The 57,671-nt window shown below is 32.8% G+C and carries 47 protein-coding genes, 1 tRNA gene and 1 riboswitch (2 of these 49 only partly in view); of the genes, 20 read left to right on the top strand and 28 right to left on the bottom strand.

What is annotated here, in order from left to right; all coding sequences use genetic code 11:
- A protein-coding gene (locus SHI72_RS10735; protein ID WP_039112545.1) for a DUF937 domain-containing protein crosses the window boundary here: on the top strand, positions 1-204 show its 3' end. It extends 396 nt beyond the left edge of the window; only the last 204 of its 600 coding nucleotides appear in the window; its start codon lies beyond the left edge, outside the window; the stop codon is at positions 202-204.
- A gap of 86 nt (positions 205-290) precedes the next feature.
- Here SHI72_RS10735 and SHI72_RS10730 read toward each other — a convergent pair whose 3' ends face one another.
- The 7 genes from SHI72_RS10730 to SHI72_RS10700 form a co-directional block, all read right to left on the bottom strand.
- Entirely contained in the window at positions 291-1,199 is a 909-nt protein-coding gene (locus tag SHI72_RS10730; protein ID WP_039112544.1) for a pseudouridine synthase, read from the bottom strand.
- Positions 1,200-1,337: 138 nt separating this feature from the next.
- Entirely contained in the window at positions 1,338-2,294 is a 957-nt protein-coding gene (locus tag SHI72_RS10725) for a geranylgeranylglycerol-phosphate geranylgeranyltransferase (RefSeq protein ID WP_039112543.1), read from the bottom strand.
- A gap of 61 nt (positions 2,295-2,355) precedes the next feature.
- Positions 2,356-2,946 (bottom strand): DUF502 domain-containing protein, encoded by a 591-nt coding sequence (locus tag SHI72_RS10720; protein ID WP_039112542.1) that lies wholly within the window; start codon positions 2,944-2,946, stop codon positions 2,356-2,358.
- A 141-nt stretch (positions 2,947-3,087) separates the two neighbouring features.
- The gene (locus SHI72_RS10715) at positions 3,088-4,026 is read right to left on the bottom strand and encodes a mevalonate kinase (RefSeq protein ID WP_086895714.1); all 939 of its coding nucleotides are present in this window, start codon (positions 4,024-4,026) and stop codon (positions 3,088-3,090) included.
- A 4-nt stretch (positions 4,027-4,030) separates the two neighbouring features.
- Entirely contained in the window at positions 4,031-4,336 is a 306-nt protein-coding gene (locus SHI72_RS10710) for a type II toxin-antitoxin system RelE/ParE family toxin (protein ID WP_323489949.1), read from the bottom strand.
- Positions 4,336-4,554, bottom strand: coding sequence for a hypothetical protein (locus tag SHI72_RS10705; protein WP_086895716.1), 219 nt, complete (start codon positions 4,552-4,554; stop codon positions 4,336-4,338). The genes SHI72_RS10710 and SHI72_RS10705 overlap by 1 nt, the downstream gene beginning before the upstream one ends.
- A gap of 29 nt (positions 4,555-4,583) precedes the next feature.
- Positions 4,584-5,669 carry a diphosphomevalonate decarboxylase gene (locus tag SHI72_RS10700; protein WP_323489948.1) on the bottom strand — a complete coding sequence of 362 codons (1,086 nt, stop codon included), beginning with the start codon at positions 5,667-5,669 and terminating at the stop codon, positions 4,584-4,586.
- A 107-nt stretch (positions 5,670-5,776) separates the two neighbouring features.
- Here SHI72_RS10700 and SHI72_RS10695 point away from each other — a divergent pair, with 107 nt between their 5' ends.
- Positions 5,777-6,253, top strand: a complete 477-nt coding sequence (locus tag SHI72_RS10695; RefSeq protein ID WP_323489947.1) for a TspO/MBR family protein — start codon at positions 5,777-5,779, stop codon at positions 6,251-6,253.
- A gap of 91 nt (positions 6,254-6,344) precedes the next feature.
- Positions 6,345-7,274, top strand: a complete 930-nt coding sequence (locus SHI72_RS10690) for a tetratricopeptide repeat protein (RefSeq protein ID WP_323489946.1) — start codon at positions 6,345-6,347, stop codon at positions 7,272-7,274.
- A 13-nt stretch (positions 7,275-7,287) separates the two neighbouring features.
- On the opposite strand, the gene SHI72_RS10685 is transcribed toward SHI72_RS10690, so the two are convergent.
- The 12 genes from SHI72_RS10685 to SHI72_RS10630 all read right to left on the bottom strand — a co-directional run bounded on the left by SHI72_RS10685 (position 7,288) and on the right by SHI72_RS10630 (position 22,589).
- A complete protein-coding gene (locus SHI72_RS10685) occupies positions 7,288-8,040 on the bottom strand; it encodes a hypothetical protein (protein ID WP_323489945.1) in 753 nt (250 codons plus the stop codon).
- Between the two features lie 155 nt (positions 8,041-8,195).
- The gene (locus SHI72_RS10680; protein ID WP_323489944.1) at positions 8,196-8,924 is read right to left on the bottom strand and encodes a hypothetical protein; all 729 of its coding nucleotides are present in this window, start codon (positions 8,922-8,924) and stop codon (positions 8,196-8,198) included.
- Positions 8,925-9,081: 157 nt separating this feature from the next.
- Entirely contained in the window at positions 9,082-9,756 is a 675-nt protein-coding gene (locus tag SHI72_RS10675) for an MBL fold metallo-hydrolase (protein ID WP_323489943.1), read from the bottom strand.
- A gap of 61 nt (positions 9,757-9,817) precedes the next feature.
- The gene (locus SHI72_RS10670; RefSeq protein ID WP_323489942.1) at positions 9,818-10,393 is read right to left on the bottom strand and encodes a Crp/Fnr family transcriptional regulator; all 576 of its coding nucleotides are present in this window, start codon (positions 10,391-10,393) and stop codon (positions 9,818-9,820) included.
- Between the two features lie 11 nt (positions 10,394-10,404).
- Positions 10,405-11,613, bottom strand: a complete 1,209-nt coding sequence (locus tag SHI72_RS10665) for an NAD(P)/FAD-dependent oxidoreductase (RefSeq protein ID WP_323489941.1) — start codon at positions 11,611-11,613, stop codon at positions 10,405-10,407.
- Positions 11,614-11,685: 72 nt separating this feature from the next.
- On the bottom strand, positions 11,686-12,363 hold the full coding sequence (locus SHI72_RS10660; protein ID WP_323489940.1) for a glycerophosphodiester phosphodiesterase: 678 nt from the start codon (positions 12,361-12,363) through the stop codon (positions 11,686-11,688).
- Between the two features lie 318 nt (positions 12,364-12,681).
- Positions 12,682-14,547 carry a glycoside hydrolase family 13 protein gene (locus tag SHI72_RS10655; protein WP_323489939.1) on the bottom strand — a complete coding sequence of 622 codons (1,866 nt, stop codon included), beginning with the start codon at positions 14,545-14,547 and terminating at the stop codon, positions 12,682-12,684.
- Positions 14,548-14,701: 154 nt separating this feature from the next.
- Positions 14,702-16,816, bottom strand: coding sequence for a glycoside hydrolase family 97 protein (locus tag SHI72_RS10650; RefSeq protein ID WP_323489938.1), 2,115 nt, complete (start codon positions 16,814-16,816; stop codon positions 14,702-14,704).
- 45 nt (positions 16,817-16,861) lie between these two features.
- Positions 16,862-19,162 (bottom strand): glycoside hydrolase family 65 protein, encoded by a 2,301-nt coding sequence (locus tag SHI72_RS10645; RefSeq protein ID WP_323489937.1) that lies wholly within the window; start codon positions 19,160-19,162, stop codon positions 16,862-16,864.
- 106 nt (positions 19,163-19,268) lie between these two features.
- Positions 19,269-19,925: a beta-phosphoglucomutase gene (pgmB, locus tag SHI72_RS10640; RefSeq protein ID WP_039112529.1), complete on the bottom strand. Its 657-nt coding sequence runs from the start codon at positions 19,923-19,925 to the stop codon at positions 19,269-19,271.
- A gap of 107 nt (positions 19,926-20,032) precedes the next feature.
- Positions 20,033-21,382: an MFS transporter gene (locus SHI72_RS10635; protein WP_039112528.1), complete on the bottom strand. Its 1,350-nt coding sequence runs from the start codon at positions 21,380-21,382 to the stop codon at positions 20,033-20,035.
- Positions 21,383-21,557: 175 nt separating this feature from the next.
- Positions 21,558-22,589: a LacI family DNA-binding transcriptional regulator gene (locus SHI72_RS10630; protein ID WP_039112527.1), complete on the bottom strand. Its 1,032-nt coding sequence runs from the start codon at positions 22,587-22,589 to the stop codon at positions 21,558-21,560.
- 236 nt (positions 22,590-22,825) lie between these two features.
- Between SHI72_RS10630 and SHI72_RS10625 the strand changes: the two genes are divergently transcribed.
- The 4 genes from SHI72_RS10625 to SHI72_RS10610 all read left to right on the top strand — a co-directional run bounded on the left by SHI72_RS10625 (position 22,826) and on the right by SHI72_RS10610 (position 31,260).
- Complete coding sequence (locus SHI72_RS10625) at positions 22,826-25,807, top strand: SusC/RagA family TonB-linked outer membrane protein (RefSeq protein ID WP_086895730.1); 2,982 nt, start codon at positions 22,826-22,828, stop codon at positions 25,805-25,807.
- Positions 25,808-25,844: 37 nt separating this feature from the next.
- Positions 25,845-27,452, top strand: coding sequence for a RagB/SusD family nutrient uptake outer membrane protein (locus SHI72_RS10620; RefSeq protein ID WP_323489936.1), 1,608 nt, complete (start codon positions 25,845-25,847; stop codon positions 27,450-27,452).
- Between the two features lie 25 nt (positions 27,453-27,477).
- A complete protein-coding gene (locus SHI72_RS10615) occupies positions 27,478-28,299 on the top strand; it encodes a SusE domain-containing protein (protein WP_039112525.1) in 822 nt (273 codons plus the stop codon).
- A 78-nt stretch (positions 28,300-28,377) separates the two neighbouring features.
- On the top strand, positions 28,378-31,260 hold the full coding sequence (locus SHI72_RS10610) for an alpha-amylase family glycosyl hydrolase (RefSeq protein WP_323489935.1): 2,883 nt from the start codon (positions 28,378-28,380) through the stop codon (positions 31,258-31,260).
- A gap of 92 nt (positions 31,261-31,352) precedes the next feature.
- Here SHI72_RS10610 and SHI72_RS10605 read toward each other — a convergent pair whose 3' ends face one another.
- Both SHI72_RS10605 and SHI72_RS10600 read right to left on the bottom strand, forming a co-directional pair.
- On the bottom strand, positions 31,353-31,577 hold the full coding sequence (locus SHI72_RS10605) for a DUF6814 family protein (protein WP_086895745.1): 225 nt from the start codon (positions 31,575-31,577) through the stop codon (positions 31,353-31,355).
- A 10-nt stretch (positions 31,578-31,587) separates the two neighbouring features.
- Complete coding sequence (locus SHI72_RS10600; protein ID WP_323489934.1) at positions 31,588-33,081, bottom strand: MFS transporter; 1,494 nt, start codon at positions 33,079-33,081, stop codon at positions 31,588-31,590.
- A 241-nt stretch (positions 33,082-33,322) separates the two neighbouring features.
- Positions 33,323-33,515, top strand: a riboswitch (cobalamin riboswitch).
- 320 nt (positions 33,516-33,835) lie between these two features.
- Here SHI72_RS10600 and SHI72_RS10595 point away from each other — a divergent pair.
- Positions 33,836-35,155 carry a DUF5074 domain-containing protein gene (locus tag SHI72_RS10595; RefSeq protein ID WP_323489933.1) on the top strand — a complete coding sequence of 440 codons (1,320 nt, stop codon included), beginning with the start codon at positions 33,836-33,838 and terminating at the stop codon, positions 35,153-35,155.
- A 216-nt stretch (positions 35,156-35,371) separates the two neighbouring features.
- On the opposite strand, the gene SHI72_RS10590 is transcribed toward SHI72_RS10595, so the two are convergent.
- Positions 35,372-35,444, bottom strand: a tRNA-Phe gene (locus SHI72_RS10590).
- Between the two features lie 100 nt (positions 35,445-35,544).
- Here SHI72_RS10590 and SHI72_RS10585 point away from each other — a divergent pair.
- From SHI72_RS10585 to SHI72_RS10560, 6 genes are all read left to right on the top strand, one after another.
- Complete coding sequence (locus tag SHI72_RS10585) at positions 35,545-36,279, top strand: type III pantothenate kinase (RefSeq protein WP_039112520.1); 735 nt, start codon at positions 35,545-35,547, stop codon at positions 36,277-36,279.
- Entirely contained in the window at positions 36,272-37,525 is a 1,254-nt protein-coding gene (locus SHI72_RS10580; protein WP_323489932.1) for a hypothetical protein, read from the top strand. Before SHI72_RS10585 ends, SHI72_RS10580 begins: the two co-directional genes overlap by 8 nt.
- A gap of 55 nt (positions 37,526-37,580) precedes the next feature.
- Positions 37,581-38,135: an LPS export ABC transporter periplasmic protein LptC gene (gene lptC / locus SHI72_RS10575; protein WP_039112518.1), complete on the top strand. Its 555-nt coding sequence runs from the start codon at positions 37,581-37,583 to the stop codon at positions 38,133-38,135.
- A 12-nt stretch (positions 38,136-38,147) separates the two neighbouring features.
- A complete protein-coding gene (locus SHI72_RS10570) occupies positions 38,148-38,345 on the top strand; it encodes a hypothetical protein (RefSeq protein WP_086894192.1) in 198 nt (65 codons plus the stop codon).
- Between the two features lie 6 nt (positions 38,346-38,351).
- A complete protein-coding gene (locus SHI72_RS10565) occupies positions 38,352-39,611 on the top strand; it encodes a hemolysin family protein (protein WP_039116871.1) in 1,260 nt (419 codons plus the stop codon).
- Positions 39,612-39,720: 109 nt separating this feature from the next.
- The gene (locus tag SHI72_RS10560; RefSeq protein WP_323489931.1) at positions 39,721-41,820 is read left to right on the top strand and encodes a peptidylprolyl isomerase; all 2,100 of its coding nucleotides are present in this window, start codon (positions 39,721-39,723) and stop codon (positions 41,818-41,820) included.
- 707 nt (positions 41,821-42,527) lie between these two features.
- On the opposite strand, the gene SHI72_RS10555 is transcribed toward SHI72_RS10560, so the two are convergent.
- Both SHI72_RS10555 and SHI72_RS10550 read right to left on the bottom strand, forming a co-directional pair.
- Positions 42,528-43,445 carry a GYDIA family GHMP kinase gene (locus tag SHI72_RS10555; RefSeq protein ID WP_323489930.1) on the bottom strand — a complete coding sequence of 306 codons (918 nt, stop codon included), beginning with the start codon at positions 43,443-43,445 and terminating at the stop codon, positions 42,528-42,530.
- Between the two features lie 158 nt (positions 43,446-43,603).
- On the bottom strand, positions 43,604-44,920 hold the full coding sequence (locus tag SHI72_RS10550) for a hydroxymethylglutaryl-CoA reductase, degradative (protein ID WP_323489929.1): 1,317 nt from the start codon (positions 44,918-44,920) through the stop codon (positions 43,604-43,606).
- Between the two features lie 181 nt (positions 44,921-45,101).
- On the opposite strand from SHI72_RS10550, the gene SHI72_RS10545 reads away from it, so the two are divergent.
- From SHI72_RS10545 to SHI72_RS10520, 6 genes are all read left to right on the top strand, one after another.
- A complete protein-coding gene (locus tag SHI72_RS10545; protein WP_323489928.1) occupies positions 45,102-47,270 on the top strand; it encodes a S9 family peptidase in 2,169 nt (722 codons plus the stop codon).
- A 36-nt stretch (positions 47,271-47,306) separates the two neighbouring features.
- Complete coding sequence (locus tag SHI72_RS10540) at positions 47,307-48,983, top strand: peptide MFS transporter (protein WP_039116961.1); 1,677 nt, start codon at positions 47,307-47,309, stop codon at positions 48,981-48,983.
- Between the two features lie 76 nt (positions 48,984-49,059).
- Positions 49,060-50,718 (top strand): peptide MFS transporter, encoded by a 1,659-nt coding sequence (locus SHI72_RS10535; RefSeq protein WP_323489927.1) that lies wholly within the window; start codon positions 49,060-49,062, stop codon positions 50,716-50,718.
- 14 nt (positions 50,719-50,732) lie between these two features.
- Positions 50,733-52,217 carry a peptide MFS transporter gene (locus tag SHI72_RS10530; protein WP_086894187.1) on the top strand — a complete coding sequence of 495 codons (1,485 nt, stop codon included), beginning with the start codon at positions 50,733-50,735 and terminating at the stop codon, positions 52,215-52,217.
- Between the two features lie 53 nt (positions 52,218-52,270).
- Complete coding sequence (locus SHI72_RS10525) at positions 52,271-52,738, top strand: thioredoxin family protein (RefSeq protein ID WP_039116877.1); 468 nt, start codon at positions 52,271-52,273, stop codon at positions 52,736-52,738.
- Between the two features lie 254 nt (positions 52,739-52,992).
- The gene (locus tag SHI72_RS10520) at positions 52,993-53,448 is read left to right on the top strand and encodes a thioredoxin family protein (protein ID WP_323489926.1); all 456 of its coding nucleotides are present in this window, start codon (positions 52,993-52,995) and stop codon (positions 53,446-53,448) included.
- A gap of 141 nt (positions 53,449-53,589) precedes the next feature.
- Here SHI72_RS10520 and SHI72_RS10515 read toward each other — a convergent pair whose 3' ends face one another.
- From SHI72_RS10515 to SHI72_RS10500, 4 genes are all read right to left on the bottom strand, one after another.
- On the bottom strand, positions 53,590-55,626 hold the full coding sequence (locus SHI72_RS10515; RefSeq protein ID WP_323489925.1) for a ComEC/Rec2 family competence protein: 2,037 nt from the start codon (positions 55,624-55,626) through the stop codon (positions 53,590-53,592).
- Between the two features lie 266 nt (positions 55,627-55,892).
- Positions 55,893-56,375 (bottom strand): C40 family peptidase, encoded by a 483-nt coding sequence (locus SHI72_RS10510; protein WP_039112505.1) that lies wholly within the window; start codon positions 56,373-56,375, stop codon positions 55,893-55,895.
- Positions 56,376-56,399: 24 nt separating this feature from the next.
- The gene (lpxB, locus tag SHI72_RS10505; RefSeq protein ID WP_323489924.1) at positions 56,400-57,515 is read right to left on the bottom strand and encodes a lipid-A-disaccharide synthase; all 1,116 of its coding nucleotides are present in this window, start codon (positions 57,513-57,515) and stop codon (positions 56,400-56,402) included.
- Between the two features lie 80 nt (positions 57,516-57,595).
- A protein-coding gene (locus SHI72_RS10500; RefSeq protein ID WP_323489923.1) for a hypothetical protein crosses the window boundary here: on the bottom strand, positions 57,596-57,671 show its end. The gene runs 218 nt beyond the window's last position; 76 of the gene's 294 nt are visible here — the last part of the coding sequence; the start codon falls outside the window, past its right edge; its stop codon occupies positions 57,596-57,598.

Genomic DNA, 57,671 nt, shown 5'->3' with positions numbered 1-57,671 from the left:
CTTTCTTATTTTAGCTATAAAAAGCAAGTCCAAGAAGACCTCCAATTATTGTTAGAAGAGCAAAAAAGAGGTGTTTTAAATAGTATTCCTCTCGGAATAAAAATTATCTTAGGTTTTTCATCTTACGAAGTTGTCGAAGAAAAAAGGAAAACCAGATTTTCAAACTCAATTTTCAATCACATTTTTTCAAATAGTAATTCTTAAGAACCGTCTTTTGTTTTTAAGTTAAAAAAAAATCCCATTTTACATTTGTAAAATAGGATTCTCTCGTTTATGTATAATTTGAAGATTTATACGTTCTTCAAATTGATAACTTCTTGTTCTGTTAAAAAACGCCAGTTACCTCTTGGTAAATTCTTTTTGGTTAATCCAGCAAAAGATACACGGTCAATACGTAAAACATCATATTCAAAGTGTTCGAAGATAGCACGAACTACTTTTACATTTGATGAACGTAACTTTAACCCAATTTCGCTTTTTGGCTCATTGTCGATATAGCTAATGTCTTCAACAAAAACACGGTGTCCATCAAGAACTAATCCTTTGTTTATTTTTTCTAAATCTTCAAATTTCAAGTTTTTATCTAATGAAACCTGGTATATTTTAGATGATTTCTGGCTTGGTAAAGTAAATTTACGAAGCATATCAGTATCATTTGTAAACAATAATAAACCTGTAGTGTTTTTATCCATTCTTCCAACTGCAGCAATCTTTGCATTAGTCGAACCACGAACCAATTCTAATACGTTACGGTATTCCTGACCTTCGTCAAAAGCAGTCGTAAAGTTTTTTGGTTTGTTTAATAAGATGTATTCTTTCTTTTCTGGAGTTAAAGTTGCTCCGTCAAAATTTACTGTATCTCCTGGTTTTACTAAGTATCCCATTTCTGTAACAGGTACTCCGTTTACTTTTACATTCCCAGATTGGATGTAGATATCTGCATCACGACGAGAACATGCCCCAGAATTAGCAATATATTTGTTTAAACGAATCTCATCAGCAGCCTTTTGTCTTTTAGGTGCTTGATTCGGTTTTTTGGCAGCTTTTGCAGCAGCTTCTTCCTCTACTTTAGTAATCGGTTTCGCTTTTTTTGGCCCTTGTGCACGCTTTTGCATGGCAGGTTTTGGCTTATTTGAGTTAGGTCTTGAGCTATTTGCTCTTGGTCCTTTTCCTTTATTATTGCCTTCCTTATTATTCATAAATCCTGTAATTTGTGCAAAGATAGTTTATTATTGGTTAATAGCAGTAACTTGATTGTTGTTAGATTACTAGCTTTTAATACTATTACCAGCCTTTTAATTGAAAATAATCTAAAAATGCTGAAAATTTTAAATCAATTATATTTTTAAAAGTAAAGTTTTTCCATGCCACAAAACACTTGGATTAATAAGTACAATACAAAACACTCCCGAAACGATAAGAAATTTTAAAACATTGTGCAGAAGTAAAAATTGTGTCTTAGAATTTGATTTCCAAAGGTAAAGTAAGAAAAATATTAAAACAATAAAGCAGATGTAGAAATAAATGTCCATATAACCTACATCATATATTTCGATTAGAATGTAAACGGGAACAATAGTAAGAAAAGTTAAAAAGGTAATTATCTTTTTTGAAGTTCTCTCGCCATAAAGAATTGGGATGGTTTTGTAATTATTAACCAAGTCTCCTTTTAGGTTTTCTAAGTCTTTTATCATCTCACGAATAAGCAATAATAAGAATAGAAAAACTGCATGAGCAGAAATTACTGCAAAATGGCCTCTTTGGTTTTCTAAATCATCAAAAGAAATTTGATTGTAAAAATATACTAATATGGCAAAGAATGGTAAAACTGCAAGTAAGGCAGCCGTTAAGTTACCGATTAATGGATACTTTTTTATCTTATGAGAATAAAACCAGATTAAAAATATATATGCCGAAAAGAATAAAAATGCCCTCCAGGACACAATCAGCGCCATTAATGAGCCAATGAAGTTTAGTGTGAAATATACGCTCAGTTTTGTTTTCTGACTTACTAATCGATCCAACATTGATTTGTTGGGACGATTTATTAAATCTTTCTGACTGTCATAAAAATTATTGATAATATAGCCTGCTGCAATAGTAATTGCCGAAGCAAAAACAATTAAAAACAAATTGAAGTCAAGTAGTATGTCAAGCGCTCTTTTTTCGGGAGCCAAAATAAATATTGCCGATAAGTATTGTGCTAAAACGATAATAGGAATGTTGTAGCCTCTTATTACAGAGAACAAACTTATTATTTTCATCGCTAAGATTTTATTCTGTCGGCTTAACATTTCTTTTGTTAGAGGTTAGTGTTCTTTGTAGGATACAGTTTATATATTGGTTTTAAAATTACTAAAGTACATCTTTTAATAATTTTGAAGAGCCATATCCCAATTTTCTTATGCATACTAAAGCCTCTTTTTGTGATATTGTGGTTTCTTTTATTCTTTCTTTTTCCATAAAATAGATAGAACCACTCCACGGACTTGGGGCATTCGGGATAAAAACCGTGCAATGTTCTTCGTCGATTTGTTCTATTAAAAAAGCAAATTGCCATCCATCATCTACACGAGCCAAAACAACTTTTAAGTCTTTAGAATTTTCAAGCCCTATGATGTTTTCATTCATGTTTTTCATAAACGAATATCCAGGGATAAGACTTAAAATGCTAGTTTCTAATTTAATAATTAAGATTTTTGCTTGTTTGGTTCGAGCTAATAATCCTGCCAAAAAACAAATTAATATAATAATTAGTAGGCCTATTAATTCTTCTAGTGCCATTCCTAATACTCTTACTTTGGGTAAATTACTAACTAACGGAATAGTAATCTTTTGTAAAATGTGATAGCCTTTTTCAAAAAGGACCAGGATTATGGCTAATGGAATCAGAAAAAGAATTCCGCCTACAAAAGTTGACTTGAGGATGCTTAAAATACTTTTCATATTAAATAACTTGCTAGATTGTGATAATTTTTTAGGAAAAAAAGGCACGTTAGTGGCATTGAATTTTTAGAGTCGAATATATCGACTCTAAAAATTGTAACTATTTAATATTCTAAAATCTTAGAATTTGTATTCTGTAATTTAAAATTGGTAAACTACTTCTAGTTTGTAGTCTTTTAATGATTGCTTGGCGCGTTCTAAATCTTGGGTAAAACCAAGAATATAACCTCCACCGCCAGAACCACATAATTTTAGGTAATAATCGTTTGTATCAATACCATTTTGCCAAATACCATGAAACTGTTCTGGAATCATAGGTTTGAAATTATTCAAAACGACTTTTGATAATTTTTTGGTATTACTAAATAAAGACTTCATATCGCCATGTAAAAAATTCTCTACACAAGCATCAGTATATTTTACAAACTGGTTTTTTAGCATAGTACGGAACCCTTTGTCTTTTAGGTTTTCCATAAAAATATTTACCATTGGAGCAGTTTCGCCAACAATTCCTGAGTCTAATAAAAATACAGCTCCTTTTCCGTCAAAACTTTGATTAGGAATTCCAGTTGCCTCAATATTATCTTTAGAGTTTATTAAAATCGGGATGCTCAAGTAACTATTTAATGGATCTAAACCAGAACTTTTTCCGTGGAAAAAACTTTCCATTTGAGAAAAAATAGTTTTTAATTGTAATAATTTCTCACGAGTTAAATTTTCTAGAACCGTGATTTTATTTTGAGCATATTTATCATAAATGGCAGCTACAAGTGCACCGCTACTTCCAACTCCATATCCTTGTGGGATACTTGAGTCAAAATACATTCCTGTTTCAACATCATTCTTTAAAGTAACCAAATCAAAAGTAACCAATTCTGGTTGCTCTGCTTGTAATGTTTCAAGGTATGATGTAAATCTGCTTAGACTTGCATTTGAAGAAATGGCTTCTGCCGAAGGATTTTCGGTTCTCTTCAGTGCGCCATTGTAAAAATTATAAGGAATAGACAAACCTTTAGAGTCACGAATAATTCCGTATTCTCCAAAAAGTAATATTTTCGAGTAAAATAATGGTCCTTTCATATATTTATTTAATGTCTTTCTTAATTCTGTTTGGGTCTTGTCGTGTGTCGAAAAATGTAATTATTTCGACTCTTTTTGTGTTGAATTTATAATATATTGTTGTTTGTTTAGACAAGACACATTTGTGATAGTTTTTATTTAGTTCCGATTTAGGAAAAATTTCAGGTTCTATTTGTATTAGATAAATTACTTTGTCCAGATTTGATATAAATTTATTTTTTACTTTTTTTGACCATTTAATTTCTAAGTATTCAAATAATTCAAATAAACTTTTTTCTGCATTTTTTGAAAAGATTATTGTTCTTTTCATTAACGATGTTTTTTCATCATATCTTCATACAAAACAAATTCACCTCGTTCAATTTGTCTTTCCCCTTCTTTAATTTCTTCTTTTTGTTCATCAGTTAAATCATCCCACCAATCTTTTTTCTTTTTGGTTAACAATTTTTTGACCGCCAAAATGATTGAAAGGTCATCTGTACCTTCCAGAATATCTATCACTTCACGTTTTTCTAATTGAATGTCCATGATCTAAATTTTAATTAAAGATACGAAAATTATAATGCAATTGAACCCAATCCAATTTCGTCGCAAAGGTACTGACCATTCTGACAAAATACAACTAATTCGTCCTGAATAAATTGTAAGACTTTTACGCTAACGTTTTCGGGATACAAAACATGAACATTTGCTCCTGCATCTAGTGTAAAACAAACAGGGATTTTAGTTTCGGCTCTAAATTTCCAAATTGCGTTAATAATCTGCAGAGTATTTGGTTTCATTAAGATAAAATACGGCATTGATGTCATCATCATAGCATGTAATGTCAATGCTTCGCTCTCAACAACTTTGATGAATTCGTCCAAATCTCCAGTTTTAAAAATAGAAATTAGTTTATCTAAGTTTTCATGCGCTTGTGCAAAACGTCTTTCGGCATAAGGATGGTTGTGCATTAAATCATGACCTACAGTACTCGAAACTTGTTTTTCGCCTTTATCAACTAATAAAATAGTGTCTTGGTAATTTTTAAAGTTTTCATGAATTGTATTTGGAAATTCTACTCCAAATAAATCAGAACTTCCTTTTATATTTGCTTGATTTCCCCAAACAACTACGCTTCCTTTTACACTTCGGCAAGCACTCCCTGAACCTAAACGGGCTAAGAAAGAAGCTTTTTGAAAGAAATAATCATCGGTCATTTCTGGGTTTAAAGTTTTTTCTAAGCTCATAAAATTCATTGCCAAAGCTGCCATTCCAGATGCCGATGAGGCTATTCCTGAACTATGCGGAAAAGTATTTTGAGTGTCAATTGTAAAATGATACTCTTTCAGGAAAGGGAGATAAACGAAAACACGTTCCAAAAATTTCTGTATTTTCGGTTTGAAATCTTCTTTTGGTTTTCCTTCAAAAAGTAAATCGAATGAGAAATTATCAGTTGAAATGTCTTTTTTAGCGAAAGCTAGTTTAGTAATTGTTTTACAATTGTTTAAAGTAAAGCTTACTGAAGGATTTGCCGGAATTTGATTGTCTTTTTTTCCCCAATATTTTACCAAAGCAATGTTACTTGGAGCGCTCCACTCAAAATTGCCTTGATCTATAGTCGAAGTATATTTTTTTGGAATAAAATCGTTTGCTGTAAACATAAAAATATAAAATTTACGCAAAGATACTTTTTTTGAATTATACCTTTTGCACTTTTTGATAGGCTATAAAAATGTTTACCTTTATTAACTCAAAAAAAGAATATAAAATGAATAAAATCACTCGAATTTTAGCTGTTGTTGTTACTTGTCTTGCTATTGGATATTTTTCGGGAATTGTTACCAGAACTAGTGTTGATACTTGGTATCCGACTTTAATCAAGCCAAGCTTTAATCCGCCTAATTGGGTTTTTGCACCAGCTTGGAGTTTGCTTTATCTTTTGATGGGGGTTGCATCTGGATTGGTTTGGGATCGAATAGAATATGAAAAAGAAGCAGTTAAAAATGCATTGGTTTTCTTTGCAATTCAATTGGCTCTAAATGCTTTGTGGTCGTATTTGTTCTTTGGATTAATGAATCCGTTATTAGCGCTTCTTGAAGTTTTTGTTCTTTGGCTGATGATTTATGAAACACTTTTAAAATTTATAAAAATCAATAAAATCGCTGGTTATTTATTAGTTCCTTACTTGCTTTGGGTAAGTTACGCCACAGTTCTGAATGCTAGTATTTGGTGGTTGAATAAATAGTTTTAGTTTAATTGATACGTTTTATTTTATGAATATATTCAAGATTTTTGTTATCGCGTTATCTCTAATTTCGTTTAAGACTTTTGCTTGTTTGAACGGGGATACTAAGTATTTGAAAAATGGTGCTGTAGTGTATGTCGATTATAGAGGACTTGTTCCGCATGGCCATAACTTTTTCCCTAAAGACTTTCCTGAGTTGATAATAGATCTGGATAAATTATATAAAAAAACGAATGATATAGATTATTTGTCAGATAAAGGATATCTTTTAATCGTTTTAGGGAAATATCAAGAGGCTTTAAAATTATATTTAGGGATTGAAAAAATAAAACCTAACAGATATTCGACTGCATCTAATTTAGGGACACTTTATGAGTTAATAGGGGAAAATGAAAAGGCATATCAATGGATTAAAAAATCTATACAGATTAATCCAGAATCCCATAAAGGATCTGAATGGTTACATTTAAAGATATTAGAAGCTAAAGTTAAGCATATTGAAAATGTCACAGGACAGTTTTTGATAGATGAGAGTTTTGGAGAAGAAGCAAGTCCAAAAACTGATTTGTCTAAAAAGGAATTGGAGGAATTGGCTCAGTCAATTTATTTTCAGGTTAATGAGCGGATTAGTTTTATAAAACCAAAAGACAAAGTTATTTCTGTTTTACTTTTTGAGCTTGGGAATGCGGTTAAGATAATCGGAGAAAATGAAAATGCCATAAGAATTTATAATCTTTCCAAAGAATATGGGTTTCAGGATGAACTAATAAATAGTAGATTGGTTTATTGTCATCAAAGCCAAATTAAAAAGTTAGAAGAGCTGAATCAAAAAATGTATGGAGTAATTGAAAAAGTAAAAAAGAGCAAACAAGTTGTTGATATTGATGAAATGAATCAAATGAATCAAATGAATCAAATGAATACAATTGTAATTGTTTTGTCAATAGTCTCTGTAAGCTTGTTGATTGGTCTTGTGATTTTTTATTTTAAATGGAAAAATTTAAAGAATCTCACTAACTAGAGTTTGATTATATTTAGTTTTTAGATTCAGCTTTCATTTTTTTAAAGCTTTCATTCTTTGCATACAAAAAATCCATTGTGGTTAATATGTTATTGTGTTCTAAAAGGTTCTTAGATGTTGGGTCAGCATCACAAAAAGTTAGAAACAATTCTTTTTCTTCGGGTTTTAATTTTAAATCCTTTGTGAAAAAATCTGGATTCAATGTTGTCTTTACAAGTTGAATAAAATCTATTTCTGGTGTTTCGATTTTTCTTTCTTTTTCTTTTTTAAATATGTTATAGATTTGTTTACCAAGTCGAACAAAATCAGTTCCGAGATCAATCGGAGCTGTTCCATCTTTGTAACCATCAATTTTCATCCCTAGTTTGGCTCTGGATTTGTTTAATTTAATTTCTTTGATTTCTTCTTTGGTTATGAATATCGATTTTGGGTTTTTAGATAAAATGAGCACTTCTTTTAATTCTTCTGGTTTTGGAAGCATCTTTACAGTAAGATTATTCATTTCAATATTTTCCTGAGTTATTTTTAGTTTTTTAAAAAGATAATCATTGGAGAAAAATATTAAACTGTCTTTTACATTTACTAAAATCAAGAATTCTCCCTGTTCATTTGTAGTAGTACTAGTTTTAGACGTTTTATTGATTACTTCTACATTTTTTAAGAGGGTAGTTTCTGATGTAACTTTTCCTTTTAAGAGTTTTTCTGTTTGTGAAACACCAAGTTGGTAGGTAAATAAAGAAATTGTAGTAAGTAATTTTGCTTTCATCTATAAGTATTAAGTTGTAAGTAAAATTATTAGAGTTATCTTAAATAAAACTTATGGAATTTCTAAAGTCTTGTTAATTCAGTTTTTAGTTTACAGTTGCGGTATTCAGTCTCAATCAAGAAACTGAGACTGTTACTGAATACTTTAAACTTTTTTCACAGTTTCTTAAACATTTTGTTTTTTGCATACAAAAAATCCATTGTAGCTAATACATTATTGTTTTCTAAAAGGTTCTTAGATCTTGGATCAGCATCGCAAAATTCAATAAAAAGGTCTTTTTCCTCGGGTTTTAACTTTAAATCTTTGGTAAAAAAATCTGAAGGTATTGATTTTGCTATAAGTTTTTTGAAATCAGTTTCCGAAGTTTTCTTTTTGAGTTCTTCTTTATCTTTTTTAAATAAATTAAAAAGGCCTGTTCCCATTCGGGTGAAGTCCATACCATTTGGAATAGTTCCGTCGTAAACACCAGTATATTTTTGTAAAGATCCAGCTTCTTTATAGAGTTTTACGTTGTCTAGATCTTTTTGAGAAATTTTTATAGGATTAAATTTCATAGTAGTTACGACTACTTCATCTAATTCTTCGGCTTTGATAGCCATATTGACAATAATATTATTTTTATCAATATTGGCCTGAGTTATTTTTAGTCTTGTGAAAAAGTAATCTTTAGAGAAAAATAACAGACTATCTTTTACTTTTACCGGAATGGAAAACTCTCCCAAAGCATTTGTTCTGGTACTGGTTTTCGCTGTTTTATTAATAACTTCTACTTCTTTAAGAGGATTGTTGTTGGAAAAAACTTTTCCGTGAAGTAATTTTTCTGTTTGAGAAATGCTAAGTTGATAGGTAAGTAACGAAATTGTTGTAAGTAATTTTACTTTCATATATGGTTAATTGGTTGAAAGTAAAATTATTAGAATTGTCTTAACTAAAACTTATAGAATATTTAAAGTCTTGTTAATTCGGTTTTTAAATTATCAGTCTCAATGTTATTACCAGTCGTAGTTCTTAGAGTTGAAAACTGCGACTGGTACTTGAATACTAAATTGCAGAAATTTTATTCACGAATCGAGCTAATTCACCGTTATTTATTAGAACAGGGCCATGACCAAAACATAATATTTTTGGGTTTAACTTGGCTAGTTTTTTTATGGATTCCCTATTTTTTTGTTGATTGGTTGTGAACAAGCTTGGCGGTTCATGTAATCCAGGAACAGTGGTTAATAAATTCATGTTAGTCATTACATCACCAACTATAAGAACACCATCGTGTTCTCTAAAAAAAGATAAATGCCCGCTGGAATGCCCAGGAGTTTCAATTACAGTAAATCCGCCTATGATGTCACCTTCTTTAACAATTTTGGATACTTGACAACCTTTTCCAGCCCATAGTTTTGCTTGAAATTTAGAAATTATATTGTTTGGATTTGGGTATTCAATAGTTACATTTCCGATTTCCGCCGCTTGTTTTTCGGGTTCACTACACCACAACGGAATATTTAAAGTGTCACAAATAACTTTACTACTACCCTGATGATCGGCATGAGCATGGGTGAGTACGTGGGTATTTACTTTTTTGTCTTTAATTGCATTTAAAATTTTAGATGCCGAGCTTCTTATTCCTGCATCAATAAGTACATCTTCAATTAAATAACAATTAATACTGTTTCTGGGTAATACCGGTATTTGGTACACATTTTTGGCTACGTTTTTCATTTTATCAAATTTTATTATTGACAAAGATGAAAAACGAAAATACTAACCTATTTGATAAATGTTAAGAAATGCTTTGTCGAATGCGACTTAAAGATTCGGGTGTAATACCCAAAAAAGATGCAATGTATATAAGTGGTGTACGCTTGATAATCTTTGATGGTGCGGTTTGTAAAAAAGTAAGGTATTTTTCTTTGGCAGGAATCATTTGTAGTTTTAATAATCGATCTGCCATGCATAGGTAATTTTGTTCGGCTAGAATTCTTCCAACACGTTCCCAATTAGGAATTTCATTGTATAATTGTTGCATTCTTTGATAGCTTATCGAAAGAACTTCGCATTCCTCAATACATTGTATGTTTTCGAAAGAATGAGTTTGGTTTATGAAACTGGAGTAGGAGGCAATAAAGCCTTCATCGCAACTTAAGTAAGTTGTAATTTCTTTTCCGTTTTTTAAATAATAAACTCTGGCGAGCCCTTTAATAATGAAATAAATTTTATTGCTGGTTTTCCCAATAGTAGCTAAATATTCTTTGGCTTCAATTTTATCATATTCAAAACAAGAAACAATCTTTTTAATTTCGTCCTCGGTAAATGAAGCGATTGCTTGTATTTGTTTTTCTAATGAAATTGAATTCATAGTTAAGTCTTTTAGATACTATTTGCTACAATAAAACCACTTGTCCATGCATTCTGGAAATTAAATCCACCAGTAATTGCATCGATATTTACAATTTCTCCAGCGAAGTATAAGTTTTCATGAAGCTTGCTTTCCATCGTTTTAAAGTTGATTTCTTTTAAATCGATTCCGCCTGCGGTTACAAATTCTTCTTTAAAAGTACTTTTTCCGTTTACCTGGAAAGTTCCATTTGTTAACTGATTAGCTAAATTCTGAAGTTGAATTTTAGATAAATCTGCCCATTTAGTTTCTACTTCTATATTAGAAGCGAGAACTAAACTTTCCCATAATCGATTTGGGAAATCGAAAGGGGATTTTTTGGAAACGGCTTTTTTGGCGTGTTCCTGTTTTAAATCTTTTAGAATTTTTTCGGCATCTTCGGTATCAACATCATTTAGCCAATTTACAAAAATCGTAAACTGATAATTTTTGTCATGCAAAATACGTGCTCCCCAAGCCGAAAGCTTTAAGATTGCAGGACCACTCATTCCCCAATGGGTAATTAATAATGGACTTGTTGATTCTAGTTTGGTATCTTTTACTTTTACAGTTGCTTGTGCAGCAACACCAGGTAGTTCTTTTATTCTAGGGTCTTTTATATTAAAGGTAAATAGGGAAGGGACAGGGCTTACTATGGCATGCCCAAAAGTTTGTAGCATTTCCCATATTTTAGGATTGCTTCCTGTGGCTAAAATCAATTTTTCGGCGATATAATTCTGGTTTTGTGTTTCGATTTTCCAGAAGTTTTCTTTCTTAAAGATAGATTGTACGCTTTGACCCGTAAGTACTGTAATACCTAATTTTGCGGTTGCTTTTAAAAAGCAATCAATGATAGTTTGTGAAGAATTTGAAACAGGGAACATTCTCCCATCATCTTCAATCTTTAGTTCTACACCATGTTTCTCAAACCATTCTATGGTATCTCCGGAACAAAACTGATGGAATGGTCCTCGTAGTTCTTTTTCGCCACGCGGATAAAACTTAACCAATTCATTAGGCTCAAAACAAGCATGAGTTACATTACAACGACCACCACCAGAAACGCGAACTTTCGTTAGTACTTCGGAACCACGTTCTAAAATAGCGACTTTTAATTTTGAGTTTTTTTCTACAATATTAATTGCTGTAAAAAATCCTGCTGCACCGCCACCTACTATTATTATATCAAAATTTTGAGTCATATTTTTATTTTAACCTCTAAGTATCTTTGTCAAAGTTTTGAACTTTTACAAAGATTAATTGGAAGTTGGTTTTTATATTCTATCTGGGAAATCACTAATGATTCCGTTTATGTTGTATGTTTTTATTCTTGTAATGTCTGCTGCCTCATTGACTGTCCAAGGAAAAATCTCAAATCCTTTTTCTTGTATTTGTATTGCGTTCTCTTTGCTTAACAAATTAAAATCGGGATTAATTGCTTTTGCTTTTATTGCTTCTGCAAAAGTAATAGCCGAGTCAATATCAGTTTCGGTTAAAACACCAACGGGTATTTTCGGATTTAGTAAAACTATTTCTTGTAAAAAATCCCATTCGAAACTTGAAACAATAAAAGAATTGTAATTCCAGTTTTTTTCTGAAACGTATAATTCGATTAATGCAGCTACAGCATTGGCAGTTCCTTGACCTTTTAATTCTATATTAATAAAACATTGCTGGTCTACTAAATCAAAAACTTCTGGTAATGTTGGAATTTGCTGCTCCTTTTCTGTGCGAAACGCTTTTAATTCCTGCAAAGATAAGTTATTTACAAAGCCTTTTCCGTTGGTAGTTCTGTCAATCGTTTCATCATGAATTACAATAATATGACCATCGGCGCTCAGGTGAACGTCTAGTTCTATTCCGTCAGCATTTAAGTCTAATGCTTTTTGAAAGGCCTTTAAGGTGTTTTCGGGTTCGTAACCTCTTGCGCCACGATGTGCTATTTTTAGCATTTATTGAGATTTATTGGCAAAGGTCGGAAAAAATAGATTTGTTGCGTATAGTTTTACCGCAAAGAGCGCAAAGTTTTACGCAAAGGTCGCAAAGCTTTAATTAAAAAAAGAATAGCCACAGATTATACAGATTCGCGTAGATTTAAAAATCCTTTTAATCCGTATAATCTGTAGCTAAAAAAAACATTGTGGTTTAACGGCAAAGTCCATAAAGTTTTGATTAAAAAAAACCACAGATTATAATGATTCACACAGATTTCAAAAATCCATTTTATCATTATAATCTGTGGCTAAAACTTTGTGTTTAAATTTTAACTTTTATTCTAGTTCTAATACGATTGCTGATTTTGGTTCTAAAGTAATTTCAGATGTTAAATCGAACATTTTTCCTGTAAGGATGTCTTTTCCTGATTTAAAGTTTTTGATGTTTTCTTTAAAACGATTTGTTTTAAGAGATTGCGCTGTAGCATTATTATTAAAGACTACCATTACAGTTTTAGCATCAGTATATCTAAAATAAACATAAGTATTATTCTCAGGGATATAATGTGTCATTTTTCCGAAATGAACGGCTTCATTTGATTTTCTCCATTTGAATAATTTTGAAGTAAAATCGAAATATTTAGCTTGTTCTGTTGTTCTTCCTGTTGCGGTAAAAGCATTGTTTTTATCGCCATTCCATCCACCAGGGAAATCTTGACGAATATCGGCATCGCCTTTGCTTTTATCACCACCCATTCCGATTTCTGAACCATAATACAATTGTGGGATTCCACGAACGGTTGCCAATAAAGTCATTGCCAATTTGTATTTGACAAAATCATATTTATAAACATCATTGATTCTATTTGTATCGTGATTTTCGGCAAAAACCAAAATATTGTCTGGGTTTGGATATAGATAATCTAATGCAAAATTGTTGTAGAATTTAATCATTCCGTTATCCCAAGTTGCTTCACTTTCGTTAAAAGCAGAACCAATTTGATTATGTAATGTAAAATCCATTACACTTGGCAAATTCGAATTGTAGTTTTCGATTGCGCCTATTTTACTGTCTTTTTGCCAGAATGCTAAATTTGCCTGATTGTGCATCCAGATTTCTCCAACAATATTAAAGTTTGGATATTCATTAGTAATTGCTTTTGCCCAATTTGCCATCGCAGCAGGATCTGAATAGTTGTAAGTATCAACTCTAAATCCGTCAAGATCTGCGTATTCAATCCACCAAATTGCGTTTTGAGTTAGGTATTTTGCTACCAAAGGATTTTTTAAATTTAAATCAGGCATTGAAGGTACAAACCAACCATCAATACAAACTTCCTGATCTAATTTTGAGGCATGAATATCTGTAATTACTTCACGTCTGTGGTGTGTCTGTGTGAAAGTTTCAAATTGATTGAACCAAGTTTTGGTTGGCATATCTTTAATCATCCAATGCGTGATTCCCCAGTGATTGGTTACATAATCCATAACTAGTTTCATGTCTTTTTTATGCATTTCGGCAGCCAGGTGAACATAGTCTTCATTGGTTCCGTAGCGAGGATCTATTTTATACACATCCGATTGTGCGTAGCCATGATACGAATGTTGTTTGTCATTGTCTTCTCCTAAAGGTGTATTCCAAATAGTTGTTGCTCCTAATGACGAGATATAATCCAGGTTTTTGATGATTCCTTCGATATCACCACCATGACGTCCGCTTGGGTCTTGTCGGTTTCCTTTTTCTGTTAGAGTAGCATTAGTATCGTTTTTTGAGTTTCCATTTGCAAAACGATCTGGCATGATTAAATACATCACATCTGATGCATCAAAGCTTTTGCGTTGAGCAGAATTTTCTCTTCTCTTTTTTAAAGAATATTTTTGTGTAAATGCAACTTTGTTTTTGTTTTTAAATGAAAAAACTAACTCAGATGCAGGAATGTCTTTAGTGTCGATTGTTACGAAAATGTAGTTAGGATTTTCGGTTTTTTTAATGTCTTTAATAGTTACATTATCAGAAACAGTAGGTTCGTATTGGGCAATGTCTTTTCCGTAGAACATAATCTGAAGTTCTGGATTGTTCATGCCAGCATACCAAAAAGGTGGCTCTGTTTTCTGAATTTGCGCTTTCGCGGAAACGGAAAACAATAAAACAAAAAGGATTATTTTATAGATTGAATGGTTGAGGGTTTTTTGGATATTCATAATTTTAAATGTAATTATTCTCGTTGTCAGTTCGAGCGTAGTCGAGAACCATTGCGGCATCTCTCCCGAAGCTTCGGGACGTTCGATGTGACAAAAAGAGAGTTATGAAAAAAAGACAAGTAATCTTGGAGAAAATCACTTGTCTTTTTAAGTTTTATTTAGTTTCGATTATGCTAATTGCATAACCACCACCTGGAACAGATAACTGTGATAATTTTGATTTATTTGTTACAGCTATTTTCTTGATAGTGTAAGCTTGAGGATTTGTTTTGTAGTGTGCATCTTTTGCATCAGCATAAATTGTTGCTGTGTATTTCTTCCCTTTTTCAAGGAAATCAAAGTTGATGTTTGATGTACGACTTACATCTCCGTTTACATTACCTACAAACCAGTTGTTAGTACCTTTTGCTTTACGAGCTACAGTAATATAATCACCTGGTTCTGCTTCAATATATTTACTTTCATCCCAATCGATAGCAACATCTTTGATGAATTGGAAAGCATCTGCAAATTTGTTGTAGTGCTCAGGAAGATCGGCAGCCATTTGTAATGGGCTGTACATAGTAACGTATAGTGCTAATTGATTAGCAATTGTACTGTTTACATGCGATTTGTTATCAGGATTAAGTTTGCTAATGTCCATTTCGAAAATACCAGGAGTATAATCCATTGGTCCACCAATTAATCTTGTAAATGGTAAGATTGTTACGTGATTTGCTTTAGATCCACCAAATGCTTGGTATTCTGTTCCTCTTGCAGATTCGTTTCCGATTAAGTTAGGATATGTTCTGCTAATACCTGTTGGGCGAACTGCTTCGTGTGCATTAACCATAATTTTATATTCGGCAGCTTTTTCCAACGCGTATTGGTAATGGTTTACAATCCATTGGTCGTAATGATTTTCTCCTCTAGGTAAAATATCACCTACGTAACCACTTTTTACAGCATCGTATCCATTGTCTTTCATGAATTGGTATGCTTTATCCATGTGACGCTCGTAGTTACGAACTGAACCTGAAGTTTCGTGGTGCATGATGATTTTTACACCTTTAGATTTTGCATAAGCGTGCAATCCTTTTACATCAAAATCTGGGTAAGGAGTTACAAAATCAAAAACATAATCTTTTGAGTGACCAAACCAGTCTTCCCAACCTTCATTCCAACCTTCTACAAGTACAGCATCAAAACCATTTTGAGCTGCAAAGTCAATGTATTTTTTTACGTTAGCATTAGTTGCTCCGTGTGTTCCGTTTGGTTTTGCTTTAGAGAAATCTGAAACTCCAAGTTGTACTGTTGGGAAATCGTTAGTGTATGACCAAGAACTTTTTCCTGTAATCATTTCCCACCAAACACCTACATACTTAACTGGTTTTATCCAAGACGTATCTTCGATTTTACAAGGGTCGTTTAGGTTTAATGTCATTTTTGAATTAAGAATTTCTCTTGCATCATCGCTAACAATAATTGTTCTCCAAGGAGAATGACTTGGTGCTTGCATGTATCCTTTATCACCTTTTGCATCTGGAGTTAACCATGATTCGAAAATCATGTTTTTATCATCAAGGTTTAAGTGCATACATGAATAATTAATTAATGCTGCTTCATGAAGATTGATATATACTCCTTCGGCAGTTTTTAGCATAAGTGAAGTCTGAACTCCTGTTGGAGAAAAAGATTTTTGCGAAACGTTTGCAGTATATGCTTTTTCAGATAATCCACGAATTTCAGATAATTTCGATTTTGTATAATCGTATTCTTGTGTATCGTAATCACCAGGAATCCAAAATGCAGTATGGTCGCCCGTCATTGCAAATTGTGTTTTTTCTTCTTTGATTACAAAATACGTAAGGTTCTTTTGAGTTGGGAATTCATAACGGAATCCAAGTCCATCATCAAATAAACGAAAACGGATTAACAATTGTCTGTCGGTTCCTTTTTGGTTTAATGTTACCGCAAGTTCATTATAATGATTACGAATAGAAGCTACTTCTCCCCAAACTGGCTTCCAGTTTTCGTCAAAAGTTGCAGTTTTTGTATCAATAACCGTAAAATCATTTAGTAACGATTTTTTATCGTCTTTAAGCTCAAGTCCCAACTTACTGGATTTTACAACCTCTTTGTTTTTGTATTTAAGATTGTAAGTTGGAGTTCCGTCGCTTTGTAGCGAAAACTCCATGACAAATTTTCCTTCAGGCGATTTTAGTTGTTGTGCTTTTGTAATGTTACAAAATGCAACTAGAATGAAGGCTGTGAAAATGAAATTCTTCATGTTGATAAATTAAAAAATGTTATAAAAATATATAGAAGCTACTATTTATGCAATTGCATATTTTGTAGCGACTACGGTTTGACCATTAACGACAATGGCTAAGTCGGTATCTCCATCTACAGAAAACGTAGTTTCGTTATGGTTTATTGACACTTTTAGAATTTGATTTCTAAAATTGATTTTAAATGAATATCCTGTCCATTCTTTTGGAATTTTTGGAGAGAAATGTAGCGTATCATTTTTTACACGCATTCCTCCAAAACCTTCTACAATACTCATCCATGTTCCAGCCATTGATGTAATATGACAACCTTCTTCAACTTCTTTATTGTAATCGTCTAAGTCTAAACGAGAAGTTCTTAGGTAGAATGTATATGCCATATCCATTTTGTCCAGAGCTGCTGCCTGAATGGAGTGTACGCAAGGCGAAAGTGAACTTTCGTGTACGGTAAAAGACTCGTAAAACTCAAAATTACGTAATAGTTCTTCTTTTGTAAAATGTTCTTCAAAAAAGTAAAAGCATTGCAAAACATCAGCTTGCTTGATATATGGTGAACGTAATACGCGATCCCAAGACCATTTTTGGTTTATAGGACGTTGCGAACGGTCTAAGTCTTTTACTGGAACTAAATCTTTATCCAGGAATCCGTCTTGTTGTAGGTAAACATCAAGTTCTTTCGAAAAAGGGAAGTACATATTATTGGCTACTTTTTTCCATTCCTGAATTTCAGTTGCAGTAAGATTTACTTTTTCGATAATTCTTTTGTGATCGGAAGGGTATTCGGTAGCAACTTTTATAATTTGTTCTTCGGCATAATCAATACACCATTTTGCAATATAATTGGTATAGAAATTATTGTTGATGTTGTTTTCGTATTCGTTAGGACCTGTAACTCCTAATATCACATACTGATTTTTATCTGTAGAGAATGAAGCTCTTTGATGCCAAAAACGCGCAATACCAATTAATACTTCTAATCCTTTTTCGGGAATATAGGAGTAATCTCCTGTGTAACGGTTGTAATTGAAAATGGCAAAAGCTATCGCTCCATTTCTGTGGATTTCTTCATGTGTGATTTCCCATTCGTTATGGCATTCTTCACCATTCATAGTTACCATTGGGTATAAAGCAGCTCCATCTTTGAAACCCAAATTGTCTTTGGCATTTTCAATAGCTTTATCCAATTGGTTGTAACGATAGGTCAATAAATTACGAGCTACTTGCTGGTCTTTTGTCGCCATATAAAATGGAATACAATATGCTTCGGTATCCCAATAGGTTGATCCTCCGTATTTTTCTCCAGTAAATCCTTTAGGTCCAATGTTTAATCGGTTGTCTTTTCCTGAATAAGTTTGGTTTAACTGAAAAATATTGAAACGAATTCCTTGTTGAGCTTTTACATCGCCATCGATAGTAATGTCTGACATTTCCCAAACTTTAGCCCAAGCTTCGATTTGCTCTTGTAATAATTGGTCATATCCTTTGCTTAATGCTTCTTTAATTGCTTTTTCGGCAGCAGCAAGAGTATTGGTATGGTTTAATGAAACGGTATAGCCACCAATTTTTTGTATAGATGAGGTTTGTCCTTTAGCAATGATTACACCATAAGTATATTCTACTTTATCTGTTGAAGAATCTATTGTAGAAGGCGAAATATTAATATTCTCGTTATTAGCAAAAATACTATTATGCATAAAAGTCGTAACCTTAAAATGTGTTTTATAGGTTTGAGCAGTTACATAAGCTTCATTTGTAGCTTTTTTTACTTCAAGAGGTTCCCAGAATTTTTCTTCCCAGTTTGCATCTTCATTGGTAACACCAGCATCCAAATATGGTTTGTAAAGAATTTTTGCATCTTTATTTAATGGAGTTATTTCGTATTTGATAATACCAACTTCATCCAGATTCAAAGACAGAAAACGACGTACGTTAACAGCAATTTCGGTTCCGTTTTTTAATGTTGCTTCAAAGGAACGATTGTACCAACCTTCTTTCATATTTAATTCTCTACGAAAGTTTTTTACTTCGGTACAAGAATTTAAATCGAAAGCTTCTTCGTTAATTTCAACGTTGATACCAATCCAGTTTGGAGCATTAAGTACTTTGGCGAAGTATTTTGGATATCCATTTTTCCACCAACCCACTTTTGTTTTATCTGGATAATAGATTCCGGCAATATAACTTCCCTGGAAAGTTTCTCCTGAGTATTTTTCTTCAAAATTGGCACGCTGTCCCATGGCACCGTTTCCGATACTAAAAAGACTTTCAGATGATTTGACTCTTTCAACATCAAAGCCTTCTTCTATTATTGACCAATTGTCTGGTTTTATATAATCTTGATTCATTGTTTTTAAAATTTGACAATTCGTAAATTAGAAAATGAGATAATTAAGCAGTTTGAGAATTATCTAATGGAGTATCTAATTGATTAATTGTTTTCGATTGATTGATTTATTTTGTGATTAATGATTTGATGAAATTTTGATCTATTAAGGTAAAATCCTCAAAGATGTATTTTGCTTCGTGTAATACTGTTTTGGAACCAATTCCTACACTAGTCATTTTTGCAATATTAGCTGCTTGAACTCCTGCAACTGAATCTTCAAAAACGATAGAATCTGTAGGGCTTATGTTTAATAATTGAGCCGCTTTCAGGAAAACTTCAGGGTCTGGTTTAGCATTTGTAACATCATTACCATCTACGATAACATCGAAGTAGGAGATGATTCCTGTTTTTTCGAGAATCGGACGTGCATTTTTGCTAGCTGAACCTAATGCAATGGCTTGTTTATTCTCTTTTAAAAATTCTAAAACAGGGAAAACTCCAGGAAGGATTTCGCTTTTATCCATATCTACCAGATAAGTCAGATAGTCTTCATTTTTTTGGATGAGCCATTTATCTTTGTCTTCTTGTGAAGCTTGTATGTTTCCTAATTCCAGGATGATATCTAGAGAACGTACACGACTTACTCCTTTTAAGAGTTCGTTGTGTTCGTGTGTAAAGTCAATGTTTAATGCATTTGCAATTTTTTGCCACGCTAAATAATGATATTTAGCTGTGTCAACAATTACGCCGTCCAGGTCGAATATAAACGCTTTTGTATTCATTTAATAATATGCTTATTTTGTATTTCTTTTCGAAAAAGTATTTAAATTTTGATTGTAAGGAAACCATTTCTCATTTTATCAGAAAGAGAATTTTTTAGATGTGAGTTTTAGATTTTAATGTCATCTACATCTTTCACTTTGTAAACTAAAACTGCGGCTATCAAAAAGCTGACTCCACTCGTGATTAAAGCGTACATAGCATCACCGTTATAAAGGTATTTTACGATTGGCCCTCCGATTATTGCGTTTATTATTTGAGGAATTACGATGAAGAAATTGAAAATCCCCATGTAAACCCCCATTTTTTTAGGAGCAATAGATCCAGCCAGAATAGCATACGGCATTGCGAGGATACTAGCCCAAGCCACACCAATTAATACCATAGAGAGAATAACCCAATTTTCATCTGGCATGAAGTAAATAGAAATTAAACCTATTCCTCCAATAACTAATGAAAGGGCGTGAGTTGATTTTCGTCCAATTTTTTTTGCAATCATCGGAAGAAAAAACAAGGCTATAATTGCCGAAACAAGATTGTAAACTCCAAAGAGAATTCCAACCCAATCCCCAGCATCTTGGTAAGTTTGACTTGAATTATCGTCTAATGGTAATCCGTAAATATGATGTGCAATTGCTGGAGTACTAAATACCCACATACCGAAAAGTCCGAACCAAGAGAAAAACTGCACCCAACTAAGCTGACGCATAGTAGTTGGCATTTTTGCAAAATCCGTAAAAATATCTGTAAGTCTTGATTTTTCTTCAGAAGGAACATCAACTTCACTTTGAGGATCTTCAAAATTGGCTAATTCTTCAGGAGAATATTCTTTGGTTGTAAATAAAGTTACCAGAATAGATCCAATTAAAACGACAGCTCCTAAAACAAAGGAAAGAGTAAGATTTAAAGGGACACTACCAGGAACGGTACTGTTAGAAACTCCAAACCATTTGGTTAATACATAAGGTAATGCCGAACCAATTACGGCTCCGAAACCAATAAGTGCTGTTTGGATACTGAATCCTGCTGTGCGCTGGTCAGTTCTTAAATTGTCTCCAACTAAAGCACGAAATGGTTCCATGGCAATATTAAACGAAGCATCCATAATCATAAGCATTCCTGCTCCAACCCATAATGCAGGTAAAACAGAAATAAATATGTTTGCTTGTGGCATTAATATTAATCCAACCGAAGCTAGAATAGCACCTACTAGAAAAAATGGTTTTCTTCGACCAAATTTCCCCCAGGTTTTATCACTATAATGTCCAATGATAGGTTGAACAATTAATCCCATTAAAGGAGCAATTATCCAAAACCATGAAAGTTCGTGTACGTCGGCACCAAAAATTTGAAGAATTCTACTGGCATTTGCATTTTGTAGAGCAAACCCCATTTGTATTCCTAAGAAACCGAAACTCATGTTCCAGATTTCCCAAAAACTTAATTTACGCTTTTCCATTATCGTAATTTAATGAATGTACGATAAGCGCTTTGCTTATCAAAACTTAACTTATTTTTCGAAGTAAAAGTAAAAGTTTTGAGCTGGCGTAAATTTATAAATTATTTTTCTAAAGAAACAAATAAAAACCCATTAAATAATTTTAATGGGTTTTTGTATGTGATTATTTAGGGAGTTAATCTGTAGATTCTCTTTCTATAAGATGAGTTTCAATGACTTCAGTTTTGTAATTTTCTTCTTCTTCCTCGCCTTCTTCGGTTTCTGATTCCAGGCGATCTATAAGCATTTTCGCAGCTTTATTCCCCATTTTGTTACCGCTCTGGCTTACGGTAGTAATAGTGGGAGTCGAATATTTGGATATAATTCCATCAGTAAACGCAATAACGGCTACATCCTCGGGAACTCTAAGTCCCATTTTGCTGGCTGTTTTTATTATAGTAACGGCAAAAAGTTCGTTAACTGCAAAAACTGCATCTATAGCCCGATCTTCTAATAATTGACTAATAATTATTTCGCAAGTGTCTACATCTTCAATCTTAATAATAAGGTCTTCATTAAAAGGTATGTCGTTGTCTAATAATGCTTTTGTGTATCCATCTGTTCGTAGTTTTCCAACGCTTACGTAATCAACAGTTGTAACTAAAGCTATTTTTTTACGGCCCTTATCAATTAAACTCTGAACTGCTTCATAAGCTGCCGATTTATCGTCGATAATTACTTTGTCGCATAAAATTTCATTGGTAACCCTGTCGAACATAACGACTGGCATTCCTTGATTTATGACTTCGGTTATATGATGAAAATCGCCTTTAAATTGTGTTTCTTTAGATAATGATATGATAAAACCATCGATACTTCCGTTGGCAAGCATTTCCATGTTAAGTACTTCTTTATCAAATGAATCATCAGATAAACATATGATAACACTATAGCCATTTTCGTTAGCAACTTCCTCGACTCCGTTAATGACTGTTGAGAAAAAATGATGTACAATTTCGGGAATAATAATACCTATTGTTTTGGTTTTACGATTCTTAAGGCTAAGGGCAATATTGTTGGGTTTGTAGTTATAGAATTTGGCGAAAGCCTGAACTTTTAATCGGGTATCTTCTCCGATTTCGAGGCTGTTTCGAAGTGATTTTGAGACGGTAGAAATAGATACATCAAGCTCCTTCGCAATTTGTTTAAGGGTTATTTTGCGTTTCATACTGTTGATATGGAAAAAATTGTTTTGTTAATAAAGATATGGTTTATTTTTAAAAATGACAGTATTATGCTTAAAAACTTATATAATATAGAAAGTTTTCAACACTATCACGTTTTCGTAAGCTGATATGATTTTGGTCATGTCGGGCATGTTAATAAATCCTTAATTTTGAAATTCGAAGTAAAAATAAAAGTTAAATATTCAACCAAAACTCAATTTTAATTTAAACAAAAAGTATGAAAACAATTTATAAAAAGTTGTTATTTTTATTCTTACTCCTTCCTTTTAGTGTGTTTGCTCAGAGCACATTAGATGGTGTTGTTCTTGATAAAGCAACAGGGCAACCGATTCCAGGAGTAAATGTAAATGTACAAGGGGGTACCAATGGTACTTCGACTGATTTTGACGGAAAATTTAAACTGTCAAATGTAAAAAGTGGGGATAAACTTGTCGCTTCTTTCATAGGTTATGTTAGTGCAACTATTAGTTTTAACGGACAAAAAAACATAAGTATTTCTTTAGAAGAAGATGCAAATCAACTTAGGGAAGTTGTAGTACAAGTAGGTTACGGAACTGTTAAGAAAAAAGACGCAACAGGTTCAGTATCTCAAATTTCTGCTAAAGAATTTAATAAAGGAATTAACGTAACTCCAGAAAGTTTAATCAGCGGAAGAATTGCTGGTGTAAATGTTGTTGGAGGTGGTGCTCCTGGAGCAAAAGCTGATATTAGAATTCGTGGAGGATCTTCATTAAGTGCTTCAAACGAGCCTTTAATTGTAGTAGATGGTCTTCCTATGAGTAATGCTAAAACAGAAGGAGCAACAAGTATTTTATCTACAATTGATCCTAATGATATTGAGTCTTTTACTGTTTTGAAAGATGCTTCGGCAGCTGCGATTTACGGTTCTAGAGCGGCAAATGGTGTAATTGTTATTACTACTAAAAAAGGAACAAAAGGTGGAGTAAAAGTTAATTTTAGCTCTCAGGTTGGTATCAATACTGTGGCTAATACAGTAGATGTTTTAAGTGCAGACCAGTTTCGTACTCTTGTAAATGAAAAAGGTAATGCTGCACAAAAAGCTTTACTAGGTACAGCAAATACAAATTGGCAAGATGAAATTTTTCATACTGCTTTAACAACTAACAATAATATATCTGTTAGTGGTGCTTTATTTAATAAATTGCCAGTACGTTTATCTGTTGGAAATGTTGATAATCCTGGAATCTTAAGAAATACTTCTTTTGAAAGAACTACGACATCGATATCGCTAAACCCTGTTTTATTTGATAATCATTTAAAAATTGATATTACTGGAAATTTAGCTTTTGGAAAAAATCAATTTCAAGATGAAGGTCCGGTAATTAGTAGTGCGATTATGTTTGATCCAACACAACCTGTTTATCAAGAAGGTTCACGTTATGGAGGTTATTTTGAATGGTTGGAAGCAAACGGTAATGTACCATTGTTGCCAGCGAGAAATCCTGTTGCAAGATTAAATCAAGATGAGCGTAGAGCAACTTCTACCAGAAAATGGGGTAACATTAGGATAGATTATAAACTTCATTTCTTTGAAGATTTAAGAGTTGTTGCTGAGGCAGGTATCGATAAATTTGATACTAATGGTTATACCCGAGTAAGTACGGAGAGTATTTTAGGATACCAACCTACTACATTTGATAAAGGGAACTGGACTAATTTAGGAGGGTATACTGGTTATACAGATAGTCGTCAGAATAAAAACTTAAATACTTATTTTAACTATACTAAAGATTTAGGGAAATTTAAAATTGATGCTACTGCCGGATACAACTATCAGTTGTTTCAACGTGAGGGATATAACTCAGGTGATATTATGCGACCAAACCCACCATCAGATGTTACTACAGATGCAGATGTTAACTTACAATCTTATTTTGGACGTTTGAATTTAGGATATGATAGTCGTTATTTATTAACGGTAAATTATAGAAGAGACGGTACTTCTCGTTTCTCTAAAGAAAACAGATGGGGTAATTTTGCCGGAGGTGCTTTTGCATGGAATGTTGCAGAAGAAGACTTCTTAAAAGGAAATGAAACACTATCTAGCTTAAAGTTAAGAGTTGGATACGGAACTACTGGACAGCAAGATATTCCACCTGCATACGATTATTTGCAGCGTGTAACATTAGGAACGCTTAGCACACAATACCTTTTTAATGGTGTTATTTACAGAGCAGCAAAACCTGAAGGATATAATAAAGATATAAAATGGGAAGATTTAGCTGAGGCAAACGTAGGAGTTGATTTCGGTTTTCTTAACGATAGAATAACAGGAACACTTAATTATTTTGATAAAAAATCTAGTGACCTTTTAGCAGAGATTCCAGTTCCAGATGGTGCAAATATCAGAAACCAAGGATATAGCAATATCGGTAGTGTAAGAACAAAAGGGGTTGAGTTTAATCTTCAATCAGACATTATCAAAAATGATAAATTAACTTGGAATGTTGCTGCTAATGCAACTTACATTGATCAAAAAATATCTGATTTAGGGACTACTGTTCCAGGATTTCAAGGGTATATTACAGGAGATGTTATCGCTGGAGGTACAGGAAATCAAGTATTAATACATTCTGAGGGGTATGCTCCAAATTCATTTTTTGTATTTGAACAATTATATGATGAAAACAAACGACCTATTCAGGGTGCATATGCAGACAGAAATGGAGACGGTGTTATAACAGATGCTGACCGTTATAAATTTCATAAACCAGCAGCAGATTACACTTTCGGATTATTCTCTACTTTAAATTATGGGCAGTTCGATTTTACAATGAACTGGAGAGCTAGTGTTGGGAACTATATTTTTGATAACGTAAGTTCTGATAAAGGGTATTTACAAGCAGGTTTAAGAAGAGATTCTGATTTGTCTAATATTAGTTCTGATTATTATAATACTGGTTTTACTACTGAAAGTAATTCTAATGGGACACAACGTAATTACTCTGATTATTATGTAAAAGATGCTTCTTTTATTAAGTTAGATAATGTTGTACTTGGATACACTTTTAATAAAACGTTACTAAAAGCTGCTTCATTGAGGTTTACAGTTGGAGTTCAAAATGTTTTCGTTTTAACAAAATATGATGGCTTAGATCCTGAAAAATTCAACGGAATAGACAATAATGTTTATCCAAGAGCCAGAACATTCTTGTTTGGAGTAAATGCAAATTTCTAATAGTACGTTGAAAAATAAAATTTTAAAAATAAACAAAATGAAAATATCATTTAAATATATATCTTATTTTCTCCTATTCATTTTAGGATTGAATATGACCCTTACTTCATGTACGAGTGACTTAGATGTGAAGCCAACAGATGATGATGAGTTCCTTTCTGATGACTTTTTTAAAGATCCGGCATCATACAAACAAGTAATGGCGAAGTTATATGCAGGTTTGTATGTAGGAGGAAATGATGGAGATGCTTCTCCGGATATTTTTGGTCTTGGGGGTGATTTCAGTAGTTATTTACGATTGTTATTTGTTACACAGGAATTCCCTACAGATGAAGCTATTGTAGCTTGGTCTGATGATGGTTTACCAGCTATAAATGGACAAAAATGGAGTCCTAGTAATCAGTTTTTGTATGGAATTTTTTCAAGAGCTTTTTATGAAATTAGTATTGCCAATGAGTTTTTAAGACAAACGTCAGAGGAGAAATTAGCAGAAAGAGGTGTTGATGCTAATTTGAAAGCTGAAATTGTTAAATTTAGAGCAGAGGCTCGTTTTTTAAGAGCGTTCTCTTATGTTAATTTAATGGATTTGTTTGGAAATGTACCAATTACTACTGAAAACGACCCTGTTGGTTTCTTTTATCCAGAACAAAAATCAAGAGCACAAGTTTTTGCTTTTGTAGAGTCAGAATTAAAAGATTTGGATAATACTTTAGCTGCTTCTGGTGCAAATGAATACGGAAGAGTAGATAAAACTGCGGCTAAATTTTTATTAGCACAGATTTATTTAAATTCTAAAGTATATACAGGAACTGAAAGAAACAATGATGCTGCTATTGCTTGTAATGAAATTATAACAGGTTCTGCTTATAGTTTTGCAGATGTTCCATATCGTTATTTATTTGCTGCGGATAATGACAGAAACGGAGCTCAAAGAGAAGTAATCTTCCCAATTGTTGGAGATGGTAATGCTATTAGAGCAATAGGTGGAGGTATGAGTTTTATTATTCATGCATCTATTGGTGGTAAGATGGTGGGTGCCGATCAAGGAATGGACGGAGGCTGGTCAGGAACAAGAGCAAGACCAGAATTTGTTAAATTATTTCCTGATGCAACGGCAACAGCTGATCAAAGAGGTACTTTCTATACTAATGGACAAACTCTGGATATTGCTGATTATGGAGTTTTCAGTAATGGTTATGCTGTTACAAAATTTACCAATATCAATTCTGATGGTAGTGCTGCTCAAAGAAATGATGTGCCAGACACAGATTTTCCAATGTACAGATTGTCTGATGTGTATTTAATGTATGCTGAGGCAACACTTAGAGGTGCAGCATCTGGAAATGTTGCAACATCATTAGAGTATGTAAATAAAATTAGATTAAGAGCTAAGGCGGGTGTTATAACAACTTCAGATTTAACACTGGACTTTATTTTAGATGAGAGAGGAAGAGAATTGTTTTGGGAATGTCACAGAAGAACAGATTTGATTCGTTTTGGAAAATTTACAGGAGGATCTAAAATCTGGCAATGGAAAGGTGGCGTTAAAAATGGTAGTGGTACAGAAGAATTTAGAAACTTGATGCCTATTCCTTCAAAAACAATTCAGGCTAACCCAACTTTAAAACAAAATCCAGGATACTAACTAATCTTATAAAAAAATAAATAAAATGAAAAATATATATAAAATTTTAATCGCATTCATTGGTGTTTTAACGGTGTCTTGTAATGGAGATGATGTAGAAAACAGACCAGTAATACAACCAGTTACAGCTCCGGTTTTATTAAGTCCTCAGAACGATTTTAATATTGTTCTTACAAAAGAAAGTGAAAAAGAGATTGCTACAACTGTAATTTGGAATGATGCTAAGTACGATGGTACACCAACCGTTGTAAATTATACTATTGAAATCGCAAAAGCAGGAACTAAATTTGCAACTCCTGTTGCAGTAACTACAACTACAGCTCGTTTCAAAGCTTTGACAGTAGCGGAATTAAACTCTGCTTTAGTTAACGGAGGTTTTATTGAGAAAGAGGAAAATGATGTTGATATTCGTATTAAAGCTACTTTAGGAATTGGTGCTGAAGCACAGTATTCTAACTTCTATACTTTTAAGGCAACTCCTTATCACGTACCATTAGCAAGTTCTCATTGGTTAGTTGGAGAAGCAACTCCAGGTGGATGGTCATGGGATGGTGATGCTGAAACAGAATTTCCTTTAGTTGCAGGTCAAACAGATATCTATCAAGTAACTATTGTTCTTAAAAGTGGACAAGCATTTAGAGAATTTTTATCTAATGACTTTACAAGTGGAGGAAATTGGGGCGCAGGCAATAGTCGTAACTACCCATATTATTCTGGTAATGGATACACTATTGATGCAGAATTAGTTAATGCAGAAGATGGCGATAAAAACTTCAAATATACTGGACCAACTGGACCTAGAGTTCTTAAAATTGATAATGTTGCAAAAACTATAACATTAGATTAATTTTTTAATATAAATAATTTAAAGGCTATCCCTATGGGTAGCCTTTTTTATACAAACTAACCAATCAACCAAAAAACTATGAAAAAAACGTTACTATTATCTTTCTTTTTGTTGTGGGGTATTATTACTCATGCGCAGCAAATAACAGTATCGCCTGCTGTGTTTCAGGTTAACGAACCTATAACAGTTACTGCATCTTTTGCATCGGCAACTTGTAATGAAATGGGAGCAAATCCCACAAAAGTGTATATGCATGCAGGAATAGGGACAGAGGCTAACCCGTGGGCAACTGCAAAAGGAAATTGGGGTGCTGATGACGGAATTGGATTAATGACCAAAAATCCAAATGGTACATGGAGTATTGTTATTACGCCAAGTGTTTATTTCGGATTGACAACAATACAACAAGCCGCTGCTGTAAAAATGGGAATGGTGTTTAGAAATGCTGCTGGTTCTCAAACACTAAAACTTGCTCCGTCTTGTTCTGATTTCTTTATTAAGGTTGGTGCTTTTCAAGCTAGTTTAACTTCACCACTAGAAAATAGTAATACTATTGTAGCAAGTGGAGGAAACTTGAATATTACTGCTACAAATACAAATGGAGTTGCAAGTTATAGTCTAAAATCAAACGGAGTGGTTATAGATACTAATCCTAGTACTTCGAGTTATGTATTTAATCATACAAATATTACTGGAAATCAGAGTTATGAATTAAATATTACTCAGAGTGGAACAACGATTATTAAAAAGTTTACAGCAATAGTTAATCCGGGAATTGTATCGGCAGCTATGCCAGCTGGCTTAGTAGATGGAATAAATTATAATACTACAGATGCTACAAAAGCAACACTAGTTCTGGATGCTCCACTAAAAGATTTTGTATATGTAGCAGGAAGCTTTAATAATTGGGTTCCTACTAGTACTTATGCAATGAAAAAAGACCCAACTTCGGGTAAGTTTTGGTTAGAGTTAACAGGATTAGTTTCGGGAGTAAATAATACCTATCAATATTGGGTTGTTGCTAATTCGCCAATAGCTAATTCACCTTCATTAGTAAAAACGGCTGATCCTTATTCTACATTGGTATTATCCCCTTTTGACGATGCAGGAATTCCAGCAACAAGTTATCCAAATATGCCAGTTTATCCAGTAGGACAAGAACGAGAAGTTACCGTTTTAAAAACAGGACAAACAGCATATCCTTGGCAAGTAACAAATTTTGCTAAACCCGAGAAAGAGAAATTAGTAGTTTACGAAGTTTTGGTTCGCGATTTTGATGCAAACAGGAACTATCAAAGTTTAATAGATAAGATTGATTATTTCAAGAATCTAAAAATAAATGCAATTGAATTAATGCCTGTTATGGAGTTTGAAGGCAATGAAAGTTGGGGATATAATACATCATTTCATATGGCTTTAGATAAATTTTATGGGACTTCGGATAAGCTTAAAGAATTTATTGATTTATGCCATCAAAACGGAATAGCTGTTATTCTAGATGTTGCGTTAAATCACGCATTTGGTCGAAATCCAATGGTGAGAATGTGGATGAATGATCCAGATAATGATGGTTGGGGTTCGCCATCGGCTGATAACCCATATTTTAATACTGTTGCAAAACATAGTTATAGTGTTGGGGAGGATTTTAATCATCAGCAAGCAAGAACTCAAAATTATGTAAAAAGAGTAATCCAACATTGGGTTGAAGAATATAAAATTGATGGTTTGCGTTGGGATTTAACTAAAGGCTTTACGCAAAATTGTACTGCTGGCGATGAATCGTGTACAAATAGTTTGCAACAAGATAGGGTAGATGTATTAAAATCTTATGCTGATTATTCTTGGAGTCTTGATCCTACACATTATACTATTTTTGAGCATTTGGGTAGTGATGCCGAAGAGAAACTATGGGCTAATTATAAAATTGAGGAGACACCTAGTAAAGGAATCATGATGTGGGGGAAAATGACCAATGCATATAATCAATTATCAATGGGATATGCTACCGAAAGTAATATCTCAAGGATGACAAGTACTAGTCATGGTTTTGATGCAAATAGATTGATGGGTTATGCCGAGAGTCATGACGAAGAACGATTAATGTACAAGAACATACAATATGGTAATAGTAATAATGCAAGCCATGATGTCAAAAACCTAAATGTTGCTTTATCTAGAATGTCGGCTATTGGAGCAGTGTCCTTATTGATTCCTGGTCCAAAGATGATTTGGCATTTTGGCGATTTAGGTTGGGATGCTTCTATATTTGCATGTAATAACGGAATCGTTAATGATGAAAGTGGAACAATTCCTGGTGATTGTAAACTTGATACAAAACAGCAACCACAATGGACAGGTAATTGGTTAGGAAATTCAGGCCGAAGCAAAATTTATAATGATTGGACAAAAATGATTACCATGAAAACCGTAGAACCTGTTTTTTTAGGGGCAGTTACTGTGTCTAATACAAATTCATTATCTCCTAATATAAAAATTACAAACGCAGCATTGGCATCAACGCAGTTAAAAGACGTGTTGATTCTGGCAAATTTTGATGTAACTACTCAAAGTGTTGCTACTGGTTTTCCGTACACAGGAGTTTGGTATAATTTAATGGACAATACATCTATCAATGTTACTAATGTAGCAGCTACAATCGCAATTCCTCCGGGAGAGTTTAGGATTTATGGTAATAAGGAAGCATTGTTGGCAATAGAGAATTTTGAGAAACCAAATGCGATTACCTTACATCCTAATCCAGTTTCAGATTATTTTACTTTAAATACTGAGGTTTCAAGAGTAGAGATTTATTCTTTGACTGGACAGTTAGTGAAAAGCTTTAGCGGAAGCGAAAAAATAACTTCTCAGTTCTCAGTGAGTGAATTAAATACAGGATTATATATCGTGAAGGCAATAGATGAAAACAACAAGACTCAAGTAATGAAGTTCTTGAAAAAATAATTTTATTTGGTTAGTTAGTTAAAAAGCTGTCTATAGATTGTTATAGGCAGCTTTTTTGTTTTAAGTAGTTTTAGCAAATAGAAAAATGTAATTTATTTTCTTTTGTCATATTCTCCAATCAATGAAAAATACCCAAAAGTACCAAGTCCTAAAACGATAAGAGGAGTAAGGATAAATAAAATTATAATTCCGAAAACTAAATCATCCTGTTTGTCGGAAACAAGTTTTGGTAATCCAAATTCAAAAATGCAAAAGTATGCAGCAGCAATAGAAAGTATTATCCATAGTATTCCTAATATTCGTTTTAGTACATTCATTGAGATAGGATTAGATGTGAGTATTTTTGTCTTTATTGTCAATATAAATCATTCCGATAACAAAACATATCGAAGCTATAATAATAGGATACCAAAGGCCGTCAAGATAAAAGTCGGATTTGCCAACTTCTTTAGAGTGGGTTACAAAATAGGTTGAAATTGCAGGAAGCAAACCACCAAATATTCCGTTCCCGACATGGTATGGCAAAGACATCGATGTGTATCTTATTTTTGCAGGAAACATTTCTACCAAGAAAGCTGCAATAGGACCATAAACCATCGTAACGAAAAGAACTTGAACAAATACCAGAAAAATCAGCGACCATTTATCTTGAGAATTAATAGTGATTGTAGTTTGTCTTTCGGGGTTAATTTTTTCAGCATGATTTATTTGTTTAATCGCTGCAGTTGTCCCGTCTGAATATTCATTGTTTGTAATAACGTAATGTTCTTTTTTGTCATTGTTATCGGCTTCAGTTGTATATGTATTCGAAATAACCTTGTTATCCAGATTCACGGTTTCATACATTTGTTTGTATATAGGTCTGTAGAGTAGGATAGCGAGTAACATGCCACCCATCATAATGTATTTTCGACCGATCTTATCGCTTAGCCACCCAAAGACTATAAAAAATGGAGTACCTAACAATAAAGCAATTCCTAGTAATCCGTCTACTTGTGAAGAATCTATACTCATTACGGTTTTCATAAAACTCATGGCGTAAAACTGTCCAGTGTACCAAACTACACCTTGTCCCATTGTTGCGCCAAATAAAGCAAGCAAGACAAATTTTAGATTATATCTATTCCCAAAACTTTCTTTTAAAGGGTTTACGCTTATGCTTCCTTCCTTTTTTGCTTTAGCAAAAACAGGAGATTCATCCATGTTTTTTCGTATCAAATAAGAAACCCCTACCATTACAATCGAAACCCAAAACGGAACACGCCATCCCCAAGAATCAAATGATTCTGCCGAGAGAGAATTTTTTGTGATTAAAATGACCATCAAAGAAATAAAAAGTCCAACAGTTGCAGTAGTCTGAATCCATGAAGTCCAATATCCGCGTTGTCCCACAGGAGCATGTTCGGCAACATAAGTGGCTGCACCACCATATTCTCCACCAAGTGCAAGTCCTTGTAGCAAACGCAAGATCAAGACTAATACGGGTGCCAGGAAACCAATAGTTTCGTAACTAGGAATACAACCAATTAAAAAAGTAGAACATCCCATTAATAAAAGGGTCGCCATAAAAGTGTATTTTCTCCCAATTAAATCTCCAAGACGTCCAAAAAATAAAGCACCAAATGGCCTAACAACAAATCCTGCTGCAAAAGTAGCCAGTGTTGCCAAAAAAGATGCCGTAGGATTATCGGAGGGAAAAAATTTGGTCGAAATAACCACTGCCAAACTCCCAAAAATATAAAAATCATACCATTCTATCATTGTCCCCATAGAAGAGGCCGAAATAACTTTCCAAATTCCTTTTGTAGATGTGTTACTCATAAAATGGTTGTGTTTTTAATAGTAGATAAAAGTATAAGGTATCATTTTACGAATATATAAGATATTTTTATATTTAGTTGATGGTTTTTTAACAAATAGGGTTTGTTTGTTGATTTAACATTTGATCAGTAAATCAAAGCTTCATAATTCAAAATAAATTATAGTTTGCAGAGATGTTCAAGGCCTTTAAAATAAATAACTATTGCTTTGTTACGAAAGAAAACACTAGTTTTGCAACTCAAATTTTGAAACAGAAAATGGTTGTCATATCGATATGATATTGACATTAAAAGGGAATTTGGTGTAAATCCAAAACTGTCCCGCAGCTGTAAACTCATTAACTGAAACCCTTTAATACGTCACTTTTCATTTAGAAAGGGAAGGCTGGGTGTAGGGAGTAAGTCAGAAGACCTGCCGTTTTTTATACTAATAAATAGCTTTCGGGGATTGAAGCTTGAATTAAGAATAATACTTTTCACTTTGTGTGATAATGGTATTGTTTGTCTATTCTATTCTCGTAAGCCAAAAATGGAATTTATGAGATTTTTTTTCTGCAAATATAATATCGCAAAAGCAATCCTTTTTTGGAAGCTTCTCTTTTCGATATTTTCTTTTTCTCCACTAAAAAAATCATTAAAACGTATCGCTTTGCAATATGCTGTGCTTTTACAAAAGTTTATTTATACAACTTTTGTAAGGGTGAATTGTATTTCGATTTAAAGAATTAAGTAATATAATTTTTAAATATTGAATAATGAAAAACCGATTTTTTTCCAAGCAATTAATTGCAATTGCTTCTTTGATGATGCTAACAGTTTCGTGTAATAATGATGACGATTTTACAGAGCCACCAGTAATAAAAGGCGAACAGCAATTAAAAGATACTTTAACTGTTGGGAAAACACTTCAATTAAGCTCAAAATTAGCAGATAGAAAGAACATTTCTTTTGAATGGGCGATAGATGGAAAAGTAGTAGGATCTGATTCTACCTATATCTTTAAACCAGAAACGAGGGGAGATTTTAAAATTACAATGATAGCCAAAAATGATGGCGGAAAAGTTTCTCTTACTTATGATATCCATGCATGGGGAGCCTATGAAAACGGTTTCTTTATGATCAACGAAGGATGGTTTGGTCACGGAACAGGAACGGTAGGGTTTTATAGATACGATACAAGAGTTATTGAAGACAGTGTTTTTGTAAAAGTAAATCCAGATAAAGATTTAAAACCGGCATCATCTACATTAGAATTTGGAACCATCATTAATAAAAAACTATTTTTAGTTTCTAAAGTTGGCGGACCTGTTGTAGTAGCCGATGCTTATTCGTTAAAAGAAGAAAAAAGAGTCCCGGCTAAAGGCGGAAACGACTGGCGTGCAGTTGTGGGTATTGATGAAAATCAAGCTCTTTTGACTTCTGGTAAAGGGATATTTAAGCTTAATCTTAATACGATGGAAGTGAATGGGCAAATCGAAGGTGTTACAGGTCAGGTTGGAGATGTTGTTAAGGCCAACGGTTATATTTTTGCATTATCTGCTTCAAAAGGGGTTATTGTAATAAATGCTTCAACATTGGCAGTCGAAAAAACGATTCCGGGTATAGTTTTAGGATTTGCTGTTACCGATGATAAAAAAGTATGGGCAGCAGGAGGTAAAAATCTTATAAGTATAGATTCGAATACTCTTGAAGTAAAAGAAATCGCATTAGGTTTTCAGGCTTACGGAAGCTGGGGAGCTTGGCATCCAGGATCTATTACGGCTGCTAAAAATGATGTTTTTATTGCTAAAAACGGAAGTTTTAGTGGTGGTAAAGAAATTTACAAATACACTGGTACTCCAGAGTCATTGACTGCGCCTTTTATTACATTAACAAATTCAAATATCTTATATGGTGCAGGAATTGGTTATGACCGAAAGAAAAATACTTTGGTGGTAAATACCTTAAATTCAGGTTTTGGTGTGAATTTCTCTATAAACAATCTTTATATATTTAACGCTGATTCAGGAGAAAAAACAGCATCGGTAAATTTTTCAGGATATTATTTTCCTGCAGTTTCTGTATTTCATCAATAATTTTTTTGTTTTTTATCCGCAAAAAAAAATTACCGCAAAGATCGCAAAGTAAAAACGCAAAGCTCGCAAAGCTTCATCATTAAGCTTTGCGAACTTTGCGTTTTTGAACATATTCATAAGTGAAAATCTTAGCGACCTTTGCGGTAAAATTCTTTTGAAAATAAAATCAGAAAAGTGTTAAAAACAAAAAACCCGAATATTTCTATTCGGGTTTCGTGGTACCTCCAGGGATCGAACCAGGGACACATGGATTTTCAGTCCATTGCTCTACCATCTGAGCTAAGGTACCGTGCTTGTTGCGGGTGCAAATATAGAATGTTTTTTAGTTTCTCCAAAACAATTTTAAAAAAAAATCAATTCGTATCTTCGCATTCGTAAAGTAAGAAGCTATGGTTTTAACAATCGATGTAGGGAATACTCGTATTAAGGGTGCTGTTTTTGAGAATGATACTGTTTTAGAATTGTTTGTTTTTGATAAAAATGAGCTCCAAATAAAAATTAAAAAAATTTTAAAAAAATTTGAAAAAGTGACCGATTTGGTCGTTGCGTCTGTCGGAAATGTCGAAAAAGAGTCGTTTTTGAATTTTGAAAATGATGTAAATGTCTGTTTTTTGACAAATGAAGGTCATTTTCCATTTAAAAATAATTACGCAACGCCAAAAACTTTAGGAATCGATAGAATTATACTTGCTAGTGGAGCAACATTACAATATCCTAATCAAAATAGATTGGTTATCGATGCTGGAACTTGCATTACATACGATTTTGTCGACGAAAATGATAACTATTTGGGAGGAGCTATTTCTCCAGGGTTGCGATTACGATACGAAGCGCTTCATAATTATACAGCAAAACTTCCGTTATTAACTTTTGAAGAGCCTAAATCATACGTAGGGAATTCAACGCCCGAATCAATGCATTCGGGGGTTGTAAACGGATTCGTCTATGAAATAGACGGTTTTATCGATCAATACAAAGCAGACTACTCAAACTTTATAATAATTTTAACGGGTGGTGATGCACTTTTTTTGGCTAAACGATTAAAAAATACCATATTTGCCAATTCAAATTTCTTATTAGAAAGTTTGAATCAAACATTTCAATATAAAATCAACAATGATTAAAAAAATTATAATAAGCGCTTGCTTACTTTTGTCATTCGTATCTTTTGCTCAGCAAGGAACAGCTTCTCCTTATTCTTTTTACGGAATTGGAGATGTAAGATTTAAAGGAACTATCGAAAGTCGCTCTATGTCGGGTGTTGCAGTTGAGCAAGATAGTATTCACATGAATTTAGAGAACCCTGCGAGTTACGCAAATCTTAAACTTACAGCTTTTACGATAGGGGGAACATACAATTCAAGTACATTAAAAACAGATACTGAATCGGCAAAAGCACAAAGAACAGCTTTAGATTATTTAGCTGTAGGTATGCCTTTAGGAAGTAAATTCGGATTAGGTTTTGGATTAATTCCATATTCATCTGTAGGATATCAAATTGAGTCACTTGCTATAAACACAGGAGATAACAATAAAAGATTTGATGGTTCTGGTGGATTGAATAAAGTTTATTTAGGATTTGCTTATAAAATCAAACCTAACTTTAGCATTGGTGCTGATATGCATTATAACTTTGGTAAGGTAGAAACTACTAGTTTAGAGTTTATTACTGATGTTCCAGTTGGAACAAGAGAGTTGAATACGACTCATTTATCTGGAGTTAATTTTAATTTGGGAGCAATGTACCAATATAAAATTAATAAAAAATTATCTCTTTTTACTAGTGCAACATATACATTACAGAGTAAATTAAATTCTGAAAACACAAGAAATATATCTACAGGAATGTTAGGTTCTGGACTTAACTTTAGTGTTATTGATCCTGGAACGGATCAAAAATCTGAGGTAGATGTAAATATGCCGTTTAAACTTGCTTTAAGTGCTGGTGTTGGACAGGCAAGAAAATGGTTAATTGGAGGAAAGGTTTCTTATCAAAATTCAGTTGATCAATCAAGTACTTATAATGCTGCATCAAATGTAGGATACGGAAAATACGCTAGCGCAAGTTTAGGAGGTTACTATATTCCTAACTATAGTTCTTTTGCAGGTTATTTTAATAGAGTTACTTATAGAGCTGGTCTTAAATATGAGAAAACAGGTTTGATTATCAATGGAGAGCGCATAAATGATATTGGGCTTACTCTAGGAGCTGGATTCCCTATTTCAGGAACATTTTCTAATATTAATTTCGGAATGGAGTTCGGAAAAAGAGGAACTACATCTGCAGGTTTAATTCAAGAAAATTATGCTAATTTTAGTCTTGGTTTCTCATTAAACGATAAATGGTTCGAAAGAAGCAAGTTTAATTAATCCGGATTATAGATTACAAACTCTGGTTTAGAGTTTAATTTACCTTATTTAGCGAATGAATTTACTTAGAACATATAGCGTCATTCCTGGGCTTGTAATTTTTATTGCGATGTTTTTTCTAGGATGCGAAAGCAATTTTAAAGAGGTACAAAGAAGTAATTTTACTGAGTTTGTTCCTGCTAGTGATGCTGATAATGTTAATATAAAATATACCGACTCTGGACTTATTTCAGGAATTTTAATAAGTCCTAAGATGTTGGATTATTCCAATGTTGCTTTTCCATTTACCGATTTTCCAAAAGGTATAGATGTTACTTTGTATGATAAAAAGCGCAAACGTACTTACGTAAAAGCAAATTATGCTATTTCGTACAAGCAAACTTCTATCATCGATTTACAAGGAAAAGTGAAGATTACAACAGATGACGGTCAGATGTTAGAGACGGAACAGTTGTATTTTGATCAAAAAAATGAATGGTTTTATACCGAAAGAAAGTTTAAATTTACAGATGTAAAAGGAGTTTCTTATGGTCAGGGAATCGATTTCAGTAAAGACTTTAAAATAATAAACTCTCAACGAATAAACGGAGAGATACAAACCGAAGAATAAAAAACGATAATTATGGGTTACTTAAAATATACACAATACGCTTATCTAGTAATTGCAATTCTGTTTATTTATGATGCAGTAATGAAAATAAACGCGGGTGGAGAGACTCCTTGGTTAAGTTTTTTAATTGCGGGAATGGGAATTTTTATGTTTTTCTTCAGAAGGAAATTTTCTAAGAAGTTTGAGAATCAGAATCCTAATAAAAAATAATAAAAAATGGAGATTAGTATTATAATAGTTTGCTTAATACTATCGGCCTTTTTTTCGGGTATGGAAATAGCATTCATATCCTCGAATAAAATTTATCTTGAGATTGAGAAAAAACAAGATAATTTTTTATCCAAAATCCTTACTAAACTTACCGAAAAACCATCAAAATTTATAGCTGCAATGCTTATTGGTAACAATATTGCATTGGTTGTTTATGGTTTTTTTATGGGGGATTTGCTTTTAAAGGTTATAATTAAATTTGGGTATCATTTCTCGGATGTTACTAGCTTAATTGTTCAAACTGTGATCTCTACCTTTTTGGTTTTAATTACGGCAGAGTTTTTTCCAAAAGTTTTTTTTCAGATTTATGCAAACTCTTTAATTAAGTTTTTTGCAATCCCAGCGTATTTTTTCTACTGGCTTTTTTATTATATCTCTACATTTTTTATCTGGATTTCAGATTTTATACTCCGAAGATTTTTTAAAACTGAAGGGGATCAAGTGCAGCTTTTTTTTAGTAAAGTTGAACTTGGGAACTATATTACCGAACAAATGAGTGCGGTAGAAGATGATGAAGAAGTGGACTCAGAGATACAAATATTTCAGAATGCATTAGAGTTTTCGGGTGTAAAAGCAAGAGATATCATGACGCCTCGTACAGAGATTGATGCAGTAGAACTTTTTGATACAGTTGCAGAACTTAAAGCATTATTTGTAGAAACTGGATATTCTAAGATTTTGGTATATCAGAATTCTTTGGATGATATTTTAGGATATGTCCATTCTTTCGATTTGTTTAAAAAGCCTAAGACTATAAAGTCAGTATTGATTCCTGTAGAATTTGTTCCGGAAACAGTTTATATAAAAGACGTTTTGAATTTACTTACAAAAAAACGAAAAAGCGTTGCTGTGGTTTTAGATGAATATGGAGGAACTTCGGGTATAATAACTGTTGAAGATATTGTAGAGGAGTTGTTTGGAGAGATTGAAGATGAGCATGACCTGGACGAGGAATTAATAGAAAAAGAATTGGGTGAAGGTAAATATCTTTTCTCGACTCGATTTGATGTTGAGTATCTTAACGAGACTTATAAACTAGATATTCCCGAAAGTGATTCTTATGGAACATTGGGTGGTTTTATTGTAGATCATACGAAAGAAATTCCTCAGGTTGGGGAAGAAATTACCATCGAAAACTATCATTTTGTGATAGAAGAGGCGACAAATAAGAAAATAGAATTAGTAAAAATGACTATTAGAGAGTGATATTTTTTTAGAAAAGTAAAAATTCTTGCAAAATAAATTGCTAGTAGTATTATTATTAACTAGATAATTGTATTTTCGCAAACTGAATATAAAATTAACAACAATAAAAATGGCAGTTTTAGCAAAAATTAGACAACGTTCCGCTTTATTGATAGGCGCTATTGCACTTGCATTATTCGCATTTATCATTCAAGATCTTTTCAGTAAAGGAGGGATGGGCGAAAGTTCAAAAGACGTGGGAAGCATCAATGGGAAAGATATCTCATTTGAGGATTTTAGAATCAAAGTAAGTAGTGTTGAGAAAAGTGGGCAAGGAATAACTTCCACTGAAGCTGCAAACAGAGTTTGGGATCAAGAAGTTTCTATTGCTTTGTTATCATCTGAATTTGATAAACTAGGATTAAGAGTAGGTGAAAAACATTTACTTGAGGTTTTAAAAGCTGACCAAAATATCGGAAAAAATCCAATGTTCTTAAATGCAGCAGGGATGTTTGACGTAGCAAAATTTAAAGAATATTTTAAAGCAAATCCTGAGCAAGCTCAATTCTTAAAAGATAGAGAGAAAGATGCAGATTTGAATGCAAAATACCAAATATACAATACGTTGATTAAAGCAGGTCTTTATACAACTGTAGCTGAAGGTAAATTGAAATATGAAATGGAAGCAAACAAAGTTAACTTTGCTTTTGCTGCTGGTTTATATTCTTCTATTAAAGACAGTGATGTAAAAGTAACTGATTCTGAGATTGTAGATTTCATGAAAAAAGACGAAAAGAAATTTAAAGCAGATGAAACTCGTGAGGTTCAATATGTTTTAATTGAAGATAAAGCGTCTAAAGAAGATGAAGCTGATATTAAAGCTAAAATAACTGCTCTATTATCTGGAAGTGTTGTTTATAACCAAAAAACAGGTAAAAACGATACTTTGCCAGGATTTAAATCGGCTAAAAATGTTGCTGACTTTGTAAATTCAAATTCAGATGTACCTTACGATTCTACTTATGTAGCTAAGAAAGATTTACCAGCTGTTGATGCTGATAAATTATTTAGTCTTGCTCCAGGTGAAATTTACGGTCCTTATGTTTTCGGTAAATACTACTGTATTTCTAAATCTTTAGGTTTTAAAGCTGGAGTTAATGCAAAAGCAAGTCATATCTTAATTAGTTATGAAGGAACTCAAGTTCCAAACCAAAAAGAAAGAAGAACTAAAGAACAAGCAAAAGCTAGAGCAGAAGAAATTTTGGCTCAAGTAAATGCAAATCCAGATAGTTTCTTAATGTTAGCTTTTACAGCTTCGGATGATTCATCTGCACAACAAGGTGGTGATTTAGGATATTTTGGTCAAAACCAAATGGTGAAACCATTTAATGATTTTGTTTTCAGTAACCCAATTGGAAAAGTTGGATTGGTAGAAACTCCTTTCGGATTTCATATCATCAAAATTACAGATAAACAAGATGGTATTCGTTTAGCAACTATTGCTCAAAAAATCGAAGCTTCTGAAGCTACATCTGATAAAGCATTTACTCAGGCAACTAAATTTGAAATGGATGCTGCTGATAAAGACTTTAATCAAGTTGCAAAAGAAATGAAATTAACGGTTGCAGCTCCTGCTACTGTAAAAGCTATGGATGAAAACTTTGGTCCATTAGGAAACCAAAGAACAATCGTAAGATGGGCTTTTGATAAAGAAACAAGCAAAGGTGATGTAAAACGTTTTGAAGTATCAAATGTTGGTCACGTTATTGCACAACTTAAGAGTGTTAACAAAACAGGTTTAGTATCTGTAGATGTTGCAAGACCTTATGTTGAGCCAATTCTTAAAAACAAGAAAAAAGCTGAAATATTAAAAGCTAAAATGACAGGTGCAACTATCGAAGCAGTAGCTAAAAATGCTGGAGTAGCTGTACAACAAGCTACAGATGTAACGATGAATAACCCAATTTTACCTGGTGGTGTTGGTCAAGAGCCAAAAGTTGTTGGTAATGCATTTGCTTTGGCAGCAGGTAAACTTTCTGCTCCAATTGAAGGTAATACAGGAGTATATGTTGTTAAAAACGTTAGTACTGTAAAAGCACCAGCTTTAAAAGACCATGCAGCTTATGTTGCTCAGGTAAAAGCTCAAAGTGCACAAGATGTAAGCAGAATTCTTCCTGCATTAAAAGATAATGCTAAAATCGTTGATAACAGAGCTCACTTTAGCTACTAGTTTATTACGACTTAAATAAGATTAAATTTAAAAATCCCGAAATGTTTATTTCGGGATTTTTTTTGTTTTAACCTGCAAGGCTTTTAAAACCTTGTAGGTTTGTTTGTATTAGAAGTTATGGCTTCGAGTCCGTTTAGTTTTATTTTGATTGTGTTCACGTGCGAGACGCTCGCGCCCAATGTCATTAAGTTAAGCTATTATAGTTAAATTGTATCTTCGACAAAGATTGTCTATAAGGGAACGCGGATGATGCGGATTCGCTATAGCGAAAACACTGATTAAACACGGATTTTCTTCCATTCCGACGCTCAATATCATTAAGTTAAGTGATTTAAGATTTAGTGTTTGTAAATATCTATTGTCGATTTTTCTGAGGTTAATACATCTGAAATCAAAAATCGTTAATCAAAAATCATCAATCATTTTTCTCTGTTTTTCCTTAACTTAATGACATTACGCTCGCGTCAGCAAGTGAATCTCCGATAGTAGCTCGGTATTTTTTGGAAGCTTTGTGTTAGTTTCTTGTGGAGATTCTTCCTTCGTCAGAAAGACAAGTTTGTGGATAAAACAAGATTATGAGTTAAAGACTTGTCTATTGTTAAAATCCTTTTAGGTATTTTGTATTGATTATAATAACTAAAAAATAAAAAAACCTTGCTAGAATATAGCAAGGTTTGTATTTAGTAATCAAATATTTATAATTTGGTTTATGCCAATATCATTTCGTTATAAGGGATTATTGTTTCGTATCCTTTAGTTGTGAAATATTCGGTTGGGTCTTCTTTGGATATTACCATTACAAAATCGCCTCCCCAAGCACCAAGGCTTTTAATTACACCATCAAAATCAGGAAAGAGTCTTTCTTTTATAGTTTGCATTTCTAATACGTTACTCATTTCGGCTTCGTGTATTGCTAGTGCCTTTGCAAATTCTTTTCCAGTTTTGGCTTGTATAGCTGTTTGTGTGATTTTGTCGTTGTTGGTAATTATCTTGGCAAGGTTGTTATTCTTGTTGTTGTAATAAGCAGAAATAGCTGCTTTGCTACTTTGTTTCTTGTTTAAGTACACAAAGTGTAGATTCTGGCTAAACTCTGGCTTAAATGCTATTTTTTCGACAATTGGTAAGTCTTGTTGTAAATGATATAATATAGGAGTGTTATTTTGCGCACAGGCAATATCATATCCGCTACCTCCAAAACTGTTTTTAAGCAATGTAAAAGCATCGATCTTTGTCCATTGGGCAATATTGTTTAATAATGTTGATGATGTGCCTAAGCCCCAATTTTTAGGAAATGTAAGTTGTGTGCTTATTTGATATCCTTCGGATTGTGTTATAAATTCTGGATTTAATAAATAGGCTTCGTGAAGAATATTTATTAATGTTGTTTTTACAGTTTCGGTTTCGGTTTCGGGATTGTCTATTATTTCGGCAAATGTTATAATGTCTTCGAACCAAACGTGGCTATCGGCATCGTAACTTTTCCATTGTATTTCTTGATTTTCTCCTTTGGCAACAATTAAGTTTTGTCCGAATTTTGTTGGTAATGCAAAGGCTTTAGCGCCATCTAATACTAAATATTCTCCTGTTATTAAAAGTTTTCCGTTACTGTAAAAAGTTGTTTTCATGCATTTGTTTTTAGCCCTGATGGCAGCGGTATCCTTTATGTTTTTCCTTTAAAAACATAAAGATATAGCGTACAGCGGGAGATAGCTTCTGGAAAAAAACATTCTCCCTTTGATTTTGCTTTAGTTGTTCTTTGACTCCGCTCAGGTTGACAATTAAATTATTTTCTTAAGTTCTCGATAAAATCTACCACGGCACTATGTGAAATGGTGTTGTTTTTAAAGTGATTTTTGATTAGATGACGTTCTTCGTCATTGGCAGCAAATTGATTGATGATATTATTGATGTGCATTTTCATGTGTCCTTCCTGAATTCCTGTTGTTGTTAAGGAACGCAATGCGGCAAAGTTTTGCGCTAATCCTGCAACGGCAACGATTTGCATTAAATCTGGTGCCGATGGATTCTCGAGCATTTGTAATGAAAATTTCACTAAAGGATGTAAAGATGTAAGTCCACCAACGGTTCCTATGGCAAGTGGAATGTCTAGCCAGAATGTGAAAATCCCATCTTCGATTTTAGCATGAGATAAACTTGAATATTGTCCGTTTCGGGATGCGTATGCATGAACTCCAGCTTCGACTGCACGGAAATCATTTCCTGTGGCGAGTATTACTGCATCGACACCATTCATGATTCCTTTGTTGTGTGTTACTGCACGAAATGGTTCTACTTCGGCAATCTGAACTGCCTGAACAAATCGCTCTGCAAATTCTTGAGGATTTGGTATATGTTTTTCTGCTAGTTCTTCGACAGGACAAGAAACTTCGGCTCTTACTACGCAATTTGGGACATAGTTAGAAAGGATGCTCATGATGACTTTTACTTCTTCATTGGCTTCGGTGAATAATTCATATTCTTGAGAAGCTTCTTTTAGTGTTTTGGCAAATTGCTCTAAACACGAATTTATAAAATTGGCTCCCATGCTATCTTTGGTTTCAAAAGTAGCATGAAGCTGAAAGTAATTCGGTAATAAATTGGTTTTGTCTTTTAGAACAATATCCAGAATTCCGCCACCGCGTTGTTGCATATTTTTAGTGATACTTTCGGTATCGCTAAAAAACTTGCTTTTGGTTTGTGCGAAAAATAGATTCAGTTTTGATACATCTCCTTTAAAAGTAAAATGTACCTGACCAATTTTTTCGGTGTTAATTACTGTAGCTTTAAACCCACCTCTTGTCGACCAAAACTTAGCTGCTTTTGAAGCTGCTGCAACAACAGAACTTTCCTCAATTGCCATTGGAATTGTGGAATATTTGTCGTTGATGAGGAAATTTGGAGCTACACCAAGTGGAATATAAAAATTGGTTATGGTGTTTTCGATGAATTCATCATGTAATTTCTGTATTTTTTCGTCAGCATTCCAGTAATTTTTAAGTAAAAAAACTGCTTCTTCGGGTGTCGAAAAGTACTTTTTTGCAATCCAGTTTATTTTTTCTTCTTTGGATAATTTAGAAAATCCAGAAACCGCGTTGTTCATTCTCAGTAGATTAAATGGTAGTATTGCTGCAAAGATACCACTTTAACGGATTTGTTTATAATGTAATTATGGACATTAAATAATATGAAAAACCAATTTCTTAACATTTAACATACAAAAAGTATATTATGTGTATTTTTTTCACTAAAATTGGGCTCTTTTTTATATTTAACTCAATTGTATGAATACTAACAAACTTACCGCATTGTTTTTATTTTTTTGTGTGACACTTTTTGGTCAACAAAAAATTACTGTAGATGATATTTTTAATGGAACATTTCGAGCTAAAGAAATGTTTAAACTACAGTCACTACACAATACAAATCAATATACTGTACTGAATTTTGATAGAGCTGGTAGAAGTATGCAGATAGATTTGTATGATTATGCTACATTAAAAAAAGGAGCAACTTTAATCGATACTAAAGATCATAGAAGTTTACCGATGATTGATAGTTATACTTTTGATGCATCAGAAAAAATGATTTTGTTGGCTTGTAATTCTAAAAAAATCTTCCGTCACTCGTTTACAGCAGATTATTATTTATATAATATAGGTACTAAAGAGCTAACTAAGCTTTTTGATTTTCAGGTTCAGGAGCCGACTTTCTCGCCTGATGGACAAAAAATCGCTTACGCAAAAGAGAATAACCTTTATGTTTATGATGTAGTTTCGAAGAAATCGACTCAGATTACAACAGATGGAAAGAAAAATTCGGTAATTAATGGTATTACGGATTGGGTTTATGAAGAAGAATTTGCTTTTGTGCGGGCTTTTGATTGGAGTAAAGACAGTAAGAAAGTAGCTTATATTCGTTTTGACGAAAGTATGGTTCCAGAATTTTCGATGTCAATTTTTAAGACTGATCTGTATCCTTCAATCGAAACATTTAAATATCCTAAAGCTGGAGAGAAAAATGCAGTAGTTTCGTTACATATATATGATGCGGCTGCAAATGCAACTAAAGAAGTTAAGCTTGGTAATTACAACGACTTTTATATTGCAAGAATGCAATGGACAAATGATAATAATACCTTATCTGCACAGGTGTTAAACCGCCACCAAAATAATTTAGATTTATTATTTGTAGATGGTACTTCGGGAACTTCGAAAGTCGTTCTTAATGAAAAAGATAAAGCTTATGTAGATGTTACTGATAACTTAACATTCTTAAAGGATAATAGTTTTATCTGGACTAGCGAAAAAGATGGTTTTAATCATATTTATTTATACGATAAAACTGGAAAACTTAAAAATCAGGTTACTAAAGGAAACTGGGAAGTAACTTCATATTACGGATTTGATGAAAAAACTAAAACTGTTTTTTATCAATCTACAGAAAATGGGTCAATCAATCGTGATATCTACCGAATTGCACTTGACGGAAAAAATAAAATACGTTTATCTAAAAACGTAGGTACTAGTAAGGCAACCTTCAGCCCGAATTTTGAATACTACATTAATACATTCTCAAGCGCTTCTCAGCCTACAACTTATACTCTTAACGATGCTAAAGCCGGTAAAGAATTACAAGTAATAGAAAACAATGAGGCATTGGCTTCTAAACTTAAAGGCTATAATCTTGCTACTAAAGAGTTCTTTGTGTTGAAAACGGCTAAAGGAAACGAATTAAATACTTGGATTTTAAAGCCTAAAGATTTTGATCCTGCTAAAAAATATCCTGTTTTTATGTTTCAATATTCAGGACCAGGTTCTCAGCAAGTGGCTAACCAATGGAATAACTCTAATGATTACTGGTTTGAAATGTTAACGCAACAAGGTTATATCGTTGCTTGTGTGGATAGTAGAGGAACAGGTTTTAAAGGAGCTGATTTTAAGAAAGTAACTCAATTGCAATTAGGGAAATATGAAGTTGAAGATCAAATTGATGCTGCTAAAGTAATTGGCGCTTATCCTTATGTTGATGCTTCTAGAATTGGAATTTTTGGATGGAGTTACGGAGGTTTTATGGCTTCGAACTGTATTTTCCAAGGAAACGATGTGTTTAAAATGGCTATTGCTGTTGCTCCTGTTACTAACTGGAGATTTTATGATACGGTTTATACTGAAAGATATATGCAAACTCCTCAGGAGAATGCAAGTGGTTATGATAATAACTCTCCTATTAACCATGTAGATAAATTAAAAGGGAAGTTTCTTTTAATTCATGGATCTGCGGATGATAATGTACATGTACAAAACTCAATGCAAATGATGGAGGCTTTAATACAAGCTAACAAACAATTTGATTCGCAAATTTATCCAGACAAAGATCACGGTATTTATGGCGGAAAGACTAGAATTCAGCTTTATAATAAAATGACTAACTTTATCAAGGAGAACCTATAACATAAAACTAATAAACCTAAATAAATAATGAATAATATGAAAGAAACAGAAGTAAAAACGGCGCATCCAAAAGGGCTTTGGGTATTGTTTGGAACCGAGATGTGGGAGAGATTCAATTTTTATGGCATGCGAGCCTTATTGACTTTATTTCTTGTAAATTCATTATTAATGAAAGAAGAAGATGCTTCATTAATTTATGGAGGTTTTCTTGGTCTTTGTTACCTTACACCAATGCTTGGAGGGTTTATTGCAGATCGTTTTTTCGGAAACAGAAACTGTATTCTTCTTGGTGGTTTAATGATGGCAATTGGACAATTGTTATTGTTTACTAGTGCCAGTGTTTTTGGTTCTGATTTAAATTTTGCTACTATTATAATGTATTGCGGATTGGGAGTTATCGTTTTTGGTAACGGTTTCTTTAAGCCAAATATCTCTAGTATGGTAGGAAGTTTATATCCTAAACAAGAAAAAAGTAAGCTTGATACTGCTTTTACTATTTTCTATATGGGTATTAATTTAGGTGCTTTTCTTGGGCAATCTATTTGTCCTTTATTAGGAGATGTAAGAGATACAGGTGGAGTTAGGGATATTCACGCTTTTAAATGGGGATTCCTTGCTGCTTCGATAGCAATGTTTTTAGGAACAATGCTTTTCTTTTTCTTAAAGAATAAATATGTGGTTACTCCAGAAGGAAGACCTTTAGGTGGATTACCGTCTAAAAATGTTGCTGCAGATTTTGAAGAAGGTGAATCTCAAAAAGCTAACTTTTCTCAAACTGCATTGACAGTTGCTGGTGTAGCATTTTTCGTTATAGGTGCAATTGTTCATTTTGGTTTTGGTCAAAACTTAATTTATACTTTGATTTATTCAAGTGGTTTGACATTAGCAGGATTAATCGTTTCTGATTCTTCTTTAACAAAAATAGAAAGAGATCGTATTTTTGTAATTTACATCGTTTCTTTCTTTATTATCTTCTTCTGGGCTGCGTTTGAGCAAGCTGGTTCATCTTTAACTTTTATTGCAGATAACCAAACAGACAGAAACTTCTTTGGATGGGCAATGCCTGCTTCGATGGTACAAATCTTTAATGGTTTATTTGTGGTAGTTCTTGCAGTTCCTTTTAGTATTTTATGGGATAAATTAAGAGCTGGTGGTAAAGAACCAATCTCGCCTGTAAAACTTGCTTTTGGTTTATTGATTATTACAATAAGTTTCTTCATGATTGCTACTCAGGTTAAAGTAATTGGAACTTCAGGATTGTTAGCTATCAAATGGTTGATTTTATTATATTTATTAAATACTTGTGCTGAGCTTTGTTTGTCTCCAATCGGATTGTCTTTGGTTGGTAAGCTTTCGCCAAAACGTTTCTCTTCATTATTATACGGAGTATTCTTCTTGTCTAATGCTTCTGGTTATGCTTTAGGTGGTACTTTAGGTTCTATCTTGCCTGCAACAGGAGATAAATTTGTAAAAGCTAAAGAATTAGGTATAGATTTACAGGCTGTTCTGGATAAAACTATTACGCCAACTGCGGCTCAATTAAAGTTATTGGCAGAGCATCATATCAATGATCATAACCCTGTTTTTGCAGGTTTCGAAATTCATAACTTATTCGAGTTCTTCATGGTGTTTGTTATTTTAACGGGATTGGCGGCTATAATCTTGTTTGCACTGTCTCCGGTTTTAAAGAAAATGATGCACGGTGTTAGATAAAAAATAATAATAATATATAAAAATTACCTACAGGTTTAGACTTGTAGGTAATTTTAATTTTAAAGAGTTTATAGTTATGTGGAAAAAACATCCTAAAGCATTGCCTTATTTGTTCTTATCTGAAATGTGGGAGCGTTTTGGTTATTATTTAATGATTGGAATTTTTACTTTATATCTTAAAGATGTAAAAGAAGGTTTTGCAATGACCGAAAAAGAAGCTTCTGATTTGTATGGGACTTTTATTGCATTGGTTTTTCTAACACCTTTTATTGGAGGTCTTATTGCTGATAGATATTTAGGGTATAAAAAATCTATTGTTATTGGTGGAATTTTAATGGGGATTGGTTACTTCCTTATGGGGGTACATGATGTCACGGTGCTTTATATTGCTATGACTTTGGTAATTGTAGGGAATGGTTTTTTTAAGCCAAATATTTCTACCTTATTAGGGAGTTTTTATAATAATGAAGAGTATAAAGATAAAAAAGATGAAGGTTACAATATTTTCTATATGGGAATTAATGTTGGGGCTTTTATTTGTAATTTCTTTGGTGCTGCCTTGCAAATTCTTTTAGGATGGCATTGGGCTTTTATGGCTGCAGGTGTAGGAATGTTTATAGGTGTTATTGTATTTTTATTAGGTACAAAACATTATGTAGGACACGATCAGAAAAAAGGAGTGCAAGAAGGGGATATGCCGTTTTATAAAATTGTCTTATTTATTTTATTGCCTTCATTTGTTTTTGGTGCAATAGGTTGGTTGTTAAAAGGAGTTACTTCAGAAGCTAATCCGGATAGTTATATCTTTGGATCAGATAGTACAGATGCATTTATTTTTGCTTGTATTCCGATAATCTTCTTTTATGGGTCGCTTTATTTTAAGGCTAAAGTAGAAGATAAACGTCCAATTGGTGCCTTGTTGGCAATTTTTGCAGTGGTGATTTTATTTTGGGGAGTATTTAAGCTTAATGGTTCGGCGCTTACAACTTGGGCTGACCGTTATACAGATAGAGAAGTTACTGGAACTGCTGGACAGATTGTAGGTAACGTAAAATTAGCAAAAGAAGTCGAGTATAAAAAAGTATCTACAGAGCTTTATGATGATCAGTTCCGTTTGCAAAAAGTTAATGGAGTTGTTGAAAAAGTAGAGGATTATCCGTTGTATTTTAGAAATGTTGCTCCAGAAAAATTACCCGAAGAAGGAGCCAAAGTACATCTTTGGGCAACAAATTTAAGCCAGTCTATTAACCCAGCCTGGGTAATTATATTAACGCCATTGATTGTTGCTTTTTTCTCTTTTTTACGAGCAAGAAAAAAAGAACCATCAACACCTACGAAAATTGCTTTTGGTTTATTAATTTCGGCGCTGTCAGTTTTAGTTATGATTGCTGCTGTAGAAATTGGAAATGATGGAGCAGAGAAGGTTAGTGCTTGGTGGTTGGTAGCAAATTACGGAATCATAACAATCGGGGAACTATTTTTAAGTCCCATGGGATTATCGGTGGTGTCTAAATTAAGCCCCGTTAATATTACTTCCTTAATGATGGGAGGTTGGTTTTTATCAACTTCTATAGGGAATAAACTAAGTGGAGTTTTAGCGAGTATGTGGGATACATACGATAATAAAGCCAACTTTTTTTGGGTGAATTTTGCATTGTTGATGTTTGCAACTATATTGATGTTTGCTTTGGTAAAGCAACTCAACAAGGTGATGAAAGAAAAAGGAATCAATTAATTATTTATAAATAAATGGAACATAGTATTACTTTAGATGAAATACAAAATTTTAAAGGCAAGTACCCAAAGCAATTATGGTATTTGTTTTTAGTCGAAATGTGGGAGCGTTTTTGCTTTTACGGTATGAGAGGTGTTTTGGCATTTTTCATGGTCGACCAATTAGGATTATTAGAAGGAAAAGCAAATTTGCAATATGGAGCCATACAGGCATTTGTATATGCTTTTACTTTTATTGGAGGTATTTTTGCCGATAAAATTTTGGGATTTAAAAAATCATTGCTTTTTGGTGGAATCGTTATGATCATAGGAAACTTGATTATTGCAGCCTCGCCACATGATTTTTTCTACTACGGTATTACGCTGTCGATTATCGGAACAGGATTTTTTAAGCCAAACGTTTCTTCTATGGTTGGAGAGTTGTATCATGAAAATGATGGGCGTAGAGATGCTGGATACGGAATGTTCTATGCAGGTATCAACATTGGTGGAATGTTAGGTGGAGCTATTCCTATTTATTTAGGGAAAAATTACTCTTGGAGTTTATGTTTCCTTTCTGCTGCTATTGTTATGATTATTGGTGTAATCACTTTTCTATTAACAAAGAAACATTTAGCGCCTATTGGTAATTCTCCATTGGAGAAATTTACTCCAAAAAAGCGTAATACATATGAAATTGGAGTGTATATAGGTTCGTTATTGGCAATTCCGCTTATTTATATAATGGTAATAAATTCTGATTTTACAGAATATTTCATGTACACTATTGGTGCCGTTGCTCTTTTATATTTCTTGTATGAATTACTAAGAATTAAAGATCGTAACCAACAATATAAATTGCTTGCAGCATTTGTCTTTATCTTCGGGTATTTTATGTTTATGGCTATCTCTGAGCAATCGGGTGGATCATTGTCATTGTTTGCAAAAGATAACCTGTCTAGTCAGTTATTGTTCTTTAATATTGATCCAAACGTAGTTAATAATAGTATAAACTCTTTATACGTTATTATTTTTAGTCCACTAATCGGGTTATTATGGATATTCCTTTATAAGAGAAAAATTGAGCCAAATACAGTTGTGAAATTTGGATTCTCATTCATTCTTCTTGCAGCTGGATTCTTTATATTTTATAGTGCTCGTTTCTTTGTTGATCCAAATGGTTTGAGTTCGCTTAACGTATTTGCTTTAGGGTATTTAGTATATACACTTGGGGAATTATGTATTGGACCAATTGGAATGTCGGTTATTACTAAATTGTCTCCTAAAAGACTTTTTGGAATGATGATGGGATTATGGTTTTTATCAAGTGCATTTGGACAATTTGCAGCCGGGAAATTGGGTTCAGAAATGTCGAATGCAAATACAGGAACTACATTAATGTCTAAGTTACTTGCTTACACAGATGGATATTATCATTTAGCTATTTATTCGCTTATAGCGGGTATTGTTTTGATCGTAAGTACTCCATTGATTAAAAAATTAATGCAAGAAGTAAAATAGAAAATATTTTCTAGTTCATTTTTTCCTTAAATTTGAAAAAAAATAAAAACAAGATGAAAAAGATATTTATTGCATTGTTACTTATGTTAGGTTCTTTTGCTGTTGAAGCACAAGAATTAAAATGGTATACAGATGTAAAAGAAGCAATTGCTGTAAGTAACAAAGAGAAAAAACCAATGTTGTTGTTCTTTACTGGTAGCGATTGGTGTGGATGGTGTATTCGTTTGCAAAGTGAAGTTTTAAAAACACCTGAGTTTAACAAATGGGCAAAGGATAATGTTGTTTTGGTTGAATTAGATTTTCCTAGAAGAACAGCGCAAACTCCAGAAGTTAAGGCGCAAAATAGTGAATTGCAACAGGTTTTTGGAATTCAGGGTTTTCCAACCGTTTATTTTACTAAAGCGGAGAACAAAGACGGAAAAGTTAATTTTCAAGGGCTTGGTACTACAGGATATGTAGCTGGCGGACCTACGGCTTGGCTTGCTGTTGCAGACGGGATAGTTAATCCGGTTAAGAAATAATTAAATGATTTAGATAGTTTCTAGTAACTATCAATAAATAAAAGAAGCTCTTTTCGTTTTATACGGAAAGAGCTTTTTGTTGTTTATAAGGTAATTCATTTGGTTTTTGGGTTCTGAATATTGGTTTTTTATTGGATGTTTAAAATATTAGTTATAAAAAAACATAAAATATATTTTTAGTTATAAAATAATTTGGATAATTAAAATTAAATGTTAATTTCGTTTACCTTAACTAACCAAAAACCAAATTTAATATGATGAAAAAACTACTTGTATCCCTATTTTTTTTAGGATTTATTACAATGCAATCGCAGAATTTAGTTTGGAAAACAAATATTAATGACGCTATTGAATTAAGTAACCAATTAAAAAAACCTATGTTGATTTTGTTTACTGCAAATAATCTAGCCGATAACTTACAAAACGAAATAATGAGAACGCTGGACTTCGCACTTTGGTCTAGAGATAATGTTGTTTTAGTAAAATTAGATTTATCAGATAGTCAAATTTCAGATAGTGACAAAGAACAGAATATTAAGCTCAAAAATGCTTTTGGAGTTCAGGATCTACCTGAGATTTGTTTTGCGAATGCTGTAGTCAGAAAAAATAAAACTACTTTTCAGGCACTGGGTAAAATGGCTTATAGCGGAGGCGGAGTAAAAGCTTGGATTTCGGAGTCGAATGCGCTTTTGCATCCTAGTGAATTTTAAATATTACTTTAAAAGAAGTTATAATCCTGATAAAGATTAAAAAAAGCCAACCATATAAGTTATGTGAGTTCATTTAAGAGTGCCATTTGAATCTTATATTTTCTTAAATTCTTATATGGTTAAAACAATAATGTTACTATATTAATTCAATTTATAGAATCCTTTTTCATTAGTAGAATGAAAAGGGATTTTTTCTTTTAGGCACGTTTTCTTCCAATAGTGCTGAATCGATTTATAGTTTGTACCATCAGCAATAACCATTTTGGGTTGTGTGTTTTTTAATAGTCTTTCAAAATTTATTTTTGATGATTGTGTAATCATTATAATATCTGGTTTTATTCCTTTAGGATATATACCTGTACTATCTATAATCAGAATTTTATTTTTATTGAAGTAAGCAATGTTTTGAAGCTTTTCTCTTTTTGCTAACTTTCCAAAATTGCCTACCAAATAAGATGTCAATGAGTAATTGTTAGTGATGCTATTAGAGGAAGTGTCTGTAGTAAATAATTGTACATTGTTGCCTTTTCGTTCTGTAATCTGCGAATTCCTGGCTACATTATAAACGATCCATTCTTCTTGAATTTCTGTATCTTTTCTGTTTACTATAAAAGTAATTTGTAATAAAATTATTGAAGTTAAAGTGAATGCTAACTTTGTAAAAGTTGGTTTCTTGAACCAAATAGTTGCGGTAATGATTAATAAAAAAGAACTAATTAATAGATAAGTGTTAAACGAGATATCTCGAATAATAAAGCTTTCGAATGAAGCAATACCATTTATGATTTTGTTTAAATAGAATATACTTTTCTCCAGTAATTGGACAAGAATTAACGGAGTAACATCAAATGCCGCTAAAACCATTACTATAATTCCTAATATCATTATAACACTTAAAAATGGTATGATTACAATATTGGCAACAAAGAATAATCCTGGAAATTGATGGAAGTAATATAAACATAGTGGTAAAGTGCCTATTTGAGCTGCAAAAGATACTGTCAAAGCATTCCATATTGCAGTTGTGAATTTATGTTTTGGTTTCCAGATTGTTTTTAATATTGGCTGAAGCCAAATAATAAAAAATAAAGCCAAGTAGCTTAATTGGAAACCAACATCAAATAAAAAAGCGGGCTCAAAAAGCAGTAACAATAATATCGAAACTAATAGTGTATGATAAATGTTTACACTTCTTCTTAAATGATTTCCTAAGGCCACAAATGAAAACATTACCACAGATCGTAATACTGAAGGTGAAAACCCTGAAATAACAGCAAAAGAGAATAAAGAAATTATTAGTGCTATAAGCTTTATCAGCGAGCCTTTTTTAGTATTAGGAATCGGTTTTAAGAGATAAGTTATAAAGATTAATATATAGCCAACATGAAGACCAGAAACGGATAAAATATGAGTTACTCCTGCATATTGATAGTCTTTGATAATTTCGGGCGTAATATCTTGCTGCTGGCCTAAAATTAAAGCCAGAGCAACATTCATTTCGGTTTTATTAAAATTGTTTTTCTCTAGATTCTTTATAATGTTTGTTCGCATTCGAGCTGCATAATACCAAATGCTTTTCTCGATTTTAGAACTAATAGCAATATCATTGTTTTGTATGTACAATTGCGCATAGATATGTTTGTTATTTAAATATTTACTATAATCAAACTGGTTGGGGTTTTTGGGAGCGCTATTTTTAGATAAAAGACCTTTTGCCCGAATACAATTTCCTATTTCTAGACTTAATCCTGTACTGTCCTTCTTTATGTTAAGTATTATCTTACCGGAAGCAGGTTTTTGATCAATTTGGTTTACACTGGCAATATACCTGTCGCTGTAATTGTTGCTTTTTAATTTCTCACTAATAATACAATCTATTAAATGCGGTTTATCATAGATGCCTTCATAATTAGAGTAATTGTTTTTTTGGAATGATTCAGTATGAAGAGTTTGAGTTGTTATACCAATGCAACATGCTAATAAATAGGTTGCAATGCCAAAGTAAGTTGTTCTCTTTGGTTTTATAGTTGAGAAATAATAAAAGCCACAAAAAAGTAGTGTTGCTGTACCAAGGGGTACAAACGTAAAAGTTAAGGAAAGACTTAAATAATAAGCTAGTAAAATGCCTATTATAAAACTAATTGTAATTCTTACCAATGGAAATTGTAGTACTTTCATGTAGCTAAAATACGACAATTTTGTAAGAAATAACTTTAATTAAAAAAAAACAAAAATCTGAATTAATGATTGTAAAACTTAGTCAAAGTTCAAAACTTTGACTAAGTTAATTGTCATCCTGCTTCTTAATTTGAGCAGTTTTGTTTAAACCTTTGTAAAAGTTTTTTGAACTTTGGCAAAGGTAATTGCGTGAAGTAACCTAACGGGTTTTTAAAACCTGTTAGGTTTGTGTTAGGGAAAAAATATAGATTTAATTTACTTCTTGGTTATTCGATAACGCGATTTACTTGCGCATAGGAATCACGATAATATGGCTCTTTTGTAGACGAAATAATTACGCCTTTGGAAGTAGAGGAATGTATGAATTTAATTTCGTCATTATTAATTTCGACAATTAACCCGACATGATTTATTTGAGAACTTCTATTGGTTTTAAAAAATATTAAATCTCCTTTTTTGGCTTTATTTCGATTAATAACTTCTCCAACTTTAGACTGTTCGTATGACGATCTGGGTAATTTAATGTTTTCAGAATTGAATGTTGTAAATACCAAACCAGAACAATCGTAACCTTTATTTGTTGTTCCGCCAGCTTTGTAGCGCACACCAATATTTTCGGAAGCTGTATAAATTAAATCTTTAACAACTGCTTTTGGATTGTCTTCTTTTTTAGTGGTAGTAACAGACGATGTCGATTTACAAGATGCAAATAACAGTAATAAGGCTAGTATGGATAATATGTTTTTCAAGACAATGTTTTTTAAGCCGATGGACTATTTTTGTAAATCGGCTACGATTAATTTTGCCGTTTTTTCACTGGCACCAATTCCTCCAAGTTTCTCTTCTAATAAATCATAATTATGCAAAAGTGTTTTGCGGTAATTAGGTTCAAGTATTTTATTTAATTCTTCATTAATTCGTTTAGGAGTGCAATCATCTTGAATAAGTTCGGTAACTACTTCTTTATCCATAATTAAATTTACCAACGAAATATATTTAAGCGTAATAATGCGCTTTGCGATTTGGTAAGATGCCCAACTACCTTTGTAGCAAACTACTTCGGGAACCTTAAAAAGTGCCGTTTCCAGAGTTGCCGTTCCTGATGTAACTAAAGCAGCTGTAGAAGATTGCAATAGAGCATATGTTTTATTTGATACAAACTTTATGTTCTCGTTAGTAATAAAATGTTGGTAGAAAGAATAATCCTGACTAGGAGCGCCAGCAATAACAAACTGATATTCTTTAAAATCATTTACAACACTTAGCATAACCGAAAGCATTTTGGTAATCTCCTGTTTGCGACTTCCTGGTAATATGGCAATAATAGGTTTATCGCTTAAATTGTTTTCTTTTCGGAATGTCGTTTCGTCAAATGGAGGCTGGTTATGAATAGCATCAATTAGCGGATGTCCAACAAATTCTACTGGAAAATGATGTTTGTCTTCGTAAAAACTTTTTTCGAAAGGCAAGATTACAAACATCTTATCGATATCGTGTTTAATACTTGTAATACGGCTTTCTTTCCAAGCCCAAATTTGTGGCGAAATATAATAATGAGTTTTATAATTCAGCGCTTTTGCCCATTTTGCAATACGCATATTAAAACCAGGATAATCGATAAAAATTAATACATCTGGTTTAAATTGTGAGATGTCTTTTTTGCAAAAAGAAATATTACTTAGTATTGTTTTTAAATTAAAGATAACTTCAATAAAACCCATAAAAGCGAGCTCACGGTAATGTTTTACCAATGTTCCGCCAGTTTTTTGCATTAAGTCACCTCCCCAAAAACGAATATCGGCGTTTGGGTCTTCTTTATATAAGGCTTTCATCAAATTAGAACCATGTAAATCGCCTGAGGCTTCTCCTGCAATAATGTAGTATTTCATGTTTTTGTTTTTGCGAATGGTAGTTATCTAAGTTGTCATTAAATTGAGAATGACAATTTCTTTATAATTGCAAAGATAAATTAAATTAATAAAGTGAGAAGAGCTAATATGATAACTGCCAAAACAACACCTCTTGCTCTAAATTCTTTGTTTTGT

The organism is Flavobacterium sp. PL02 (assembly GCF_035013205.1).
Classification (GTDB): Bacteria; Bacteroidota; Bacteroidia; order Flavobacteriales; family Flavobacteriaceae; genus Flavobacterium.
The sequence above is the reverse complement of the archived record's forward strand: the minus strand, read 5'-3'. Positions and strand labels throughout refer to the sequence as shown.

Excerpts from the sequence above, each read along its gene's own strand:
- SHI72_RS10720 (WP_039112542.1), bottom strand. The coding sequence starts at position 2,946 with ATGAAAAGTATTTTAAGCATCCTCAAGTCAACTTTTGTAGGCGGAATT.
- SHI72_RS10600 (WP_323489934.1), bottom strand. The coding sequence starts at position 33,081 with ATGAGTAACACATCTACAAAAGGAATTTGGAAAGTTATTTCGGCCTCT.
- pgmB (WP_039112529.1), bottom strand. The coding sequence starts at position 19,925 with ATGAATACAAAAGCGTTTATATTCGACCTGGACGGCGTAATTGTTGAC.
- SHI72_RS10670 (WP_323489942.1), bottom strand. The coding sequence starts at position 10,393 with ATGAATTCAATTTCATTAGAAAAACAAATACAAGCAATCGCTTCATTT.
- SHI72_RS10715 (WP_086895714.1), bottom strand. The coding sequence starts at position 4,026 with ATGAAAGGACCATTATTTTACTCGAAAATATTACTTTTTGGAGAATAC.
- SHI72_RS10520 (WP_323489926.1), top strand. The coding sequence starts at position 52,993 with ATGATGAAAAAACTACTTGTATCCCTATTTTTTTTAGGATTTATTACA.
- SHI72_RS10675 (WP_323489943.1), bottom strand. The coding sequence starts at position 9,756 with ATGAAAAACGTAGCCAAAAATGTGTACCAAATACCGGTATTACCCAGA.
- SHI72_RS10565 (WP_039116871.1), top strand. The coding sequence starts at position 38,352 with ATGGAGATTAGTATTATAATAGTTTGCTTAATACTATCGGCCTTTTTT.
- SHI72_RS10655 (WP_323489939.1), bottom strand. The coding sequence starts at position 14,547 with ATGAATATCCAAAAAACCCTCAACCATTCAATCTATAAAATAATCCTT.
- SHI72_RS10705 (WP_086895716.1), bottom strand. The coding sequence starts at position 4,554 with ATGGACATTCAATTAGAAAAACGTGAAGTGATAGATATTCTGGAAGGT.
- lpxB (WP_323489924.1), bottom strand. The coding sequence starts at position 57,515 with ATGAAATACTACATTATTGCAGGAGAAGCCTCAGGCGATTTACATGGT.
- SHI72_RS10645 (WP_323489937.1), bottom strand. The coding sequence starts at position 19,162 with ATGAATCAAGATTATATAAAACCAGACAATTGGTCAATAATAGAAGAA.
- SHI72_RS10585 (WP_039112520.1), top strand. The coding sequence starts at position 35,545 with ATGGTTTTAACAATCGATGTAGGGAATACTCGTATTAAGGGTGCTGTT.
- SHI72_RS10660 (WP_323489940.1), bottom strand. The coding sequence starts at position 12,363 with ATGCTAAAAATAGCACATCGTGGCGCAAGAGGTTACGAACCCGAAAAC.
- SHI72_RS10695 (WP_323489947.1), top strand. The coding sequence starts at position 5,777 with ATGAATAAAATCACTCGAATTTTAGCTGTTGTTGTTACTTGTCTTGCT.
- SHI72_RS10540 (WP_039116961.1), top strand. The coding sequence starts at position 47,307 with ATGAAAGAAACAGAAGTAAAAACGGCGCATCCAAAAGGGCTTTGGGTA.
- SHI72_RS10630 (WP_039112527.1), bottom strand. The coding sequence starts at position 22,589 with ATGAAACGCAAAATAACCCTTAAACAAATTGCGAAGGAGCTTGATGTA.
- SHI72_RS10605 (WP_086895745.1), bottom strand. The coding sequence starts at position 31,577 with ATGAATGTACTAAAACGAATATTAGGAATACTATGGATAATACTTTCT.
- SHI72_RS10620 (WP_323489936.1), top strand. The coding sequence starts at position 25,845 with ATGAAAATATCATTTAAATATATATCTTATTTTCTCCTATTCATTTTA.
- SHI72_RS10710 (WP_323489949.1), bottom strand. The coding sequence starts at position 4,336 with ATGAAAAGAACAATAATCTTTTCAAAAAATGCAGAAAAAAGTTTATTT.
- SHI72_RS10680 (WP_323489944.1), bottom strand. The coding sequence starts at position 8,924 with ATGAAAGTAAAATTACTTACAACAATTTCGTTACTTACCTATCAACTT.
- SHI72_RS10595 (WP_323489933.1), top strand. The coding sequence starts at position 33,836 with ATGAAAAACCGATTTTTTTCCAAGCAATTAATTGCAATTGCTTCTTTG.
- SHI72_RS10665 (WP_323489941.1), bottom strand. The coding sequence starts at position 11,613 with ATGACTCAAAATTTTGATATAATAATAGTAGGTGGCGGTGCAGCAGGA.
- SHI72_RS10615 (WP_039112525.1), top strand. The coding sequence starts at position 27,478 with ATGAAAAATATATATAAAATTTTAATCGCATTCATTGGTGTTTTAACG.
- SHI72_RS10525 (WP_039116877.1), top strand. The coding sequence starts at position 52,271 with ATGAAAAAGATATTTATTGCATTGTTACTTATGTTAGGTTCTTTTGCT.
- SHI72_RS10570 (WP_086894192.1), top strand. The coding sequence starts at position 38,148 with ATGGGTTACTTAAAATATACACAATACGCTTATCTAGTAATTGCAATT.
- SHI72_RS10580 (WP_323489932.1), top strand. The coding sequence starts at position 36,272 with ATGATTAAAAAAATTATAATAAGCGCTTGCTTACTTTTGTCATTCGTA.
- SHI72_RS10685 (WP_323489945.1), bottom strand. The coding sequence starts at position 8,040 with ATGAAAGCAAAATTACTTACTACAATTTCTTTATTTACCTACCAACTT.
- SHI72_RS10530 (WP_086894187.1), top strand. The coding sequence starts at position 50,733 with ATGGAACATAGTATTACTTTAGATGAAATACAAAATTTTAAAGGCAAG.
- SHI72_RS10610 (WP_323489935.1), top strand. The coding sequence starts at position 28,378 with ATGAAAAAAACGTTACTATTATCTTTCTTTTTGTTGTGGGGTATTATT.
- SHI72_RS10725 (WP_039112543.1), bottom strand. The coding sequence starts at position 2,294 with ATGTTAAGCCGACAGAATAAAATCTTAGCGATGAAAATAATAAGTTTG.
- lptC (WP_039112518.1), top strand. The coding sequence starts at position 37,581 with ATGAATTTACTTAGAACATATAGCGTCATTCCTGGGCTTGTAATTTTT.
- SHI72_RS10635 (WP_039112528.1), bottom strand. The coding sequence starts at position 21,382 with ATGGAAAAGCGTAAATTAAGTTTTTGGGAAATCTGGAACATGAGTTTC.
- SHI72_RS10625 (WP_086895730.1), top strand. The coding sequence starts at position 22,826 with ATGAAAACAATTTATAAAAAGTTGTTATTTTTATTCTTACTCCTTCCT.
- SHI72_RS10545 (WP_323489928.1), top strand. The coding sequence starts at position 45,102 with ATGAATACTAACAAACTTACCGCATTGTTTTTATTTTTTTGTGTGACA.
- SHI72_RS10550 (WP_323489929.1), bottom strand. The coding sequence starts at position 44,920 with ATGAACAACGCGGTTTCTGGATTTTCTAAATTATCCAAAGAAGAAAAA.
- SHI72_RS10555 (WP_323489930.1), bottom strand. The coding sequence starts at position 43,445 with ATGAAAACAACTTTTTACAGTAACGGAAAACTTTTAATAACAGGAGAA.
- SHI72_RS10560 (WP_323489931.1), top strand. The coding sequence starts at position 39,721 with ATGGCAGTTTTAGCAAAAATTAGACAACGTTCCGCTTTATTGATAGGC.
- SHI72_RS10700 (WP_323489948.1), bottom strand. The coding sequence starts at position 5,669 with ATGTTTACAGCAAACGATTTTATTCCAAAAAAATATACTTCGACTATA.
- SHI72_RS10730 (WP_039112544.1), bottom strand. The coding sequence starts at position 1,199 with ATGAATAATAAGGAAGGCAATAATAAAGGAAAAGGACCAAGAGCAAAT.
- SHI72_RS10515 (WP_323489925.1), bottom strand. The coding sequence starts at position 55,626 with ATGAAAGTACTACAATTTCCATTGGTAAGAATTACAATTAGTTTTATA.
- SHI72_RS10535 (WP_323489927.1), top strand. The coding sequence starts at position 49,060 with ATGTGGAAAAAACATCCTAAAGCATTGCCTTATTTGTTCTTATCTGAA.
- SHI72_RS10650 (WP_323489938.1), bottom strand. The coding sequence starts at position 16,816 with ATGAAGAATTTCATTTTCACAGCCTTCATTCTAGTTGCATTTTGTAAC.